General features: G+C 71.1%; 59 protein-coding genes and 2 tRNA genes (1 of these 61 running past the window's edge). 25 read left to right on the top strand and 36 right to left on the bottom strand.

Annotation, left to right across the window (positions count from 1 at the left end):
- Positions 1 to 112: 112 nt before the first annotated feature.
- On the bottom strand, positions 113 to 1477 hold the full coding sequence (locus tag ACZ6TB_RS36385; protein WP_465562383.1) for a cellulase family glycosylhydrolase: 1365 nt from the start codon (positions 1475 to 1477) through the stop codon (positions 113 to 115).
- 171 nt (positions 1478 to 1648) lie between these two features.
- Between ACZ6TB_RS36385 and ACZ6TB_RS36390 the strand changes: the two genes are divergently transcribed.
- Positions 1649 to 4015, top strand: a complete 2367-nt coding sequence (locus ACZ6TB_RS36390) for an NPCBM/NEW2 domain-containing protein (RefSeq protein ID WP_465562385.1) — start codon at positions 1649 to 1651, stop codon at positions 4013 to 4015.
- An 87-nt stretch (positions 4016 to 4102) separates the two neighbouring features.
- Positions 4103 to 4630 carry a hypothetical protein gene (locus ACZ6TB_RS36395; protein WP_465562387.1) on the top strand — a complete coding sequence of 176 codons (528 nt, stop codon included), beginning with the start codon at positions 4103 to 4105 and terminating at the stop codon, positions 4628 to 4630.
- Here ACZ6TB_RS36395 and ACZ6TB_RS36400 read toward each other — a convergent pair.
- Together ACZ6TB_RS36400 and ACZ6TB_RS36405 are read right to left on the bottom strand one after the other, a co-directional pair.
- Positions 4627 to 5217, bottom strand: coding sequence for a class I SAM-dependent methyltransferase (locus ACZ6TB_RS36400; RefSeq protein ID WP_465562389.1), 591 nt, complete (start codon positions 5215 to 5217; stop codon positions 4627 to 4629). The genes ACZ6TB_RS36395 and ACZ6TB_RS36400 overlap by 4 nt on opposite strands.
- 69 nt (positions 5218 to 5286) lie before the next feature.
- Positions 5287 to 5580, bottom strand: coding sequence for a hypothetical protein (locus ACZ6TB_RS36405; RefSeq protein ID WP_465562391.1), 294 nt, complete (start codon positions 5578 to 5580; stop codon positions 5287 to 5289).
- Positions 5581 to 5767: 187 nt separating this feature from the next.
- Here ACZ6TB_RS36405 and ACZ6TB_RS36410 point away from each other — a divergent pair.
- The 3 genes from ACZ6TB_RS36410 (at position 5768) to ACZ6TB_RS36420 (ending at position 7354) form a co-directional block, all read left to right on the top strand.
- Positions 5768 to 5843, top strand: a tRNA-Asn gene (locus tag ACZ6TB_RS36410).
- Positions 5844 to 5970: 127 nt separating this feature from the next.
- The gene (locus ACZ6TB_RS36415) at positions 5971 to 7233 is read left to right on the top strand and encodes an FAD-dependent oxidoreductase (protein ID WP_465562393.1); all 1263 of its coding nucleotides are present in this window, start codon (positions 5971 to 5973) and stop codon (positions 7231 to 7233) included.
- Positions 7234 to 7280: 47 nt separating this feature from the next.
- A tRNA-Ile gene (locus ACZ6TB_RS36420) sits at positions 7281 to 7354 on the top strand.
- Between the two features lie 138 nt (positions 7355 to 7492).
- Here the strand turns inward: ACZ6TB_RS36420 and ACZ6TB_RS36425 are convergent.
- The 3 genes from ACZ6TB_RS36425 to ACZ6TB_RS36435 all read right to left on the bottom strand — a co-directional run bounded on the left by ACZ6TB_RS36425 (position 7493) and on the right by ACZ6TB_RS36435 (position 8851).
- A complete protein-coding gene (locus ACZ6TB_RS36425; protein WP_465562395.1) occupies positions 7493 to 7672 on the bottom strand; it encodes a helix-turn-helix transcriptional regulator in 180 nt (59 codons plus the stop codon).
- Between the two features lie 125 nt (positions 7673 to 7797).
- Positions 7798 to 8328, bottom strand: a complete 531-nt coding sequence (locus tag ACZ6TB_RS36430) for a hypothetical protein (protein WP_465562397.1) — start codon at positions 8326 to 8328, stop codon at positions 7798 to 7800.
- A gap of 4 nt (positions 8329 to 8332) precedes the next feature.
- Complete coding sequence (locus tag ACZ6TB_RS36435) at positions 8333 to 8851, bottom strand: hypothetical protein (RefSeq protein WP_465562399.1); 519 nt, start codon at positions 8849 to 8851, stop codon at positions 8333 to 8335.
- Positions 8852 to 9019: 168 nt separating this feature from the next.
- Between ACZ6TB_RS36435 and ACZ6TB_RS36440 the strand changes: the two genes are divergently transcribed.
- A complete protein-coding gene (locus ACZ6TB_RS36440; RefSeq protein ID WP_465562401.1) occupies positions 9020 to 9793 on the top strand; it encodes a hypothetical protein in 774 nt (257 codons plus the stop codon).
- Positions 9794 to 9810: 17 nt separating this feature from the next.
- Here the strand turns inward: ACZ6TB_RS36440 and ACZ6TB_RS36445 are convergent, their stop codons facing one another.
- The 5 genes from ACZ6TB_RS36445 to ACZ6TB_RS36465 all read right to left on the bottom strand — a co-directional run bounded on the left by ACZ6TB_RS36445 (position 9811) and on the right by ACZ6TB_RS36465 (position 14897).
- Positions 9811 to 10239 carry a DUF2262 domain-containing protein gene (locus tag ACZ6TB_RS36445; protein WP_465562403.1) on the bottom strand — a complete coding sequence of 143 codons (429 nt, stop codon included), beginning with the start codon at positions 10237 to 10239 and terminating at the stop codon, positions 9811 to 9813.
- An 83-nt stretch (positions 10240 to 10322) separates the two neighbouring features.
- Positions 10323 to 12026 (bottom strand): choice-of-anchor D domain-containing protein, encoded by a 1704-nt coding sequence (locus tag ACZ6TB_RS36450; protein ID WP_465562405.1) that lies wholly within the window; start codon positions 12024 to 12026, stop codon positions 10323 to 10325.
- A 137-nt stretch (positions 12027 to 12163) separates the two neighbouring features.
- Complete coding sequence (locus tag ACZ6TB_RS36455; protein WP_465562407.1) at positions 12164 to 13087, bottom strand: GNAT family N-acetyltransferase; 924 nt, start codon at positions 13085 to 13087, stop codon at positions 12164 to 12166.
- Between the two features lie 23 nt (positions 13088 to 13110).
- Complete coding sequence (locus ACZ6TB_RS36460; RefSeq protein ID WP_465562409.1) at positions 13111 to 13773, bottom strand: response regulator; 663 nt, start codon at positions 13771 to 13773, stop codon at positions 13111 to 13113.
- Entirely contained in the window at positions 13761 to 14897 is a 1137-nt protein-coding gene (locus ACZ6TB_RS36465; RefSeq protein ID WP_465562410.1) for a sensor histidine kinase, read from the bottom strand. Before ACZ6TB_RS36465 ends, ACZ6TB_RS36460 begins: the two co-directional genes overlap by 13 nt.
- Before the next feature lie 131 nt (positions 14898 to 15028).
- Between ACZ6TB_RS36465 and ACZ6TB_RS36470 the strand changes: the two genes are divergently transcribed.
- Both ACZ6TB_RS36470 and ACZ6TB_RS36475 read left to right on the top strand, forming a co-directional pair.
- Positions 15029 to 15439, top strand: a complete 411-nt coding sequence (locus ACZ6TB_RS36470) for a DUF6069 family protein (RefSeq protein WP_465562412.1) — start codon at positions 15029 to 15031, stop codon at positions 15437 to 15439.
- An 11-nt stretch (positions 15440 to 15450) separates the two neighbouring features.
- Complete coding sequence (locus ACZ6TB_RS36475; RefSeq protein WP_465562414.1) at positions 15451 to 16569, top strand: alpha/beta hydrolase; 1119 nt, start codon at positions 15451 to 15453, stop codon at positions 16567 to 16569.
- Here ACZ6TB_RS36475 and ACZ6TB_RS36480 read toward each other — a convergent pair.
- Positions 16546 to 17730, bottom strand: a complete 1185-nt coding sequence (locus ACZ6TB_RS36480) for an acyltransferase family protein (RefSeq protein WP_465562416.1) — start codon at positions 17728 to 17730, stop codon at positions 16546 to 16548. The genes ACZ6TB_RS36475 and ACZ6TB_RS36480 overlap by 24 nt on opposite strands.
- Positions 17731 to 17807: 77 nt before the next feature.
- Here ACZ6TB_RS36480 and ACZ6TB_RS36485 point away from each other — a divergent pair, with 77 nt between their 5' ends.
- Positions 17808 to 18725 (top strand): NADP-dependent oxidoreductase, encoded by a 918-nt coding sequence (locus ACZ6TB_RS36485; protein WP_465562417.1) that lies wholly within the window; start codon positions 17808 to 17810, stop codon positions 18723 to 18725.
- Here ACZ6TB_RS36485 and ACZ6TB_RS36490 read toward each other — a convergent pair.
- Positions 18706 to 18957, bottom strand: a complete 252-nt coding sequence (locus ACZ6TB_RS36490; RefSeq protein ID WP_465562419.1) for a hypothetical protein — start codon at positions 18955 to 18957, stop codon at positions 18706 to 18708. The genes ACZ6TB_RS36485 and ACZ6TB_RS36490 overlap by 20 nt on opposite strands.
- A 186-nt stretch (positions 18958 to 19143) precedes the next feature.
- Here ACZ6TB_RS36490 and ACZ6TB_RS36495 point away from each other — a divergent pair, with 186 nt between their 5' ends.
- Complete coding sequence (locus tag ACZ6TB_RS36495; protein ID WP_465562421.1) at positions 19144 to 19587, top strand: YdeI/OmpD-associated family protein; 444 nt, start codon at positions 19144 to 19146, stop codon at positions 19585 to 19587.
- 27 nt (positions 19588 to 19614) lie between these two features.
- Positions 19615 to 20022: a VOC family protein gene (locus ACZ6TB_RS36500; RefSeq protein WP_465562423.1), complete on the top strand. Its 408-nt coding sequence runs from the start codon at positions 19615 to 19617 to the stop codon at positions 20020 to 20022.
- Between the two features lie 78 nt (positions 20023 to 20100).
- On the opposite strand, the gene ACZ6TB_RS36505 is transcribed toward ACZ6TB_RS36500, so the two are convergent.
- Together ACZ6TB_RS36505 and ACZ6TB_RS36510 are read right to left on the bottom strand one after the other, a co-directional pair.
- Positions 20101 to 21720 (bottom strand): cellulase family glycosylhydrolase, encoded by a 1620-nt coding sequence (locus ACZ6TB_RS36505; RefSeq protein ID WP_465562424.1) that lies wholly within the window; start codon positions 21718 to 21720, stop codon positions 20101 to 20103.
- Positions 21721 to 22212: 492 nt separating this feature from the next.
- Positions 22213 to 22851, bottom strand: a complete 639-nt coding sequence (locus ACZ6TB_RS36510) for an HD domain-containing protein (RefSeq protein WP_465562426.1) — start codon at positions 22849 to 22851, stop codon at positions 22213 to 22215.
- Between the two features lie 125 nt (positions 22852 to 22976).
- On the opposite strand from ACZ6TB_RS36510, the gene ACZ6TB_RS36515 reads away from it, so the two are divergent.
- Together ACZ6TB_RS36515 and ACZ6TB_RS36520 are read left to right on the top strand one after the other, a co-directional pair.
- Positions 22977 to 23429: a lamin tail domain-containing protein gene (locus ACZ6TB_RS36515; protein WP_465562428.1), complete on the top strand. Its 453-nt coding sequence runs from the start codon at positions 22977 to 22979 to the stop codon at positions 23427 to 23429.
- Between the two features lie 24 nt (positions 23430 to 23453).
- Positions 23454 to 23705, top strand: a complete 252-nt coding sequence (locus ACZ6TB_RS36520) for a hypothetical protein (protein WP_465562430.1) — start codon at positions 23454 to 23456, stop codon at positions 23703 to 23705.
- A gap of 7 nt (positions 23706 to 23712) precedes the next feature.
- Here the strand turns inward: ACZ6TB_RS36520 and ACZ6TB_RS36525 are convergent, their stop codons facing one another.
- The 5 genes from ACZ6TB_RS36525 to ACZ6TB_RS36545 all read right to left on the bottom strand — a co-directional run bounded on the left by ACZ6TB_RS36525 (position 23713) and on the right by ACZ6TB_RS36545 (position 27576).
- Positions 23713 to 24336 (bottom strand): PilZ domain-containing protein, encoded by a 624-nt coding sequence (locus tag ACZ6TB_RS36525; RefSeq protein WP_465562432.1) that lies wholly within the window; start codon positions 24334 to 24336, stop codon positions 23713 to 23715.
- Positions 24337 to 24386: 50 nt separating this feature from the next.
- The gene (locus ACZ6TB_RS36530; protein ID WP_465562434.1) at positions 24387 to 25640 is read right to left on the bottom strand and encodes an RNA polymerase sigma factor; all 1254 of its coding nucleotides are present in this window, start codon (positions 25638 to 25640) and stop codon (positions 24387 to 24389) included.
- Positions 25641 to 25655: 15 nt separating this feature from the next.
- Positions 25656 to 26003 (bottom strand): YciI family protein, encoded by a 348-nt coding sequence (locus tag ACZ6TB_RS36535; protein WP_465562436.1) that lies wholly within the window; start codon positions 26001 to 26003, stop codon positions 25656 to 25658.
- A 95-nt stretch (positions 26004 to 26098) separates the two neighbouring features.
- A complete protein-coding gene (locus tag ACZ6TB_RS36540; RefSeq protein ID WP_465562437.1) occupies positions 26099 to 27121 on the bottom strand; it encodes a methyltransferase in 1023 nt (340 codons plus the stop codon).
- Positions 27118 to 27576 carry a hypothetical protein gene (locus ACZ6TB_RS36545; protein WP_465562439.1) on the bottom strand — a complete coding sequence of 153 codons (459 nt, stop codon included), beginning with the start codon at positions 27574 to 27576 and terminating at the stop codon, positions 27118 to 27120. Before ACZ6TB_RS36545 ends, ACZ6TB_RS36540 begins: the two co-directional genes overlap by 4 nt.
- Before the next feature lie 80 nt (positions 27577 to 27656).
- Here ACZ6TB_RS36545 and ACZ6TB_RS36550 point away from each other — a divergent pair, with 80 nt between their 5' ends.
- Positions 27657 to 28118, top strand: a complete 462-nt coding sequence (locus tag ACZ6TB_RS36550) for a phage tail protein (protein WP_465562441.1) — start codon at positions 27657 to 27659, stop codon at positions 28116 to 28118.
- Here ACZ6TB_RS36550 and ACZ6TB_RS36555 read toward each other — a convergent pair.
- Complete coding sequence (locus tag ACZ6TB_RS36555) at positions 28102 to 28560, bottom strand: DUF6069 family protein (RefSeq protein WP_465562443.1); 459 nt, start codon at positions 28558 to 28560, stop codon at positions 28102 to 28104. The genes ACZ6TB_RS36550 and ACZ6TB_RS36555 overlap by 17 nt on opposite strands.
- A gap of 140 nt (positions 28561 to 28700) precedes the next feature.
- On the opposite strand from ACZ6TB_RS36555, the gene ACZ6TB_RS36560 reads away from it, so the two are divergent.
- Positions 28701 to 29063, top strand: a complete 363-nt coding sequence (locus ACZ6TB_RS36560) for a YciI family protein (RefSeq protein WP_465562445.1) — start codon at positions 28701 to 28703, stop codon at positions 29061 to 29063.
- Positions 29060 to 30319 (top strand): RNA polymerase sigma factor, encoded by a 1260-nt coding sequence (locus ACZ6TB_RS36565; RefSeq protein WP_465562447.1) that lies wholly within the window; start codon positions 29060 to 29062, stop codon positions 30317 to 30319. Before ACZ6TB_RS36560 ends, ACZ6TB_RS36565 begins: the two co-directional genes overlap by 4 nt.
- 4 nt (positions 30320 to 30323) lie before the next feature.
- Here the strand turns inward: ACZ6TB_RS36565 and ACZ6TB_RS36570 are convergent, their stop codons facing one another.
- From ACZ6TB_RS36570 to ACZ6TB_RS36615, 10 genes are all read right to left on the bottom strand, one after another.
- Positions 30324 to 30887 carry a TIGR03086 family metal-binding protein gene (locus ACZ6TB_RS36570; RefSeq protein ID WP_465562449.1) on the bottom strand — a complete coding sequence of 188 codons (564 nt, stop codon included), beginning with the start codon at positions 30885 to 30887 and terminating at the stop codon, positions 30324 to 30326.
- Positions 30888 to 30975: 88 nt separating this feature from the next.
- A complete protein-coding gene (locus ACZ6TB_RS36575; protein ID WP_465562451.1) occupies positions 30976 to 31515 on the bottom strand; it encodes a hypothetical protein in 540 nt (179 codons plus the stop codon).
- A gap of 92 nt (positions 31516 to 31607) precedes the next feature.
- On the bottom strand, positions 31608 to 32759 hold the full coding sequence (locus ACZ6TB_RS36580) for a hypothetical protein (RefSeq protein ID WP_465562453.1): 1152 nt from the start codon (positions 32757 to 32759) through the stop codon (positions 31608 to 31610).
- Positions 32760 to 32830: 71 nt separating this feature from the next.
- On the bottom strand, positions 32831 to 35770 hold the full coding sequence (locus tag ACZ6TB_RS36585) for a helix-turn-helix transcriptional regulator (protein ID WP_465562454.1): 2940 nt from the start codon (positions 35768 to 35770) through the stop codon (positions 32831 to 32833).
- A gap of 123 nt (positions 35771 to 35893) precedes the next feature.
- Complete coding sequence (locus ACZ6TB_RS36590; RefSeq protein WP_465562456.1) at positions 35894 to 36199, bottom strand: hypothetical protein; 306 nt, start codon at positions 36197 to 36199, stop codon at positions 35894 to 35896.
- A 193-nt stretch (positions 36200 to 36392) separates the two neighbouring features.
- On the bottom strand, positions 36393 to 36839 hold the full coding sequence (locus tag ACZ6TB_RS36595) for an SRPBCC family protein (RefSeq protein WP_465562458.1): 447 nt from the start codon (positions 36837 to 36839) through the stop codon (positions 36393 to 36395).
- A complete protein-coding gene (locus ACZ6TB_RS36600; RefSeq protein WP_465562459.1) occupies positions 36836 to 37900 on the bottom strand; it encodes a TFIIB-type zinc ribbon-containing protein in 1065 nt (354 codons plus the stop codon). The genes ACZ6TB_RS36595 and ACZ6TB_RS36600 overlap by 4 nt, the downstream gene beginning before the upstream one ends.
- Positions 37901 to 37906: 6 nt before the next feature.
- A complete protein-coding gene (locus ACZ6TB_RS36605; protein ID WP_465562461.1) occupies positions 37907 to 38998 on the bottom strand; it encodes an SPFH domain-containing protein in 1092 nt (363 codons plus the stop codon).
- Positions 38999 to 39089: 91 nt separating this feature from the next.
- Positions 39090 to 39791 (bottom strand): 2OG-Fe(II) oxygenase, encoded by a 702-nt coding sequence (locus tag ACZ6TB_RS36610; RefSeq protein ID WP_465562463.1) that lies wholly within the window; start codon positions 39789 to 39791, stop codon positions 39090 to 39092.
- Positions 39788 to 40333 carry a methylated-DNA--[protein]-cysteine S-methyltransferase gene (locus ACZ6TB_RS36615; RefSeq protein ID WP_465562465.1) on the bottom strand — a complete coding sequence of 182 codons (546 nt, stop codon included), beginning with the start codon at positions 40331 to 40333 and terminating at the stop codon, positions 39788 to 39790. Before ACZ6TB_RS36615 ends, ACZ6TB_RS36610 begins: the two co-directional genes overlap by 4 nt.
- Before the next feature lie 385 nt (positions 40334 to 40718).
- Between ACZ6TB_RS36615 and ACZ6TB_RS36620 the strand changes: the two genes are divergently transcribed.
- Entirely contained in the window at positions 40719 to 41153 is a 435-nt protein-coding gene (locus ACZ6TB_RS36620) for a helix-turn-helix transcriptional regulator (RefSeq protein WP_465562467.1), read from the top strand.
- Positions 41154 to 41182: 29 nt separating this feature from the next.
- Complete coding sequence (locus ACZ6TB_RS36625) at positions 41183 to 41608, top strand: VOC family protein (protein ID WP_465562469.1); 426 nt, start codon at positions 41183 to 41185, stop codon at positions 41606 to 41608.
- A gap of 33 nt (positions 41609 to 41641) precedes the next feature.
- Here the strand turns inward: ACZ6TB_RS36625 and ACZ6TB_RS36630 are convergent, their stop codons facing one another.
- From ACZ6TB_RS36630 to ACZ6TB_RS36645, 4 genes are all read right to left on the bottom strand, one after another.
- Positions 41642 to 42856 carry a serine hydrolase domain-containing protein gene (locus tag ACZ6TB_RS36630; protein ID WP_465562471.1) on the bottom strand — a complete coding sequence of 405 codons (1215 nt, stop codon included), beginning with the start codon at positions 42854 to 42856 and terminating at the stop codon, positions 41642 to 41644.
- 31 nt (positions 42857 to 42887) lie between these two features.
- Complete coding sequence (locus tag ACZ6TB_RS36635; RefSeq protein ID WP_465562472.1) at positions 42888 to 43370, bottom strand: hypothetical protein; 483 nt, start codon at positions 43368 to 43370, stop codon at positions 42888 to 42890.
- An 86-nt stretch (positions 43371 to 43456) separates the two neighbouring features.
- Positions 43457 to 45784: an ATP-binding protein gene (locus tag ACZ6TB_RS36640; protein WP_465562474.1), complete on the bottom strand. Its 2328-nt coding sequence runs from the start codon at positions 45782 to 45784 to the stop codon at positions 43457 to 43459.
- 42 nt (positions 45785 to 45826) lie between these two features.
- Positions 45827 to 46243 (bottom strand): RpiB/LacA/LacB family sugar-phosphate isomerase, encoded by a 417-nt coding sequence (locus tag ACZ6TB_RS36645; protein WP_465562476.1) that lies wholly within the window; start codon positions 46241 to 46243, stop codon positions 45827 to 45829.
- 128 nt (positions 46244 to 46371) lie between these two features.
- Between ACZ6TB_RS36645 and ACZ6TB_RS36650 the strand changes: the two genes are divergently transcribed.
- Positions 46372 to 47043 carry a DNA alkylation repair protein gene (locus ACZ6TB_RS36650; RefSeq protein ID WP_465562477.1) on the top strand — a complete coding sequence of 224 codons (672 nt, stop codon included), beginning with the start codon at positions 46372 to 46374 and terminating at the stop codon, positions 47041 to 47043.
- On the opposite strand, the gene ACZ6TB_RS36655 is transcribed toward ACZ6TB_RS36650, so the two are convergent.
- On the bottom strand, positions 47009 to 47635 hold the full coding sequence (locus tag ACZ6TB_RS36655; protein ID WP_465562479.1) for a TetR/AcrR family transcriptional regulator: 627 nt from the start codon (positions 47633 to 47635) through the stop codon (positions 47009 to 47011). The two genes, ACZ6TB_RS36650 and ACZ6TB_RS36655, sit on opposite strands and share 35 nt — an antisense overlap.
- Positions 47636 to 47727: 92 nt before the next feature.
- Between ACZ6TB_RS36655 and ACZ6TB_RS36660 the strand changes: the two genes are divergently transcribed.
- The 6 genes from ACZ6TB_RS36660 to ACZ6TB_RS36685 form a co-directional block, all read left to right on the top strand.
- Positions 47728 to 48525: an SDR family NAD(P)-dependent oxidoreductase gene (locus ACZ6TB_RS36660; RefSeq protein ID WP_465562480.1), complete on the top strand. Its 798-nt coding sequence runs from the start codon at positions 47728 to 47730 to the stop codon at positions 48523 to 48525.
- A 1-nt stretch (position 48526) separates the two neighbouring features.
- Positions 48527 to 49654, top strand: coding sequence for a DUF5938 domain-containing protein (locus ACZ6TB_RS36665; RefSeq protein ID WP_465562482.1), 1128 nt, complete (start codon positions 48527 to 48529; stop codon positions 49652 to 49654).
- Between the two features lie 3 nt (positions 49655 to 49657).
- The gene (locus ACZ6TB_RS36670; RefSeq protein WP_465562484.1) at positions 49658 to 51193 is read left to right on the top strand and encodes an acyl-CoA synthetase; all 1536 of its coding nucleotides are present in this window, start codon (positions 49658 to 49660) and stop codon (positions 51191 to 51193) included.
- Between the two features lie 11 nt (positions 51194 to 51204).
- A complete protein-coding gene (locus ACZ6TB_RS36675; protein WP_465562486.1) occupies positions 51205 to 51603 on the top strand; it encodes a hypothetical protein in 399 nt (132 codons plus the stop codon).
- A 27-nt stretch (positions 51604 to 51630) separates the two neighbouring features.
- Entirely contained in the window at positions 51631 to 52089 is a 459-nt protein-coding gene (locus tag ACZ6TB_RS36680) for a hypothetical protein (protein ID WP_465562487.1), read from the top strand.
- 740 nt (positions 52090 to 52829) lie between these two features.
- Positions 52830 to 54575, top strand: partial view of a M14 family zinc carboxypeptidase gene (locus ACZ6TB_RS36685; RefSeq protein ID WP_465562489.1) — the 5' portion only. 966 nt of this gene lie beyond the right edge of the window; only the first 1746 of its 2712 coding nucleotides appear in the window; it begins with the start codon at positions 52830 to 52832; the stop codon falls past the right edge of the window.

The raw sequence follows: 54575 nt of genomic DNA on the forward strand, positions 1-54575 counted from the left end.
CCCACCCCGCCCCCAAACAAAACCCCCCCCCCCCCCCCCCCCCCCCTCCCCCCCCTCCCCCCCCCCCCTCCCCCCCCCCACCCCCCCCCCCCCCCCCCCCCGGGAGGCTCGGTCAGCTAGCGGCGCACGACACCGCGGGGACGCTGTTGGTGCCGGACCACGAGCCGAGGAAGCCGAAGGTCGTCGAACCACCGGCGGCGAGCTTGCCGTTGTAGCTGACGTTCTTGGCGGTCACCGACGATCCGCTGCTGGTCACGGTGGCGCTCCAGGACTGGGAGACGGACTGCCCGTTCGCGTACGTCCAGGTCACCGTCCAGCCGTTGATCGCCGCGCCGCCCGCGGTGACCTTGACCTCGCCCTGGAAGCCGGCCGGCCATTGCCCGACGATCGAGTACGACGCCGTGCAGGCGCCGTTGCCCGGCGGGGTCGTCGGCGGCGTGGTGGGCGGCGACGTCGAGGGGCTGGTCGGCGGGGTGGTCGGCGTCGTCGGCGTGGTCGTGGTGCCGAAGATCGTGGCCTGCTTCGAGGTGGCCTTGATCCCGTTGGCGCCGTTGACGATCCGCTGGCCCCACGTGGTGAGCGACGCCGGGTCGAAGTTGTTGGTCATGTCGAGGACCGGGTCGTTGTTGCCGGCCCACGACCAGCCGATGTAGCCGAGCCCGCGCTTGACCGCCTCCGACATCAGCGTCTGGTCGTCCACCTGGGACGAGTCGAACTGCCAGCCGAACTCGCCGATGACCAGCGGCCACCCCTTCGACTTGAAGGTGTCCAGGTACGAGGTGATCGACGAGGCCGTGTTGAAGACCGCGTACATGTGGATCGACAGCACGGTGTTGTGCTGGGTGTCGGCGTCGAGCACGGTCTGCCCGTTGTCCCGCATCGTGTACTGCCAGTCCTGGCCCCAGTTCGGCGCGTCGACCATCAGCAGGTGCTGGAAGCCGTTGCTGCGCATCTTCTGGATGGCCGCGGTGGTGGCGGCCGTCCACTGGCCGGGGTTGGTGTTGCCGATCGGCTCGTTGCCGATGTTGATGACGACGTAGTCCTCCTGGCCGACCAGCACGCTCTTGAGGCCGATCCAGTAGTTCACGGCCTGGTCGAGGGTGTAGGCGGCGCCGTCCTCGCCGTAGCCGGTGGTGTCGTGGTCCTCGAGCACGCAGATCAGCTTGTTCTGCTTGCACAGCGAGATCACGTTGGCGACGTCGGAGGCGCTGTTGGCGGTCCATCGGCCGCCGCTGAGCACCACGCGTACGGTATTGGCGCCGGTCGCCTTGATGTTGGCGAACGAACTGGTCTGGTTCGTGAACCAGGTGTGCTCGTGGTTGATGCCACGCATGATGAACGTCGACCCGTTGGACTCGACGATGTTGGTGCCGCTGATGTGCAGCCCGGTGGCCGCGTAGGCCGGGCTGGTGAAGGTGAGCACCGACGCGACGAGCGCGATGACCACGGCGCCGATCAGGGTGAACTGTCTTTTCATGACCTGCCTCGAGAACAGAGCGGGGGAAGGGGGAATTGCCACCCCAGCCCGCCGCCTGGTCGGCAACGCGCTCGCCCTCGGGATTCCTGAAAGCTACCCATCGCATCGCTCGCCGTCAATGGGAGCGCTTCCATTGATTGCTGTGGATGTCTTGGCGTAGCGTCCCGGCTCATGCGCAGATTCCTCGCCGCCCTGCTGCTGATGGCCGGGTTGGTCGCCGCTCCCGCCGCCCCCGCTGCGGCCGCCCCGGCCGGAGCCGGACTGGCCCCGACCCCGCCGATGGGCTTCAACGACTGGAACGCGTTCGGCTGCGACGTCAGCGAGCAGCTCATCGAGCAGACCGCCGACCTGTTCGTGGCCGAGGGGCTGACGGACGCCGGCTACGAGTACGTCAACATCGACGACTGCTGGGCGCTCAAGGAGCGCGATCCGGCGACCGGGCGGCTCGTCCCCGACCCGGTCAAGTTCCCGTCCGGCATCGCCGGGGTGGCGTCCTATGTGCACGGCAAAGGGCTCAAGCTCGGCATCTACGGCGACGCGGGCACCAACACCTGCGCCGGTTACCCGGGGAGCCTCGGAAAAGAGCAGATCGATGCGCAGACGTACGCGTCATGGGGCGTCGATTACCTGAAGTACGACAACTGCTACAACCAGTCCGACGGGTCCCAGGCCGACTACATCCGGCGGTACACGGCGATGCGCGACGCGCTGGCCGCGACCGGGCGGCCGATCGTGCTGTCGATCTGCGAGTGGGGCACGTCGCAGCCGTGGACGTGGGGCGCCGGCGTGGGGCAGCTCTGGCGCACGACCGGCGACATCAGCGACAACTGGCCCTCGCTCAAATCGATCATCGCGCAGAACGCCCCGCTGGCGCCCTATGCCGGTCCGGGGCACTGGAACGACCCGGACATGCTCGAGATCGGGAACGGCGGGATGACCGCGACCGAGTACCGGACGCACATGAGCATGTGGGCGATGATGGCGGCGCCGCTGATCATCGGGACCGATCTGCGGTCGGCGTCGGAGGCGACGCTGGCCGTCCTCAAGAACCGGGACGTCATCGCGATCGACCAGGATCGGCTCGGGGTTCAGGGTCGCGTGGTGTCGGACGCGGGCGGGCTGATGGTCCTGGACAAGCCGCTGGCCTCGGGCGAGCACGCGATCGCCCTCTACAACTCGACCGACGCGCTGGCGGTGGTGGGGGTGCGAGCCTCGGCGACCGGGTTGCCGCCGGCGCCGGCCTATCGGCTGCGGGACGTGTGGTCGGGGGCGGTGACGCAGGCTCGGGGGACGATCGAGGCGGCGGTTCCGGCGCATGGGACCGTGGTCTACAAGGTCCGGGCCGGCTCGCCGGTGGGGGTCGCCCCGGCCGTCACCGTCTCGGCGAGCAGCGGCACCGTTGTTCCGGGTGTGGGTGGGGCCTTCTCGACCACGGTCACCGATCGGGGCGTGGGGCCGCTTCGGGACGTCCTGGTTACGGTCGGTGGGCCGTCGGGATGGACGGCTTCGCCGGGTGATTTCCGGACAAATCGGCTTTTGAGCGATGAGTCGTTCGGGAGTGCGTGGACGTTGACGGCGCCGCCCGGGACGGCCGCCGGGTCCTATCCGGTGACGGTCTCCGCGGCGTACACCTGGAGTGGCCGCCGGAAACAGACCACCGTGAGCACCCTCGTGGTGAAGGTCGTCAACGCGCCGCCGGCCGGGCGGCGGCATCTGAGCACCCTGCCGGCGGCGGCGGTGAGCGGCAGCGTCTTCTACGACCAGGACAGCGCCGGGAACCTGATCACGCTCGGCGGGAAGGTCTACCAGCGCGGGCTGGGGACCACGGCGCCGGCCTCGATCGACTACTACCTGGGCGGGTCGTGCGCCTCGCTGACCACCGACGTGGGTTCGCCCTCGGGGGCCACGTTCTCGATCTATGCCGACTCCACGGTGGTGGCCTCGGCGGTCGGGAGCGGCACGCTTTCCGCCGACCTGACCGGCGCGGAATGGCTGCGGCTCGAGACCACCGGCACGGGCGCGGCCGACTGGGCCTCGCCGGTGCTGACCTGCGGCGACGCCGGACCGAACGACCCGATCCAGCCCGCCTCGCGGACGCTGTTCTCGTTCGAGTCAGGCACCGACGGCTTCGGGATCGCCAACGCCGACGGGGGCGGGTCGGTGGCCGCCTCCACCGCCTTCCCCACCGAGGGCGCGGCGGGACTGCTCGTCCACACCCCGGTCAACGGCAACTGGTTCGGCCGCGTGGTCGACCCGGCGCTCGATCTCACCGGCGCGCACACGCTGAAGTTCGACATGCGGACCGGCACGCTGGGCAGCGTCGGTGAGTTCGCGGTGCAGGTCGGTGACGCGTACACCTGGTGCCAGGGTGGGCAATGGACCTGGACCAACCCGGGCGGGAGCCGGACCGTCGCGCGCGACCTCGACGAGATCTCCTGCCCGGCGGGAGTGACGCTGGATCCGGCGGACATCCGCGCGGTCTGGGTCTTCCTGAACACCGGAGGGGACGTCTGGATCGACGACATCCGCGCCGAATAAGGAACTCGTATCTGAGGCACAGGCTCAGGACAGGTCGGTGCCGCACCTTCGGGAGATGCACCTCAGGCATCTTCGAAGGGACGCTCGATGAGCACCGACCAGGTCTCGCCTCGCCATGACCCGTACGGCCTGCCCCAGGCCACGCCTCCGGCGCCCGCCCCCGAACCGGTCACCGCACCGATCGGGGAGTGGGTGCCGCCGGGCGGCGCGGGATGGGCCGACGCCACCGCCGCCACCACCACCGACGCCACGGTCGTGCCGGCGTCGACCGGCGCCGGGCGGTGGACCGGTAAGAAGGTCGCGGCCGCGGTGGCTCTGGCCGCGGCCCTGGCCGGTGGCGCGGGCTTCGGGGTCGGCATGGCCGTCGAAAACGGGAGCGGCAGCTCGGTCCAGCAGGGCGGGCCGGGCGGATTCCCGGGCGGCGGCAACGGCGGGCCCGGCGGCGGGTTCGGCAACCAGCAGGACGGCACCGGGACTCAGCAGGGCGGGACTCAGCAGCAGGGCGGGACTGGGACTCAGCAGGGCGGGACCGGGACTCAGCAGCAGGGTGGGACGGGGACGCAGCAGGGTGGGACCGTCCCGCAGGGCGGCACGGCGACGGGGTCGACCACCTAGGCGCGCTTGAGCAGGGCGACCAGGAAGTCGGACTCGGGCGTGAACGGGCGCAGGTCCCAGGTGCCGAGCAGAACATCGGCGGTGAGGTCGGCAGTGCCAGCGTCGCTCAGGAACGCCTCAAACGCGTACCCCCTATTTGCTCCGAAACCGACCGCCAGTCGCCCCTCGGCGCGCAAGCGATCGCCCAGCCTGCGCAAGATCTCCACGCGGGTCGTGGGGGCCACGAAGGTCATCACGTTGCCGGCGCAGACGATCGCGTCGAACTCGCCCTTGATGTCGGCCTCGGCCAGGTCGCCCACCAGCCACTCGCCGCCCGGATGCTCGGCGCGGGCCACGGCGATCAGCTCGGGGTCGAGGTCGACGCCGACCACGTCGTGCCCGGCGTCGACGAGGAAGCCGCCCACCCGGCCGGTGCCGCAGCCGGCGTCCAGGATGCGGGCGCCGCGGCTCACCATGGCGTCGATCATGCGGGCCTCGCCGCCCAGGTCCATGCCGCCCGCGGCGAGATCACGGAAACGCTTGATGTAGCGCTGCGAGTGGTCCGGATCGTCGGCCACCAGGCGGCGCCACTTGTTCTCGTCGGTCATCGGTTTCAGTATCCACATCCACGCGAAGGCGGCCGCTCCGACGTCGGGACGGCCGCCTCAGCGTGGATCTCAGACGGTGCCGGAGGACTTGCTGTTCGAACCGGCCAGCTCACTGGTGCCACTGGTCGTGTGCAGCTTGTCGCCGATCTTCTCGCCCAGCTTGGAGGACTGGAGCTTGTCCTTGCCCTCCGAGTAGAGCTTGTTGGCCTGCGCCTGAGCGACGCCGGCCGCTTCCTGAACCGACGGGCTCTCCCAGACCTTCTTGGCGCTGTCCCGGATCTCCTCGTACTTCTCCCGGCCGGCACGGCTACCCAGGACGAAGCCCGCCGCGAGGCCGGTGAGGAACATCAGCTTTCCGCGCATGGTGGCGGCTCCTTCCGTACGTGACGCGTGCGCGTCTCCGCCGCGTCATACCCATCCTGCCCGTTTGGTACTCCTGCCACGGTTGTTTCACCCGGGTGCGGCGCGCCCGGGTAGCCCCTTCGCGCGGCGGCCCCGCGGTCATGTACTCTGTTCCCCGGCACCACGCAGCACCGGTGCCGAGCAGCAATCCCCTGTAGCTCAATTGGCAGAGCAGCCGGCTGTTAACCGGCAGGTTATTGGTTCGAGTCCAATCGGGGGAGCCACCTTTGCCCAGGGCCCACGCCCTGGGCTTTTTGTTTGCCTGATGCTACCGCCCGCCGATTCTGCTGCCTGGGCCATCTCGCGCCGTTAGTCTGGGGCTTGCCTGTTTCGTCCCCTTGTGAGGTGCCCGTGTCGCAGCCCGTGGAGGTGGATGTCGTCATCGTGGGCGGCGGACTTGCCGGTCTCGCCGCCGCGCGCCGGCTGGACCGCGCCGGCGTCGAGTGGCTGCTCGTCGAGGGCGCCGACCGGATCGGCGGGCGCGTCGCCACCGACGTCATCGACGGCTGGCACCTCGACCGGGGATTCCAGGTGCTCAACACGGCCTACCCGCGGATCCCGGCCCTGATCGACGTCGACGCGCTGGACATGCGGTACTTCACCGCCGGCGTGCTGGTGCGCCGCGGCGGCGACCTGCACCGCCTGGAGAACCCGCTGCGCGACCCGCTCACCGTGCCCCGCACGCTCACGTCCGGGGTGGGAACGCTCAGCGACCGCCTGAAGTTCGCGGCGCTGGCCACCCGCTGCGCGACGATGCCCGCGGCGGCCCTGCTCGAGGCCCGCGAGACGACCACGCAGGAGATGCTGCGCAAGGCCGGCCTGTCGCACCGCATGATCGAGGAGGTGCTGCGGCCGTTCCTCTCGGGCGTCTTCGCGGACCGCTCGCTCGACACGTCGAGTCACGTGTTCTCGATGGTGCTCCGGTCGTTCACCCGGGGGCGCATCGGCGTACCGGCCGCCGGCATGGCCGCCCTGCCCGCCGCCATCGCCGGACCGCTCCCCTACCCGCAGCTGCTGATCGGCGCCCGCACGCTCTCGATCGGCCCCGGCATGGTGGTCACCGAGGGCGGCGAGATCCGCTGCCGCGCCGTCGTGGTCGCGACCGGCCCCGTCGCCGCGGCTTCGCTCCTCCCCCAGCTGCCGGCCCCCGACATGCACGGCCTGACGACCTTCTACTTCGGCGCCGACCGAGCCCCGCTCGACGAGCCGACCCTCCTGCTCGACGGCGACCGCCGCGAGATCATCGCCAACACGGTCGTCGTCAGCAACGCCGCGCCCGAGTACGCGCCGCCCGGAAAGTCGCTGATCGCCGCCTCGGTGGTCGGCGTCTCGGCCCCGTCGAGCGCGTCGGAGACCGTGATCCGGGTCGAGCTGGCCCGCATGTACGGCGTTCCCACCGACTCATGGGAGCTGCTCGAGACGGTGAGCATCCCCGAGGCCCTGCCGTCGGCGCGCGTCCCGCAGGCCAACCTCCGCAAACCGGTTGACCTGGGCGAAGGCCTCTTCGTGGCGGGCGACCACCGCGACAGCCCCTCGATCCAGGGCGCCTTGGCCGGCGGCTGGCGCACCGCGGGCGCCGTGCTGACCTGGCTGGGAGCGCGGGTACCGGCGTAGATCGGTGGATTGCGGGCTGAGTGGCGGGTTAGGATCGCCGCCGGTAAGGGGCGGTAGCTCAGTGGGTTAGAGCAGTCGACTCATAATCGATCGGTCACGGGTTCGAGTCCCGTCCGCCCCACGGAACTTGCCTGGGAGCGACCCCCAGACCCCACGTTGCGGTGGGCGCTCTGGGCGCGTCGGTTCCCGGCCGGCGTTGCTCGCACTCCTTTGCTCGGCTGGGCCCGGCGGAACTGATTTCGGCGATCGGGGCGGAGATTCACCTACGGTCGTCGCGACGGCCCGCTTCGCCTCGGCCTTGACCGGGACGGTAAACGCTGATCCAGGCTTCGATGTCCGCGAGCACCCAGACCTTGCCCTGGGCCAACTCGGCGACGGGTTGCGGGAAGTCGGACCGCGTGGCGAGCTCATGGACCCGCTGGCGGCTCACGCCGAGCATGCCGCGAATCTCGTGCGCTCCCACGAGGAGAAGTGCTCCACACCGCATCCCCATGACTATAGGCGTACGACTAGAACGCTGTCGAAGGCTTCCTCGTCGCCGATGGTGTGACTCTGATGGCCGCGTCACCGGACACAAGGCAGCGGTTCGCCTGGCGCAGCGTTCGGTCCACGATTCTGGCTCCGGGGGCGACCCCCGGAGCCCCCACGGTGCGAGGGTCGCGCCGGGCGAGTCTTTCGAATTTCAGTGGCCCTCAGTGCGAGATCCTCGGCTGCCTGTCCCAAAGTGGGAGCAGAGCCGTCCTCGCCGCAGCACGGGGGCTTGGTGCGCTTCTCCGACGGCTCCGGCTCATGACCAACGAGACGGTACAACTCGGCATAGATGTTGAAGTCAGGATCGGTGTCGTCGTGATCGGCCACCAACAGAAGCCACGCCGTCTGCTCAGACTCGAACGCCACGATGACGCGAAGGCGTCCGCTCAAGTGTTTGTCGCACAGCCTCTCCAACGGATCTGATCCGGTTAGGCGGTAGGAAAGAGCTGCACAACCGTTCGCTTCCAGATCGCGCAGGAAAGCAATGACCTTCTTCTGCTCGCCCCTGGGTCGGCTCCTCAACTGCTGGTCAGCACGCGGCGTCCGGAAAATCTTCACCGACATGCGACTAGTCTGCGAGCCCGAGATCTCGTTCCAGCTCGTCGATATCAGTCGGGATGCCGTCACCTTGGCGCATCTGCGCCAAGCTGTCCCGCAGGTCCGACCGTTCGAGTACCACGCTGTCGGCAAGCCGATCCCACACCTTGTTGAGCAAGTCATGGGTTTGACCAGCGACGCGCAACTCGCGGACTACGGCGATGACCTCATACAGGCGATGTACATCAAGGCCGCTGTCCTGCCCATCGGCATAGACCAGCAGGCCGCGACGCATCCAGCTTCGAACCGTGGGCTCACTCACCCCGAGCAGAGGGGCCGCCACCGATACCGGCACAGGATCCAGATCGCTCAGGACGTCTCTGCTGACCCGCAGCAGCTCGGCACGACTCTGATCGTCTTCGCTGAATCGGCTGGCGATTCGCTCGAGATCCCCCACCCGCGACATGACCTTCTCGACCTCGGCCCGCCGCGACCTGCGGTAGTGCTTCGGCCGCGCCCGTCGCTTGGCCTTGTCGGCCGCGTGGCTCATCGCCTTACCTCCTGCCGCCGATCCATACTTTCGAGTATGAGGCCTTTTTCCGAAAGTTGCCAGGAGGATGCACATCGATGGTGGGTAGGTGCGGCCCAGACGTAGCAGCGCCGATCGTCCGCGCATATGTCGTGGACGTCGGGCGGCTCGAGGCGGCATCATCGCCCCGTGGCTGGCTCCGACCGTGACCTGTTCGCATCCCTGGGCCCGAACGAACGTGCGCTGCTGGCCTGGGTGGCGCCGCAGCTGGACGCGGCCGCGATCGAGGAGATCGCGGCGGCGGATTACGGCGTCGACGTGCCGGAGAATTGTCGGGCGCTGACCGAGTTGGTGCACAGCCCCTGGCTGCCCGACGAGCTGATCGGGACTCCCGGCGAGGTCCTGGCCCTGACCCGGTGGACCACCCCGGCGGGTCGGCGCGACCACCTCCAGCGGCTGTTCGCCTGCACGCTCCTGGTCCGGGCGGTGACCGCCGGCGGCAATCCCGTGGATTCCCTCGCCCCGCTGGTCGAATCGGCGTGGGAACTCGGGGAACCGGCGCGCGATGCCGCGGTGCGCTTCCTGGCCTGGTGCCGGCTGAACCGGCCGGGCCACTGGCGTGACGACCCGTCCTCGCCGATGTTCCTGACCCTGGCGGTGCTGCTGCTGACGGCGGAGACGGCGGCGGCAGCAGCGTTGGCTGCTCTCCTGGTCGAGGAACTGGGCGCCGTGCTGACCGACCCGGAACTGCCGTGGCGGCGACGTCCCCGGTCGCCACTGTTCGCCCGCCGCGACGACGACTCGGCCACCACCCGCCGGATCTGGTCGGCCCTCATGGACCGCTGCCTGGTGGACAATCCCGCGGTCGTCGATCCGCGGCTGACCGTGCTGGGCCGAGCCCTCGGCGGCGACACCGCCACCCCGATCGACGACCTCCGCGCACTGTTCCCCGCCGCGACGTAGCGCGAAGGCGGCTGGCGCTAGCCGGCGATCTGGGCGTCGGTCATCGTGCCGGCCTCATCGACCCAGACGCGAATGGAGTGCCCGCCGAACATGCCGTCGTCATCGAAGTAGAGCTCGATGTCGTCGTCGCCCGCCGCGGTGATGCCATCGAGACGGAGCCGGCGGGCGAACTCGGCGGCGCTGATGACGGTCTCGCCGTTCTCCCAGACCTCCACCTCGTCCGGCCCTTCCGGGGCGAAACTGTTCGCCAGCTCGACCGCGATCCGCCGGGCGAAGCCGGCCGGCTCACCGATCGTCGTGCTGACGCGCCGGGCGACGGCGGCCGCCGCGGGCTCATCGTCGGCGTCCAGCACGACTGCCACATCACCGAGTTGACCCCGGAACTCGGAGCCTTCCGTCGGGCGCCGGAACTCACCGAGCACCGTCTTCACCGATAACGCTGCCATCAGACATCACCCCGAGAATGTCGGACACCTATGACGAAGGCTCCGGCCGGGATTGACCCGGCCGGAGCCTTCTTGTCGAGCGATCAGCGGGTGCGGTGGGTCCCGTTCAGCGGCGTGCCGCTACGGTCGCCAGAGGTCGACCGGGCCTGGGCTTGCGCCCGCGGCTCGGCCTTCGCCGTACCCGTGGCGAAGAGGCTCTCGAAGGAGCCAACAACATCCACGAGTACGTCAGTCGTGCCGACGTAGTTGTAGATGCTGAACGCCTTGTCCGCGCTCAGCCCCACGATGGCGGCGTTCGCGACGGTCTGGCTCTTGGCCGGGTTGAGGTTGCTGGCCGTGGGCCGGGTGACGCCGGTCGGCCACAGGGTCAGGAACGTGCTGGCGGTCGGCTTCACCGCGGTGACGTTGAAGGCGAGCGCCTGTGCCTGCGCGAAGCTCGCGGGCGCCGTCACGCTGCCCGAGACCCCCGCCCCGAACGCCTTCGGGTACCCCAGGCCGCTGCGGGTGTCGGTGATCCGCTGCGGAGTGATCGGCCGGAACCGGAGGCCGTCGCCGGGGGTGCCGTTGTCGTAAACACCAACGATGTCGACGATGAGGTGGGTCGTCGACGTCGCCGAGGAGGTGTTCGTGTTGATGACGCCGATCATCGGAATCCCGCTGGCGTTGCACCACGCCTCGTTGCAGGGCGAGGTCGGCACGATCGCCATGTTGGGAACGTTGCGCCCGCTCGTGTAGTTGAGCGTCGACGTCTTCGGGAACGCGTTCGTGTCGCCGTTCCACGCCGACAGGTAACCGCTGCCGTTCGGGCCGACCGCGGTGATGTTCACCGCGACCGCGCGGACGTACGGGTTGTACTGCCCGAAGTCCCAGCCCAGCTGGTAGTAGTCGCCGTTGCCGAGCCGGCCCGCGTCGCCGTCGGCCCGGGTGTCGATCCAGCGCTCCGGCGCGAACGGGTAGAAGTCGGCATCCGTGTTTCCGGCCGACGGAATGACGGTGCTGTCGGCCGCGTAGAAGCCGACCACGTCGGCGATCACGTGCGTGCCGCCGTACTCGTTGTAGATCCGCACCTTGCCGCCGGTGCCGAGTCCGACAGTCACCGAGTTGGCCCCGGTCCAGCCCTTGGCGAAGTTGATGGACGACGCGGTGGGCCGGGTCGCCCCGGTCGGGTAGACCGTCAGGAAGCTGCCCGCGGTGCTACCGGTCACGGTGACGTTCAGCACGACCGCGGACACGCCGACAGCCGGCACGCCGCCGCGGCCCGTCACCTGCAGATCGAGCGTCTTCTGAGCGCCGAGCAGTCCGGGGCCGGACGTGCCCAGGCCGGTACGCGTGTCGAGCACCCGAGCCGGCGTGACCGCGTAGTACGCGCCCTTCGCGCCGACGCTCCCGTCGAGCGACAGCGGAACGGCCTTCGTCGAAGTGCCCGCGGTGTCCGACACGGTCAGCGTCGCGGTCTGCGCGCCGACCGCCGTGGCGTTCGGCACGACGCCGATCTGGCACTGCCCGTTCAGCACCAGCGTCGCGCCGGAACAGGTGTCGGTCTTCTTGGTGAAGGCCTGGGCGTCGGTGCCGGTGATGGTCGCCGTCCCCAGCGTGATCGACGTGGCGCTGGTCGACGTGACCGTGACCGTTTTCTCAGCGCCCGGCTCCCCCACCTTCTGGTCGCCGAACGACAACGAGTCGGGTGAGGTCGTCACCGGCAGGTCAGCCGCGGCGAAGGCGGGTGTGACGGCCACAGTGGACGAAAGGACAACTGCGCCGATGATGACGCCAAGCAGACGTCGCATACGTTTCCCCCGTTTGATGGTCATGAATGAGCAGACGCACGGTAGATCACGACGGCGGTCGGCGCAACGCCCGAACAGATGGTTCGGCAGGGTCCGAAAGTGCTCTGGACGTCGATGTACCCATAGCGACGACGGGCTCACAGCGTGCGCGTGAACATCTTCCGGTTCGCGAAGTTGCGGTAGCCCGCGCGCTGGAACGCTTTGACCATGGCGATGTTGCCGGCGTCGCAGTCGCCGCGGATCTCGTCGGCCCCGGCGTCGAGCAGCACCCGGGTGCCGCGGGCGACCACGCTGGTGGCGTAGCCCTGACCGCGGCCGAACCTCGCGACGGCGACCAGGCCGATCACCGCCGAGGCGGGCGCGCGTGCCGGCATGCTGAGCGCCACGGGCGTGTTCGCCGCGTCGTACCCGATCTCGTACCAGCCGGGCTCGTGGTCCATCTCGAGCATGTCGGCGACGTTGCGTTCGGCCGCGCCGCGAAGGCCGTGCTCGGCGATCTCGGCCTGGAAGATCGAGTCGTGGGTGTCGGCGAAGGTGTCGGCGAGCAGCTCCACGAACGGCGTCTCACCCAGGTCGGCCAGCGATCGCCAACCCAGGCGCTCGTCTTGGGCCGGCACAGGGTCGCCGGCGGTCCAGAGGAACCGGCAGCCGTCGCGGGCGACGGTGAAACCGGCGTCGGTGAGCAGCCTTTCGCGCAGCCGCGGATCCCGCTGGAACTGAGGGGCCTGGGCCGGGCTGTCCAGGACGTGTCCCTGGGTCTGCGCGCCGAGCTTGCGGGCCCGCTCGGCGGCGTACGCCAGCAGCGCCCCGCCGGTGTCCGCGTCGCCGGGTTCCAGCAGCACGATGTCCATCGGCACATTGCGTCCGGGCATCGTCCACAGCACCACGTTGCCGACCAGGTGACCGTCGCATTCGGCGACCAGGCACCACTCCGGTCGGGTGCAACCGCTCCCCAGCAGACCGGACAGGTAGGCAGCGGTCGCCTCGTTCCGTTCGCTGTCGTCCGGATGGGTCGTCAGCGCGGGTAGCTCGCCGGGATGGGCGGCCCGAGTTGTCAGCACAGCGGGATTTCCTTCCGCCCGGGTCAGGCGAGGCCGGCGTCGTGGGCGAGCAGGGCCAGCTGGGTGCGGTTGTCCAGATCGAGCTTGGTCAGGATGTGCGAGACGTGGGTTTTCACCGTGGCCAGGGTCATGGAGAGGGCCTTGGCGATCTCGGCGTTGTTGTGGCCCTGGGCGATCGCGACGACGACGTCGTGCTCGCGTGGGCTGAGCGCGGCCAGGGTGGCCTTGGCGCGGGCGAAGGCGCCGGCCTGGACGGCGGCCCGGTCCATCAGGCGGCGGGTGATCTGGGGCGACAGGATCGGCTCGCCGGCGGCGACCTGCCGGACCGCCTCGGCTATCCGGGCCGGTGGGGTGTCCTTGAGCAGGAAGCCGCTGGCCCCGGCGCGCAGCGCGTGCAGGATGTTCTCGTCGGTGTCGAACGTGGTCAGCACGATGACCTCGGGCGGGCGCGGCCGGGCCCGCAGGCGGCGGGTCGCGGTGATGCCGTCGACCCGGGGCATGCGCAGATCCATCAGGACGACGTCGGGGGCGTGCGCGTCGGCCTTGGCCGGGACCTCGTCGCCGTCGGTGGCCTCGCCGACGATCGCGATGCCCTCGGCGCCGTCGAGCATCATGGTCAGGCCGGCGCGTACGAGGGCGTCGTCGTCCACGACGAGCACGCGTACCGGGGGGATCATGCCGGCCATGGTATCGATGCGTGCAGCCGGAACTCGCCGTCGACCGTCTGGTGGTCGAGCTGCCCGCCGGCCAGCTGCACCCGTTCGGTGAGGCCGACCAGGCCGACGCCGCCGGACCAGCCGGGCGGCGTCGTGCGGTGCGGCGCCAGCGGGTTGCGGACGTCGATCTCCAGGCCGGTGCCGGATCCGCCGCGCAATGCGACCTGGACCGGCTGGCCGGCGGCGTGTTTGCGGGCGTTGGTCAGGCCCTCCTGGATCACCCGGTACGCCGTGCGGGCCAGCGCCGGCGGCGCCGCGGCCGGCTCGTCCACCGCCTCGCGCAGCACCACCTCGGCGCCGGCGTCACGGCACTCCTCGACCAGGCGCGGGACGTCGGCGAGAACCGGCTGGGGGCGGCTGCCCTCGCCCTCCGCCGGGTTGTCGTCACGCAGCAGCGAGATCACTTCGCGCAGCTCGTCGAGCGCCTGGTGCACGCCGTCGCGGACGACTCCGGCGGCCCGGGCCAGCCGCTCGGGCGACGAGTCGGGCCGGTACTCCATCGCACCGGCGAACGTGGCCACCAGCGACAACCGGTGCGCGAGGACGTCGTGCATCTCCCGAGCGATCTTGCGACGTTCCAGCATCCGCGCTTCGGCCACCCGGCGGCCCTGTTCCGCCTCGGCGCGCCGGGCCCGCTCGTGCAGGGAGCGGATCAGCGACTCCCGGGCCTGCGCCCACGCGCCCCACCCGAGCAGCGCGCCGTAGCCGATCGTGACCAATGCCAGCCACCAGCCGTACGACAAGCCGCCGTTGGCCCGCCAAAGGCCTTGGATCGCGTGCGCGGCGATACCGGCCACCGCCACCGCCGCCGCGACCGGGAAGCGCCGGCGCCGGGCCACCTGCAGCGCGCCGATCGTGGCCGCGGGAGTGGCGGCCGGCGACAACGCGGCCAGCACGGTCAGCACCGCCGTGGCGGCGACCGGCCGCCACAGCGTCAACGGCGCCAACACCCAGCTGAGCACGCCCGCCGCGACGTCGAGGGCCAGCAGCGGACCGGGCGGGCGGCCACTCCACCAGCCCAGGAGCGTCGCCGCGGTCAGCGCCCCGGCGATGCCGAGGATCACCGCGGCGGTGGGACGCAAATGGCTGTTCACCCGGCGAGGCTAGCCGGACGGCGCCGGACGCCGACACCATCCAAAGTTGGTGGCCGGCCTCGCCAAGGAGGGTCCCGGCGGCGCTCGCGGTCCGATGTGGTGCGCCGGCCGGGACCGCGATGCTCTCCGGCATGACCAACGACATCCGGCACACCACTTCAACCACCATCGGCCGTACGATCACCGTCGTCGCCGCGGCGGCCGGCGCGCTGCTGCTGTGGACGGTCGGCGGCCCGTGGGCCGGCGTCGACCTCGCCGTCCGTCAGGGCGGCACGACCCAGCACATCGGCGCCGCCGCGGTCGCGCTCACCTCGCTGGTCGCGGCGCTGGCCGCCTGGGGCCTTCTCACGCTGTTGGAGCGCACCGCCGGCCGCCCCGTCCGGACGTACCGGATCATCGCTTCGATCGTTCTGATTTTCTCGTTGGCCGGGCCGCTGGGCAGTGGCGCCGGCACGAGCAGCCGGCTGGTGCTGCTCGCCATGCACCTCACCGTCGGCGCCGCCCTGATCATCGGCCTGCCCGGCCTCCGCAACCACCGGTAAGGATGGACAACGTGCCGATCGGATACGTCTTCTCCGTAGCGCTCCTGGCGTTCTGCACCGCCACCGCCGTGATCGGGCCGCGGCCCGATCACACGAGGCAGGGCTACTGGGGGTTCTGGGTCACCTTCCTGATCAACGAGCTGCCGTTCCTCGCCCTCTACGCGCTCGCCGCGGACAGCATTCTCGCGTTCAGCGAAGGTGACCTCTCCTCGCCGGTCGGCCTGATCGCGTTCGCCGTCGCGGTCCTCACCGCGGCCGGCCTCGCCGTCCTGATCCGGCGGGCGCTCGGGACCGGTGCGGTGCTGCGGAGCGCGCTGGCCGGCGACGCCGGTATCGAGCTGCCATCGGCGCGCCGGTCGTGGGCGCACATCCTGCTGGCCCCGTTCGCCGTGCGACGCCGGGACGTGGTCCGGGTCGGCAACATCGCGTACGGGGACGCCGGCAAGCGCAACCTGCTCGACGTCTACCACCGCCGGGACCGTCCCACCGGCGGCCCGATCCTGGTGTACTTCCACGGGGGCGGCTTCCGGGTCGGGCACAAGCGCTGGGAGGGCCGCGCCCTGCTCAACCAGCTCGCCGCGCGGGGGTGGGTGTGCGTGAGCGCCAACTACCGGCTCGAGCCGGCGCACCACTTCCCCGACGCCCACGTCGACGCGAAACGGGTGATCGCCTGGGTGCGAGCCAACGCGGCGGAATACGGCGGCGATTCCCGTACGGTCATCGTGTCCGGCAGTTCGGCCGGTGGCCACCTGGCCGCCATGACCGCATTGACCGTGAATGATCCGGCCTTCCAACCGGGGTTCGAGGGCGCGGACACCTCGGTCGCCGCCGCGATCGGCTTCTACGGGTACTACGGCCGGGCCGGCGGGCCGGGTTCGTCCCCGCTGGATCGGCTCCGCGACGCGCCACCGTTGATGTTCCTGCACGGTGACAAGGACAGTTCGACGCTGGTGGAGGACACCCGCGCGTTGGTCGCCGGGCTGCGCGAAGTCAGCACCCGGCCCGTCGTGTACGCCGAACTGCCGGGCGGCCAGCACAGCTTCGACCTGTTCTACTCCCTGCGCTACAGCCAGGTGATCGAAGCGGTCGCCGCGTTCGGCGCCTGGTTACACACCGCCAAGCGGGTTTGACGGCGGCGCAGCGTCGACCAGCACCGGCGGCGCGGGACTGCTCATGGGCGGCCGGCCGCGATCATCGCTGACCGCCCAGGCGTTCTTGAGCTCGGCCCACGAGCGGTGCCGCTGGAACGGCGCCTCGAACAACTTGGCGAAGATCCAGGCGCCGGCCAGCGAAAGGCCGCCCGCGAGCAGGGTCGTGGTCGCGAACGAGGTGAGCCCGCGGCCGAGATGCGGGATGACCAGCTTCAGGGTGACCACGACCACGATCGGCAGGTGGATCAGGTACAGGCTGTAGGAGAACGATCCCAGCCGCTTCAGGGGCCGCGAGTCGAGCAGCCGGATCAGCGCGGCGGGCCGGCCGCTCACGACGGCGAGCAGGAGCAGGGTCATCGCGGGGGCGACCGCCAGGTCGACCCAGTAGTAGTGGTGGACCATCCAGCGCGAGCCCTGATGCAGGACCAGGACCCCGACCGGGACCGCGGCCAGCACCGACAGCAGGGCCCAGGGCACCCGGCGGGAGCGGTCGCCGGCCGCGGCCACGCCGGCCGCCACGACGCCGGCCGCGAACACCGGCACGAGGTGCGGGGCCAGCCAGTTCTCGCCCTGCGGCGGCGACCCGTGGAAGACGGCGAACCCGACGACGACCACCGGCGCCGTGACGACGGCCAGCATCGCCGCCGGGCCGATCCGCCGGCACAGCAGCACGAGCAGCGGGAGCAGGGCGTACAGCAGCGCCTCGACGCTGATCGACCAGAAGGCGCCGTTCGGAGTCGGCGCCTTGAACAGGTCCTGCAGCAGCAGCGTATAGACCACCACGGACCCGGAGGTAGGCTCCGCCGAGTGGGGCTGGCGCACGATTGTCCAGGCGATGACCAGGCTGAAGACCAGGGCGGCCCAATACGCCGGAAGAATTCGCCATGCCCGTCGCCGGGCGTATCGGCCCAGGCTGCCCAGGCTCCAGCCGTTCCGTGCGGCCGCCATCGCCAGCGAGAACCCGGACAGGATCAGGAACATCACCACGGCGAGGCGGCCGAATCCGAGCCAGCTCAGCCACACCGGGCCGCGATAACGGGGAAAGCCCAGGAACGTGTACGCCCAACAGTGGAACAACAGCACATACAGGGCACAGAGGCCGCGCAGGCCGTCCAGTCCGGCCACCCGTTTCCCGCTCACATCGAAAATCACGTACAGCTGGGGTGAATCGTTCGACCAAGCTGTCGTAGCGGGCCCAACGACCGAGGAGACACATCATGAGGGCGATCGTGGCGACGGACCAGGCCGCGGGAACGGCCGGGCTGACGCTGGTGGAGCGGCCCGAGCCGCCGGCCGCGATAAACGACGTCATCGTCGAGGTCCATGCGTCGGGATACGTCCCGACCGAGCTGTCGTGGCCCTCGACCTGGACCGATCGGCGCGACCGTGACCGAGCGCCGTCGATCCCGGGGCACGAGGTGGCCGGCGTGGTCAGCTCCCTCGGCTACGGCACGACGGGGCTGTCGGTGGGGCAGCGGGTGTTCGGCCTCACCGACTGGCACCGCGACGGCACCCTGGCGGAGTATGTGGCGGTCGAGGCGCGCAACCTCGCGCCCCTGCCGGGCGACGTCGACTTCACGGTGGGCGCGAGCCTGCCGATATCCGGGCTTACCGCGTGGCAGGGCTTGTTCGACCACGGCCACCTTCGTACGGGTCAGAGCGTGCTCGTGCACGGCGCGGCCGGCGCGGTCGGGACCATGGTGACGCAGCTCGCGCGCGAGTTCGGCGGGTACGTGATCGGCACCGGACGTGCGGCCGACCGCCGGAAGACGCTCGACTTCGGCGCGCAGGAGTTCGTCGACCTCGACAACGACGCCCTGGAGGATGTCGGCGGGATCGACCTGGTGTTCGACGTCATCGGCGGCGACATCCAGAAACGGTCCGCGCGTCTGGTTCGCCCCGGCGGAACGCTGGTGTCCGTCGTCGGTCCGCCCGAGGCCCGGCCCGCGGACGGCCTGGCGGTCGACTTCGTCGTCGAGGCCGATCGTGCCCAGCTCGGTGAGATCGTCGCGCGGGTGCGTGACGGGCGGTTGCGCACGAACATCGGCAAGGTCGCCACACTCGACGATGCCGTCGACGCCCTCAACCCGACCGAGCGGATCAAGGGGAAGACGATCATCCGCGTTCGTCAGTGACGATTCGCCCGGCTTCGCGAAGTCGTGCGTCGTCCGCTATGCGGGCGCTGCGCCACCGGCGGGCGGAGAGAACGGCCAGGGCGCCGAACACCACGAGGAAGAAGGCGCGCCAGACGACGGCAAAGCCCGCGTGACCGAGCGCGATCGCCAGCCCTTCGACGACGGTGAGGATGCCGAAGCCGGTGGCGGCCACGGCATGAAATTTGGTCGATCGGAAGAACGACGGGGGCACGCGTCGAGCCTATGGACATCGTCAAGGGTGCGGATCCGGGGAAACTCGGCCGAGAACAGCGGTGGGTCCTCGAGCACGATCGAGGTCACCAGGCCGGGACGGTTCGCGGCCGGCCCGCCGGTCACACTTTCATGGCGGCGCCCGTCATAGCGGTGACGGGGTAACCGGAATCGCGGGGAGAGAGTCGTGACACTGAAGTTTCGAGCACAGGTGGAGCCGCCGGAGCCGATGCGCGGACTGGAGATTCCGGCCGACGTGGTGGCGGCGCTCGGCGGCGGCGGGCGGCCGCCGGTGACGATCACGATCAACGGGCATTCCTGGAAGAGCCGGGTCGCGATCATGCGTGGACGCCATCTGCTCGGCCTGAGCCACGCCAACCGGCAGGCGGCGGGGGCCGAGATCGGCGACGAGGTCGAGGTCGAGATCGAGGTGGACGCCGAGCCGCGGGTCGTGGTCGAGCCGGCCGACCTGGCCCGGGCGCTGGATGCCGACCCGGACGCTCGGGCCGCCTTCGATCGGCTGACCGACAGCCAGAGGCGGCAACATGTGCGCGCCGTCGAGAGCGCGAAGAAGGCCGAGACGCGTACGCGCCGGATCGAAACCGTGATCGCGACGCTGCGGGACCGATAGGCCGTGTTTTCCGGCATGCTGTGAGGCATGACAGAGGTTCCGAATGTGATCTCGGTGATGCTCATCGTTCCGGACGCCGACGCCGCGATCTCCTGGTACAAAACGGCATTGGGCGCCTCCGAGCTGTGGAACCTCGGTGGCGTGGCCGGCCTCGAAATCGCCGGCGCCCCGTTCTTCCTGCATGAGGTCAACCCGGACAATCCCGCCGAGACCAGTCCCGGTCAGGCGGGCGTCACCAGCACCCGGATCGAGATGTTCGCCGACGACCCCGACCGCGTCATCGAGCGCGCCGTCGCGGCCGGCGCCACAGCGGGGTCGGCCATCGAGGATCACCAGACGCCCTGGGGCACGCACCGTCAGGGCGGTTTCACCGATCCCTTCGGCCACCGGTGGTCCGTCGGCGACCGATCGCCGCTGGGCCGGCTCCGGGACTGACCGGGCCGGCGCCTCTCCGGGGCGCCGGGGACTGATCGGGCCGGCGCCTCTTATCGGCGCCGGCCCGTCGTGGTGGGGTCAGCCGCAGGTGGCGCCGTTGAGCTTGAAGCCGGTGGGGGCGGCGGCGTTGCCGGTGTGGTTGGCCTGATAGCCGATGGTGGCCGAGCCTCCCGCCGGCAGCGAGCCGTTGTAACTGGCGTTGGTGGCGGTCACCGTGCCGCTGGCCGGCGAGTAGGTGGCGCTCCAGCCGGAGACGATCGTCTGCCCGGCGGCCAGGGTGAAGGTCAGCGTCCAGCCGTTGATGGCGGCCGTGCCGGTGTTGGTGATGGTGATGTTGTTGGTCAGCCCGGTGTTCCACGCGTTGACCGCGTTACTGACCTTGCAGGCGCCGGTGCCGCCGGGGGTGGTCGGCGGTGGCGTGGTCGGCGGTGGCGTGGTGGGCCTGGTCGTCGGCGGCGTCGTGGGCGGCGTCGTCGGCGGGGTGGTCGGCTGGCTTCCCCCGGCGGCCGTGACGATGGCGCTGATGATGCCCTGCTGGGTCACCGTCGCGGAGCTGCGGTTGAACAGGCCGAACCCGTACTGGCCGTTGTAGCCGTTGTCCCAGTACGCGGTGGCGGCGCCGTACTTCTTGGCGGTGGACACCAGGGCGCGCGCGAAGTTCGTGCGATACGTGTTGTTCGCCGAGTCGAACGACGTCTTGTCGATAGCGCCGTACTCACCCACGAACACCGGATATCCGCGTACGACGAAAGCGTCGTACATCTTCTTCAGCATGGTGTCCATGTAGTCTTCCTGTCCCCAGGTCGACTTCTTCGCCGGATTGGTGGCGGCCGATCCCCATTGCGTGATGTTGCCGTCCTCCTGGCCCGTGAAATCCCACGGGTCGTAATAGTGCACGGAGATCATGATCCGCTGCTCGCCGCTGGGGATGGAGCTGGACCGATACTGGTCGGTGGGCAGCACGAAGCCGTAGTTGCCCGCGGTGTACTCGATGTTGGTGTTCCAGCCGGGGACGAGCAGCCACCGCGACGCGTTGGTGCCGCCGGTCCGCCGGACCGTGTCCACGAAAATCTGGTTGTAGGCGTTGATGTTCGAATAGCAGGCCGAGGTCGGATTGCCGTACTGCCCGTCGAACTCCTCGTTCATGGACTCGAGGATCAGGTGCTCGTTGTAGCTCTGGAACTTCGTCGCGATCTGCTGCCAGACCTTCTGGTACCGGTCCTTGATCGTCGTCTGGTCGGACGAGTCGCAGATCAGCCAGGAGCCGGTGACGGACTTGTATCCGTCACCGTGCATGTTGATCAGGACATAGAGACCTTGGTTGTACGCGTAATTGACCACTTCCGCGATTCTGGTCAGCCACGCGGCATTGACCGTGTAGTTCGGGCCGGCCCCGATGTTGCCCAAATAGGAGACCGGGATGCGGATCGTCTTGAAGCCCGACGCCTTCACCCGATCGATGAGGGCCTGCGTGATGACCGGGTTGCCCCACGCCGTCTCGCTGGGGATTCCGTTGGAGTTGGCTTCGAGCTGGTTGCCCAGATTCCAGCCGGCGCCCATGTCGGCCACCAGCTGAGGAGCGGTCAGCTGGGCCGCGACGTCGGCCGATGCCGGTCTCGTCACGCCGTACACGGCTCCGGCGAAGGCCAGGGCGGCGGCAAGGAACGCGAGCCCGGCCCTCCTGACTGTCGAACTCATGGAACTTCCTCTCGGACGGTCTCGAGCGCTGGAACCGGCGGTGTCTCCGGCCCGAGCCCGGCGAAGGGAGTCGCCACGGGCACGCCAGCATGGCCATCGAAGCGCTTCGATGGCTACTCCGTCAAGAGAGGGCAGATCCAAGTCCCCACCGGCCGCGAGCTCGTCGGTGACCGGAGTCGGCACCGGATGCTCGCGAATCACCTCGGGCACCACCTCGACCCGCGCCGACGGGAACGATGGCACCGGCTTCTCCACCGCATCGACGCGGTACGCCGGCAACCCGCCGCTGTCATCCTCGTAGACGCGCGCCGGGTGCCTGTGCCGTCCCGCCGGTGACGAGCCCGAACGCCGATGGGATTACCGCACGGACACACCCAGTCGCGTTACGGTCAGCTTGGCGGCAACGGCAACGTCCGGCTCGAGTCCCAGGCGCGGTCCACGACGTCCACGGCCTCGGCCGTCACTCCGGACAGGTCGGCAAGCGCGCCGGGGTCAGGTCGGCCAGGACGAGCCGAGGATGCGTTCGACCGTAGTTGTGCGCTGGAAACCCGGAACGAAATGCTCGAGGACGTCGGCATTCACGGTGCCGATCGTGGTTTCGGGGCGATCCTTCAGGCCGTCGACGTACGCGCTCAGGAAATTGCTCTTGAAATTGTCTCGGGGATGGGCGGCGAGGATTTCCGCGACCCGGTCCTGTTCCAGGTCGTCCCGGCCGAAACCGACCACGTCGGTCAGGACGCCGAAATACGTGGCCGCGATTTCCGGGGCCATCCGGGCGGGGACGCCGGGCGTCGTGTGCAGGGCGATCGCCGTCCAGACCGTCTCGGCCGCGGTCGCCGGGAAATCGTGGTCGAGCAGGAATTTGCGGGCGTGGTCGGCGCTGTCGAGTTCGAAGCGCTGGACGGTGTCGGAAAAGGCGGTCCGGAGACCGGTGTCGTGGAAGATGGCGGCCAAGTAGAGCAGTTCCGGGTCCGGGTTCCAGCCGAGCCGGTGCGCGTGCATCAGGCCGAAGAAGAAGACCCGCCGGGAATGGTGGTAGATGACGGGGACGGTGGTGTCGCGGACCCGGCCGGTCGCCTCGGCGACCGCCGCCGTCTCGGGAATCGTGAAGCCGGCGATGACCTCGGCCATGACCGCTGACCTCCCTGGAAGGTGGGATCGGAACGGCTGATCGAAACTGGACGATCGGCGGACATCGCCGGTCGCGGAGGTGTCGTTAAGTGGTCGAGCACAGACCCGACCACGGAGGTCCGCAAGTGAAGGTGAAACGTATTCTTTTCGGCCTCACGGTCATCGCGGCGACGACCGCCGGAATCGGTGTCGCGGCTACGGCCGAGGCGGCGACTCCGGCGGTGACGTTCACCCGGTTCTACTACAACTCGCCGGGCACCGACAACCGCAGCAACACCAGCCTGAACGCCGAGTACTTCCGGCTGACCAACAACACGTCGGCGACCATTCAGCTGGGCGGCTGGACGGTTCGGGACAAGGCGAACCACATTTATACGTTCAAGGCCACCGCGCTGCCGGCGAAGGCGTCCCTGTACGTCCACACCGGAAAGGGCGCCGACGCAGCCCTGAACAAGCACTGGGGTTCCGGGAACTACATCTGGAACAACGACGGGGACACGGCTTGGCTGAAGAACACCAAGGCCACGACGATCGACACCTGCTCGTGGGGCAAGACCGGCTCCGTCACCAACTGCTAGCGGGCCGCCACCTACCCTGGTGCCGTGACTGATGTCGAAGAGACCGCCGAGCAGCCCGACCTGATCGCCACCCACTACCTGACCAGCATCGAGGACGTGACCGAGCACCTGCGGGCCGCGAACCGGCTCGGCCTCGGGGTCCGGGTCCGCAGCTACCTCGAGGCCGACGACGAGGAAGAGGTGCTGGCCGAGCACTGGGAGGTCGAGCTGTACACCTCGTCGCCGGTCAATGAGGAGGTCAACGAGGAGGTCAACGAGGCGGAGGCCGTCGAGTAGGGCCGGATCAGGAGGCCTCGCGCTGGCGCTCGGTGATCTCCCACGTGAAGACGTGCTGGCGGATCAGCTGGGCGGTCGTCTCGTCGGAGCGGAAGATGAGGATCACCTCGTAGCCGGGCTCGCCGTACGCCTCGCGCACGGTGTGCACGGTGCCGACGACCTCGACGTCGCCGGTGTCCAGGCGCAGGGCGGCCGCCATCGGGTCGCCCACCTTGAGCACCGGCTTCTCGAGCACCAGGCAGCGCAGGCCGCCCTCGCTGATGTCGAGCAGCCGCCCGAGCAGCGGCGTCTCCTCGGGCTCGGGGCCGAGCTGCACGGCGGGGCCGCCACCACCCCGTACGAACTCTCGCCGGTTGCTCGGTTGCGGCGGGCCGATGGGCTTGAGGGTCCAGCGGTACGGCGCGCTGTCGGTGATCTCGACCAGCCGGCAGGGCAGGATGACCCGGGCCCGGGGCTGCGCCCAGAAGATGTCGACCGTCTGGCCCGGCCGTGGCGCCTCGGGGCCCTCGGTCTCCAGCGGCGCGGCGAGGCTCAGCATGTCACCCTCGACGGCCTCGAGCCGGGAACGATAGTTGGTGTCCTCGGTGTGCACCATGAACATGGGCGTACCGAGGCGAGGAAGCTCAGCCACGACGATCTCCTGACCAGACGGGGGATGCTGCTGCCGAATCTGAGTCGGCTCTACAACCCGCGACCTGAGCAAAAACGCAGGCGGCGCTCGAGGAACGCTCGCTCCGGCCCATTGCCGACAAGATCAAGCGCTTGCCGGTACGCCTCCGCGGCCTCCGTGGTGCGGCCCAGGCGCCGCAGCAGGTCGGCGCGGGCCGCCGGGAGCAGGTGATAGCCGGCCAGCCGCCGGTCCGCCGCCAGGGCGTCCAGCAGCGCGAGCCCGGCCGCGGGGCCGTCGACCATGGCGACCGCCACCGCCCGGTTGAGGTCGATCAAGGGCGAGGGCGACACCGTACGGAGTACGTCGTACAGCGCGACGATCTGCGGCCAGTCGGTGGTCGCGACCGTCGCCGCCTCGTCGTGCACCGCGGCGATGGCGGCCTGCAGCGCGTACGGGCCGGGCGGGCCCCCGGTCAGCGCCTGGACCACGAGCCGGCGCCCCTCCTCGATCTTGCCGGCGTCCCAGCGGGAGCGGTCCTGGTCGTCGAGCAGCACCAGCTCGCCGCGCTCGTCCACCCGCGCGTCGCGGCGGGCGTCGATGAGCAGCATGAGCGCCAGCAGGCCGGCCACCTCCCGCTGCTCGGGCATCAGGCGGTGCAGGATCCGGGCCAGCCGCACCGCCTCGTCGGCCAGCTCGGGACGGGTCAAGGCGGGGCCACCGGTCGCGGCATACCCCTCGGTGAAGATCAGATAAATCACCCGGAGCACCGCCGGGAGGCGTACCGGAAGCTCATGGGCTCGCGGCACGCGGAAGGGGATCCGGGCCTCGCGGATCTTGCGCTTCGCCCGCACCAGCCGCTGGGCCATCGTGGCGTTCGGGGTGAGGAACGCGCGGGCGACCTCGGGCGTGGTGAGACCGCCGAGGCAGTTCAAGGTCAGCGCGGTCTGCGCCTCGAGCGCCAGCGACGGGTGGCAGCAGGTGAAGAAGAGGTGCAGTCGCTCGTCCGGCACGTCGTCCGGATCGGCGGGCTCCGGCGGTGGCGGCTCGTACCGGTCCGCCTCCACCTGCAGCAGGGCCAGCTTCGCCGCCAGCACCCGGTCACGCCGCAGCAGGTCGACCGCCCGGTGGCGGGCCGTGGTCAGCAGCCACGCCGCCGGGCGGTTGGGCACCCCGTCACGCGGCCACCGCTGCAACGCGGTGGCGAGGGCGTCGGCGGCGACCTCCTCGGCCAGGTCGAGGTCGCCGAGAGAACGCACGAGCGCGGCCAGCAGGCGCCCCCACTCCTCGCGGAAGACCGCCTCGACCGAGTCGGCCGCCGTACCCATCGGTGACCTCCGCGATCAGGAGAACTCCATGATCGGCCGCACCTCGACCGATCCGTATTTCGAGCCCGGGCACTTCGCCGCCCAGTCGATCGCCGCGTCCAGGTCGGGCACGTCGATCAGGTAGTAGCCGCCGAGAACCTCGCGCGTCTCGGCGAACGGCCCGTCGGTCACCACCCGCTCGCCGTCCTTGACCCGTACGGTGGTGGCCGTCTTGCTGTCCTGCAGGGCCTCGCCGCCCGAGCTGACCCCGGCCTCGTTGATCGCGTTGCTGTACGCCCAGTACTCGTTCATCACCGTCTCGGCCTCGGCCGGATCGGGCGCGGCGGTGGTTTCCTCGCTGTAGATCAGCAACAGGTAACGCATGATGGTCTCCCTCATGTCGGGTGGCCGCCGATCGGCCGCTTCCACCCTGACGACGATCGGGCACGGCGTTATCGACAGCTCCTGCGGATAATTTTCTACGGGATCGGCGCCGCCTCGATGACCGAGAACTCCGTGCCGGTGGGGACGACGCGGGTGACCCGCAGGCCGGCCGCGCGGAGCAGGTTCTCGTACTCGGCCCGCGTTCGTTCCTGGCCGCCGGGCCCGACGAGCATGTTGAGATCGGAGAACGCCGCCGGCAGGCCCGCGGGCGAATGCGGCGGCCCGGTGAGCACCCGTTCCAGCACCAGCATCACCGAACCGGGCCGCATCGCGCGGCGGCAGGTGCGGGCGATGGCCACGGCGGCCTCATCGGGCCAGTCGTGCAGGATCGACTTCAGCAGGTAGGCGTCGGCGCCGGCCGGCACCGCCGTGAAGAGATCGCCGGCATGGATCTCGCAGCGGTCGGCCACGCCGGCCGCCGCGAGCACGGCCGGCGCGGCGCCGACGACGTGGGCCTGGTCGAGCAGATGTCCGTGCAGGTGCGGATGGCGGCCCAGCACGGTCGCGAGCAGGGCGCCGTTACCGCCGCCGATATCGGCGACGATGCCGAACGCGGCGAAGTCGTACGCCTCGAGAACGGCGTCGGCGACGTGGCGGGACAGAGCGGCCATGGCCGCGTCGAAGTCGGCGCCGACGGCGGGATGGCGGGCGCGGTACTCCCACACGGACTCGCCGTGCACGGACGCGAAAGCGTTCTCGCCGGTACGGACGCTGTGCTCGAGCGCGCCCCAGGCGCTCCACATCGACGAGGCGCCGACGAACGCGGCCCAATCGCCCAGGCCCTCGGCGCCGCCCCGCAACCCCGCACCGAGCGCGGTGGAGCTGAAGCGCCCGTCCGGCGCCTCGGCGTAGACACCGGCCGAGGCGAGCGCGCGCAGCAACCGGCGCAGCGAGCGTGGGTCGCAGCCGGTCGCCGCGGCCAGGTCGTCGGCCGTGCGAGGACCCTCCGCGAGGTGGTCCGACAGCCGCAGCACGGCCGCGACGTGCAGGGCCTGCGCGATCCGGAACCCGTTGATCAGGCCGAGCAGGTGGTGGCGAGGTTCGGCATGCTCGCTCATGAGACGGACCGGCGGCGGCGGAACCATCTCCAGGGCTGGAGGACGAGGACGCCGAGAAGGCAGGCGCCGAGGCCGAGGGCGGCGAAGCCGGCGGAGTTCTTCCAGGTCGACTTGTCCGTCAGCAGGTAGACGGCGGTCCGGCTGCCGGTGTCGCGGGCCGGCATCGTGTCGCCGATCGCCGCGCCGTCCGGCAGGCCGCCGGCCAGGTCGACTCCTCGGCGCACGTCCTTGCCGTCGTCGCTCACGAAGTCGCCGAACCAGCCGCAGCGCTGCCGGGGTGGCTGCCACCGGTCGCAGGAGCCCGGTTCGGTGAGCGTGATCGTTCCAGTGGTGCCGCCGCCGTGCGCCGCCCGCCAGTCGGGCACGACCATGGTCAGGCTGCCGACGCCCATGCAGCCGCCGATGACGGCGAAGGCGGCCGCGACGACGAGGAGCCCGGTTCGGGTAGGGGCCACGACACGAGGCTATCCCCCGGTGCGACCCGCGGAAATGTCGAATACTGCAGGTTGACGATCTGCTGACCGGAGGAACCGCCATGTCCTATGCCGTGGACTTCGAGACGGTGTCGACCGTCGGACTCGAGTCGTCACCCGTCGCCGGCGCGCTGGCGGGGCTGCGGGCGAACGAGGCCCGGTACTTCAAGAACAAGTACGGCCACGTCTTCACGGTCGAGCCGGCGAGCGAGGCCCGGTCGGCCGTCGACTGGGTGAGCCGGATCCTCGACGAGGAACGCGGCATCGTCATCGCCTCTCCCCCGCTCGAGGCGACCGCGTTCCAGGTCGAGAACATCCGGATGGCCTACGTCTTCTACGAGAGCGGCCTGTCGATCAACGTGATGTACACCGTCGACGACGGCGGCAAACGGGCGGTCGGGTTCAAGCTCGCCGAGGGGATGGAGGTTCCCGCCGAACTCGGGTCGTTCAAGTTCGCACGGCAGAAGTCGAAGCTGGCGGGCACGATCCGCGGCTCCTTCTTCGTGATCAAGAAGGACTATTGACGCGTACGAGGTGATTGCCGCGCCGCGATTCCTGAGGCAAACGCCGCGCGACCGCCGGGATGATGATCGCGCCGGCGATCAGGTGGGCGGCGGCGAGGGTGATCCCCGTCGAGACCGCCGTGTCCGCCGCCGTGAGCGGCACCGCGAGCGACAGGACGAGCAGCGGCAGCGCCGTGCGCAGGTACGCCCGCCGGGGGTTGGCCGCGAACCGGGCGATCAGCACGACGGCGAACGTGAACCAGAACGTGACGACCAGCGTGCCCATCGCGAACATGCCGACGGTGATCGGGGTGGCGTGGTGTGAGCCGAGGCCGGCCGCCCGCATCGGCACCCCGGCCGCGCGGGCCGCCAGTCCCCACGCCTCGACGGCGACGCAGGCGGCCAGGGCGGCCAGCCAGTTGACCTGCCAGACGGGACGGCGGGCCAGGAACGACGTGAACATGGTGGTCCTCCGGATACTCGAACGGTTGCTTCCGAAGGGACGACGAAGCCGGGCCGCGGTCCTCGACATGTCGAGACGGCCGGTGCGGCTTCGTCTGCTCGGTGAGGATGCTTGATGAGAGCCGAGGAGAGGAACCCGCGGTGAAATACCTTCTGATGATCTACGGCAACCAGGAGAAGTGGTCGGCGCTCGCGGCCGACGACTGGGCCGCCGAGATCGCCAAGCAGGACGCCTACAACAAGAAGTACACGGCGACCGGGGAGCTGCTCGGCGGGTACGGGCTGGCCGACGTCGCCATGGCGAAGCTGGTCACCCGCAAGGACGGCGCCCCGGTGGTCAGCGACGGCCCCTATCTCGAGACGAAGGAGTACATGGCCTCCTTCTACCTGGTCGACGTCGAGAGCGAGCAGCGCGCGTACGAGCTCGCCGCGCTGATGCCGTGGGCGGACCAGCACCCGACCGAGGTCTGGCCGATCCTGCACGAGTCCGCGAACGACGTGTGACGCCCGGCGAGCCGATCGAGGACCTGCTGCGCGAGCTGGCGCCGCAGGTCCTCGGCGCGCTCACCCGCCGCTATGGCCGGTTCGACGCCGGCGAGGACGCCACCCAGGAGGCGTTGTTCCGGGCCGCCCGGCGCTGGCCGCGGGACGGGATCCCCGACAATCCGCGCGGCTGGCTGCTGACCGTCGCGTCCCGCGTGATGATCGACGAGATGCGCAACGAGGACTCGCGCCGCCTGCGCGAGGACGCGGTCTTCGCCGGCACGCCGCAGTCCGAGCTGCTCGCCGGCCCGGCCGACGCGGACCGGGCGGCGGCCGACCGGGACGACTCGCTGAAGCTGCTGTTCCTGTGCTGCCACCCGGCGCTGTCGGTGCCCAGTCAGATCGCGCTGACCCTGCGGGCCGTGGGCGGCCTGACGACGGCCCAGATCGCCGCCGCCTTCCTCGTGCCCGAGGCGACGATGGCGCAGCGCATCAGCCGGGCGAAGGCGGCGATCAAGGCCGGCGGCATCGCGTTCGAGCTGCCGGACGGCGAGGGCCGTGAGCGGCTGCGGGCGGTGCAGCACGTCCTCTACCTGATCTTCAGCGAGGGCTACACCGCGTCCTCGGGCGAGGACCTGACCGCGCCGGGGCTGTCCGGCGAGGCCATCCGCCTGACCCGCTTGCTGTGCCGGCTGCTGCCCGCGGACGCCGAGACGTCCGGCCTGCTGGCCCTGATGCTGCTCACCGACGCGCGGCGCCCGGCACGCACCGGAACCGACGGCGCCCTGATCCCGCTGGACGAGCAGGACCGTACGCGATGGATCGGGTCCTTGATCGCCGAGGGCGTCGCCCTGGTCTCCGAGGCCCTCCCCCGCGGCACGCCCGGCCCCTACCAACTCCAGGCGGCGATCGCGGCCGTGCACGACGAGGCGCCCACGATGGACGACACCGACTGGCCGCAGATCCTCGGACTCTACGAGCTGCTGGACCGGGTCGCGCCGAACCCGATGACGACCCTGAACCGGGCCGTGGCCACCGCGATGGTGCACGGTCCCGGGGCCGGGCTGGCGCTGGTCGCCGCGCTGGAGTCGGACGAGCGGATGCGGCACAACCACCGGCTCCTGACCACCCGGGCGCACCTGAGGCAGCTCGCCGGCGACCCGGCCGGCGCCGCCGCCGACTATCGGCAGGCCGCGCGCCGCACCGCCAGCCTCCCCGAGCGGCGGTACCTCACCGGCCGGGCCAACGCCCTGGACGCCCGGCCGCCGGACGCCTGATCCGCTAGGAGCGGCCGAGGAAGGCGGCCAGCCGGTCGGCCGGGCCCGCGCCGGCGGGCGCCTCGACCTCGGGTCCGAAGATGGCCACGCCGTCGGGCCCGCGGTAGGCGTCGAGGATCTCGACCCGGGCCTGCACGAGCAGCTCCTCGGCGAGCCCGGGGTCCAGATCGGTGTGGTAGCCGATCGCGCGGGCGAGATCCCATCCGTGGGTGAACTGGTCCCGGGCGACCATCGCCAGCACGCCCGCGCCGGAGAACTCGCCGAACGGCAGCGGGAACGTCTTCGCCAGGACGCCCGGGGAACCGAAGGCGGCCAGTGCCACTTCGGTGCTGTCGTCATAGGCGGCCAGGAAGTCGCCGGCCGCGTAGTCCTGGTCGGCGATCTCCCCGCCCGTGACGACCGACGCGCCCCAGCGGACCGAGCCGATGAAATGGTTGATCAACGCGCGCACGTTCCACGACGCGCACGGCGTCGCGGCATCCAGCTGGTCGGGTCCGACCTTGGCCAGCACGGTCCGGGTGCTGGCGAAGGCACGGGTCAGGACGGAGTCTTGCGAATCTCGGGTCATGACAGGCAGACCTCCGGGCACCGGCAAAGGAATCGCCGCGGCGTGAAGCTTCGCCCCGCGGACCCGGGGCGAAGCCCACACGCGGTCGTTACGGGCACACCACGATGCAGCCGCCCCCGCCGCCCTCGGTGACCGGGGCGAACTCGCCGTGCACGATTCCGGTCGTGTGCGGGACGTTGACGCCCTGGTGGTAGTCGAAGTATGTGATTTCCGCGAAGATCTCGTCCTCGTCGTTGCGGTCCTCGTCGAGCGTGGTGCTCGACAGGGTCGCCGACAGTTCGGCCCCGAGGCCGGTCGGACCGGCGGACGGCCAGCCCGGCATGAGGGTCAGGGTGCCGAGGAACTGCCGCCGGCCGTTGTCGTCGCCGAAGAGCGACGCGCGGAAGTTCGAGCCGTGGTCGATGATCTCCTGGGCGTACTGCTGCGACATGGCCGCGTCGAGGCCGACGTGGGCGCGCCACTCGTTCAGGCCCGTGTGCGTGAAGTCGAGGCAGGCGTTGAAGCTGACGAAGTCGTAGTTGCAGGCGAGGTCGCCGGTGGCGGCCCGCGCCGGGCCGACGCCGGCGATCTGGGTCAGCATCAGGATGCCGGCCGCCAGCGGGGCGGCGATCAGGCGGGACAGTCTCATTCCGGTACTCCGTTCTCGGTGGTTGTTCCTGCCGAGAACGCTGCCGACCCGCGCGGCCGCGCACATGGGTGCGCGGCCCCCAAACGGCCCGGTCAGCCCCCTACCTTTCTCCTGAGCACCTGGGTGTTGAGGCCGAGGCAGCCGACCGCCCACAGGTCACCGGCGCCCGCGATCGCGCTCAACGCCGTGCCGGCCACGTTTCCGGTCGACGCGGGCGGTGGCGGCAGCTGTTCCAAGGTGAGAACGGCGCCGTCGGAGGACATCACCAGGGCCGTGTCGGCGGCCCGGTCGGCGAGGTAGCCGACGGCCCAGACCCCGGTCGCCAGCGCCACGACACTGTGCAGCTCGGCGTCGCCCGGCGCGCTGCCGAACACCTCCTGCCAGCCGTTTCCGGACCAGCGCAGCGCGTACGGCTGCCGCTCGCCCGCCTCGCGCCGGTACCCCACCGCCCACACCTGGTCGCCGGTGGCCGTCACGCCGAAGAGCGCCGATCGTGATCCCGGCGCGACATCCAGCTTGATCTGCCGCCAGGCCTGCCCGTCCCAGTGCTCGACCACCGGCTGCTCATCGGCGCCGAGCCCACCGCTGTAGCCCACCGCCCAGACGTCGCCGGCGCTCGTGCCGCTCACCCCGGTGAGATGCACCGGCCGCGAACCGTCGGCCGGCGCCGCGACCGGGCGCCACGCGTCGCCGTCCCAATGCAGGGTCAGGCCCCGGGGCGCGGTGGCGCGGTCCGGCCGGTACGAGCCGACCGCCCAGCCGTCGTCCCGCGCGAGCATGGCGATCGCGGCGAGCGACCCGGAGGTGCCCGGCACGTCGAGGCTCTCGACGGACCACGAGACGCCGTCACCGCGCAGGATCAGCGGAACGCCCTGCTCCGGGTCCGTCTCCCCGGCCGCGGTCGAGAATCCGGCCGCCCACAGGTCGGTCGGCGACGCGCCCGCCACCGCCGTCAGCGTGTCGTCGCCCAGGTGGGCGTCCGGGCTGTTCACCGTGCGCCAGGCGGCGCCGTCCCAGTGCTGCGTCAGCGTGCGCCGCCGGCCGCTCACGTCGTCGCGCCAATCGCCCACCGACCACACGGCGTCGGGGCCGACCTCGGCCACCCCTCGCAGGTTGTTGGCGGATCGGCTCGGGCTCGGGCTGTTCATCGCCGTCCAGGCGCTGGCCGGTGCGGCGCCGGTCAGGGCCAGCGTCGCGAAGGTCGCGACGGCGCCGCCCAGGAATGTTGTCGATCGTTCGGTCATGTCCACTGCCCCCCGCAGTCGAACTTTTCTCCGAAGTGTGGTCGAGGCGGCGGCGGCCATGGCCGACCCGATCAACCCAGTTTCTCCTCGGCACTACCCACATTTCGCAGTTGCGCGGCGAAGTGCACGAGGGCCGCCCGATCGTCCTGGCCGGTCTTCACCAGCAGGCTGGCCACGTGTTTCTCCACCGTGCGCGGCGACAGGAACAGCCGGCCGGCGATCTCCTTGTTGCCGAGACGCTCGGCCACCAGATGCAGAACCTCATGCTCCCGTACGGTGACCCCGAGCCGCCGGAGCGAGACCGGGATCCGATCGGAGCCGCGGCGCCGCTGCCGTACCGGCGCCCCCATCTCGCGCAGCAGCCCGCGGCAGGCGGCGGCCACGCGTACGGCCTCGGTCGCCTGGAAATGGGTCTCCGCCGTGGCCAGCCAGGCCATCGGCGTGCCCCAGCCGTCGGCGAAGGCCCGCTCGCCGACCAGCCGGAGTCCCAGGTGGTGAGCCAGCGGGTAGGGCGCGGCCAGCATCTCGAACTCCGCCATCGCCGCCGTGGCCGCGGCGGCGTGGCCCTCCCGTCCCTCGAGGACGGCCCGGCTCAGCATGACGAACTGCCGGTTCCACCGGGCCTGCCCGTGCGCCGAGGAGGCCAGCTCGTCGTGCTCGGCCCGGCCGGCCGTCCCGGCCAGTGTCGCCAGCAGCAGATGCGGCCCCCGGTTGAAGGAGAGGTAGTGCGGCGGCCGGTCGTCCTCCTTCGCGATCGCCTGCCGCAGGTTGAGCCACGCCCGGTCCCGGTCCTCCTCCAGCAGCGCGGAGAAGGCGAGGCCGAGACCCCAGACCGCGGCCGCGTGGTCGATCTCCTCGCCGCCGAGAATGCGGTACTTCGCGTGCAGCTGCTCGGCCCGGTCCCGCCGGCCGCGATGGGCCGCCACGCAGACGCGCAGGGCGAGCGCGATCAGCCGGGTCTCGGCCAGGCGCAACCGGGCGGCGGCCTCCTCGGACGCCCGCGCACACCGCTCGGCCGCCTCGTACTCGCCGCGGCTGAGGTGCACCATCGCCAGCTCACACTGGATCACCAGGCCGGTGACCACGGCGCCGGCCGCGACCGCGGTGTCGTGGGCCAGCGCCAGCCGGGCCGGCTCCGCCTCGTGGATCCCGTCGAGCACGCCGAGATGGAACAGGAACCGGATGCGCCAAGTCGTCATGCCGTGTCGTTCCGCGATGGCCAGGGCCCGGTCGCACAACGCGCGGCTGGCCGCGAGGTCGTCCCGCCGGGCGCAGCTGGCCAGCACCTCGAGGGCGGCGCACGCGACCTCCGGCTGCCCGCCCTCCTCGGCCGAGCGCAGCGCGCGTTCGGCCAGCCGCTGGGCCCGGGCCATCCGGTCGGGGGCGGGGTGGCAGAACGTCAGCCACGCCTGGACGGCGTCGATCTCGGCGGTGATTCCCGGTCCGGCATCGGGGGCGACCAGTTCTCGTACGATCGCAATCTGGTGTAAGCCCTCCGCCCACCGGCCCGCCGCCGCGGCCGCCCGCGCGAGCCGCAGATGCACCGCCGCCCGGCGCCCGGCCGTGGCGTGCAGATCCAGCCAGCCGCCGAGCTCGGCCGCGCGTTCGATCTCGCCCGCGTCGATCAGCGCGTCGAGCAGCACCTCGCGCAGCTCGGTCGTCGCCGCGTCGCCGGCCGGCTCCCGGTCCACCAGGGACAGACCGCGCTCGGCCTGCGCGATCGCGGTCGAGACGGCGCCCTGCGTCCAGGCCCGGCGGGCGATCAGGCCGAGCACCTCGGCGGCCCGCCGGCCGTCGCCCGCCTGATGCCAGAGCCGGGCGGCCAGGTCGCCCCAGCCGAGCGGGAGGTCGGGATGCCATCGCTCGATCACCTGCGCCGCGCGGCGGCACCGGTCCGCCCGGTCGGCGGCGGTCAGCCCGGCGCTCAGGGCCTCCGCGGTCAGCGCGTGGCGGAAGACGTACATGTCCGGTTCGTCGCCGGGCAGCAGCAACTGGGCGTCGGCCGCCCGGCGCAGGCACGCGGACAGCTCCTCGCCGGCGACGCCGGCGACCGCGCCCGCCACCGAGGCCGGGAACCGGCGGCCGAGCAACGCCGCCGCCTCCACCAGGGCCCGGCCCGGCGGACCGAGCCGCTCGGCGCGCGCGGCGACGGCGGCGCCGAGGGTCGGCGGCACCCGGGACCGCCACGGTCCGCGAACCCGCCAGCCCGTCCCCTCCGGGATCAGCGCGCCCTCGCCGACCATCCCGGCGAGCAGCTCCTCGACGTGGAACGGCACCCCGTCGGCCGCCTCCAGCAGCCGGCTGAGCACCGGCTCCGGAACCCGATCGGGCGGCACGTCCAGGCACTGGGCGGCGAGCCGGATGACGTCCTCGTCGCCGAGGCGGGCCAGTTCGAGGACGGCGGCGGCCCGGCGCCGGCTCGCCGCGCGCAGCAGGTCGAGGCCGGCGCTCGGCTCCGGCCGGAGCGTCGCCACGATCAGCACCGGCTCGTGTTCCAGGTTGTCGACCAGGTAATCGATCACCGCGAGGGTGTCGCCGTCCGCGTCCTGCAGATCCTCGAGCACGGCCACGCAGCCGCTCCGGCCGCCGAGCGACACCAGCAGGCGCAGCACGGCCTCGGCCAGCACGACCGGGGAGTCGTCGGGGCCGGACGGGCGTTCCAGCCGCCATTCCGGCACGAGCCGGGAGAGCGCGGGACGGTACGGCATCAGCCGCGTGTCGTCCGGCGGAGCCGACCGCCGCAGCACCGACATGAACGCCTCGCGCAGCGCCCGGAACTGCGCGGACGGTGTCGTGGCCCGGCCCCGCAGCACCCGCTGACCGGCCTCGGTGGCCAGTCGCATCGCCTCGGCCGCCAGCCGGGTCTTGCCGATGCCGGCCTCGCCGACCAGGAACAGCACGCCGCCGGACCCACGCGCGGCCGCCTCGACCGCGTCGCGCACGAGGGCCAGCTCGGCGCGGCGCCCGACCACGGCGAGACCACCCAGCCGTACGCTCACGGCCTGCGTCACATCGACCCACTCCCCCGTCCGCTTGCGGCGCACGATAGGGGGTGCGGCCGGTCGCCCGGAACCGGCCCGTCGGGATTGCGACGCCGGGGTGGTCTCGCCCGGCTCCGGGGAAGAGGCCCCCGCTCAGCAGAAGAGGTCGAGGAAGGCGACCCACCCGGCCGGCCGGATCATGTCGACGTCCGGCGTGCCCTCGTCACAGCGCGCCGGGTCGAACCCGGCCGCCTCGGCCTGACTCTGGGCGTCGGCGCGAGCCTTGCGGATGGCATTGAACGCGCTGGGCCCGGAACCTACTCCCTCGAAGATCCGGGTAAAAGACGCATCCGCGCCCGCCCGTGCCGGCGTCGCCGCGGACGCCGGCAGCGCCGTCGCCGCGACCAGCGCTCCGGCCGAGACCAGCCCCACCGTGAGGTGCTTCAAACCGCCGACCACTGTCGTCTCCTCTCTCCGTTCCCGCGCCTCAGCGGGCGGGATCGGGCCACCGTATGGCGGCGCGAGGGGACGCGGGATGCGGTCGGACTACCCGGCTTCGGCCGGCGCTCCCCCAGATTCGCGACGTCAGGTCAGCTCGCAGAGATCGCCGCAGACCGCGCTTCACCAGCCGCCGCGCGCCGCGCGCTCCTCGTCACTCGCCGTCATCCTCGCCCCCTCCGAGCGACCGCGCGATCGCCGACTCCCACGACCGCATCATGTGCGGGTAGTGCGCCGCGAACTCGTGCAGCCACTCACCGCCCTCGGGGGTCAGGGCGGTCAGCGCGTACGTGACCTCGACCTCGGTGTGCTCCCCGGCCGGCGTCAGGCGGACCTCGACCGTGCCGGCGTCGCGGGCGGCGGCCACCCGGGCGTAGCGGATGCGGCGGTCGCCGTCGCGGTCGACGACCAGCCAGGTGACGGACTGACCGCCGTGTTCGGTCACGAACACGGTTCCGGCCTCGGCGTCGTCGGTGACGGGCGTCGGGAAACGCGGGTCCCAGCCGTCCACCCAGGTGCGTTCGCCCTCGGCGGTGAACAGGCGGAAGGCCGCGGCGACGGGCAGCGGCACGGTCAGGTTCCCGGTGCGGACGAGCGTCATCGGTTGATCGCGATCAGGACGATGATGGCGGTGATGAGCAGGGCGGCGGCGATCGCGGCGGCGGTGATCTTCGCGGCGCTGTACGGGCGTTCGCCGGCGACCTCGGCCGTACGGGCATTGACCATGATGTTGTAGGTCTTGCCGGCGTGCAGGTAGCACGCGATCCAGACCGGCAGCAGCATCAGCTTGAACGTCACGTCGCCGTACTGGGTGTCGACCTGGTGCACGCGCTGCTCGTCGCCGCCGATGTCGGCTCGGCAGTCCCGGTCGATGGCGGGCGCCATCCGCGACTTCGCGGTCTCGAGGGCGGCTTCCGGCTCGACGTCGTAGCGGAGCGTCTCGTGCCCGGCCAGGTAATCGGGCCGGTACGGCTCGGCGTCCAGCAGCGGCCACGGCTCGAGCTTGTCCAGGTGTTTCGGGGCGATCCGGGTGGTGCCGGCGATCAGCACGTCGTCGAAATCGCGGGAGACCACGCCGCTCGCCGAGCGCCAGCGGGTTCGCTGCACCTGACGGGTCTTCGTCTCGCCGTTCTCGGTGTACGACTCGGTGACCCAATAGTGGTCGCCGCGTTCGCCCCGGTACCGCGAGACCGTGCGGGTGTCGTACGTCCAATGGGGAAGGTAGGTGCTGTGCGACGACTCGGCCGCGGTCACCTTTTTCAGACCGTTCGGCGCGAACCACCGCGACGACGTCCAGTCCTTCAATGCCTTGCGCAGGGCGGACCGGTCGATCGCGAACGGCAGAACCGCCTCGGGCACCACCTGGTCGCCCGAGTCGACGTCGGCGACCAGGGGCGCGCCGCAGAACTGGCAACGGTCGGAGATCTTGTCGCTCTGGGTGACCGCGCCGCAGCCCTTGCAGGTGAAGACGTACGGGGCCAGCGTCGCGATCGGTTTGCGCGGCAGGCCGGCGAATGACGCGTACGAATGCTCGCGAATTTGCCGCCCGGTGGGCGCGAGTTGCGTCTCGGCCCCGCAGTACGGGCATTTGAGCACGTTGGTGCCGGGGGCGAACTCGATGTTCGCCCCGCAGTTGGCGCACGGGTACTGCGTTTGCGTCATCGCCACTCAGCCCTGCGGCGGAAGGGGCGGCGGCACCTGGGCGAAAACGCCGGCCAGCTCGCCCACCTGACCGGCGGCGGTCCATGCCGCCATGCCGTTCTTCCAGACCAATGTCTCGCGGCTCAGCTGACCGGCGGAGGCCATCGAGGAAAGGGCATTCTGGTCGTACGGCCCCTGCTGTTGCCCATTGACGCCGATGAACCAGGCGGCGGTCGCCGGCAACGGCGGCGGCCCGGACGGCGACGGCGTGTTCATCGCCTGGGTCGCCCGCTGGCCCGCGGCCATTCCCAGGCCGAAGCCGAACGACTCGCCGGCGCCGCCCGAGTTGTTGGCGGCGTCCTCCATCGCGTTCGCGGCCTGGAACTTCGTGTAGCTGTCGAGGTCGCCGACCACACCGATCGACGTGCGCTTGTCCAGCGCCTCCTCGACCTCGGGCGGCACCGAGATGTTCTCGATGATGAACTTGGGGATCGCGATGCCGCTCGGCGCCAGCTCGTCGGTCAGCGCCGTGGCGAGGGTGGCGCCGATCGCCTGCTGCTTGGCCGCCAGGTCGAGCATCGGGACACCGGCCGTGGCCAGGGCGCTGCCGAGGTGGCTGACCACCATCTGGCGCAGGTACTCCTGCACCTCCTCGGTGCGGAACTGCGGGTCGGTGCCGACCAGCTCGCGCAGCAGCGTGGCCGGGTCGACGACGCGCATCGCGAACGCGCCGAACGCGCGCAGCCGGACCGCGCCGAACTCGGGGTCGCGCACGATCACCGGGTTCTGGGTGCCCCACTTCATGTCGGTGAACTGCCGGGTGCTGACGAAGTACACCTCGGCCTTCCACGGCGACTCGAAGCCGTACTTCCAGCCCTTGAGGGTCGAGAGGATCGGCATGTTCTGCGTGGTCAGGGTGTACGTGCCGGGCGTGAAGACGTCGGCGACCTGTCCCTCGTTGACGAAGACGGCGGCCTGCGACTCGCGAACGATGAGCTTGGCGCCCATCTTGATCTCGTTCTCGTACCGCGGGAACCGCCAGACGATGGTGTCCCGACTGTCGTCGAGCCACTCGATGATGTCGATCAGCTCACCCTTGAGCTTGTCCCAAAGCCCCATGCCGACTCCCCCAGGACGCCGTGCGCCGGTTTGCGCGCGCTTTTCGCGCGTCTCCGCGCGCGGCGATGACGCTACCAACACCCGGCCAGCGTCATGCGGCGTCGTGGAAGACCAGGCCGAGGGTGTGCCGGCGACCGGTGCGCACGGTGCTCACGCCGTGCCGCATCGGCGCGTTCGACCACCCTCCTTTCGCCGCTCCTTTTCTCGCCACCGGCCGATCCCTGGTGGTGAAGACGAGGCCGTGACCCTGGGGCAGGGTGGTGGCGGAACCACGGGACTGGGCGCGCGGCCGCTGCTCGACCATCAGGAACTCGCCGCCGGTGAAGTCGGCCCCGGGCGCGTCGAGGCCGACGACGACCTGGAGCGGAAACAGCATGTCGCCGAACACGTCGCGGTGCAGCGCGTTCCAGTCGCCGGGGCCGTAGCGCAGCAGGATCTGCGCCGACTTGGCCTGCCCCGCCGCGTGGCACATGCGCAGCCACTCGTCCAGCTCGTCGGGCCAGGGCGCGGGCTTGCCGAGCCTGGCCGCCCAGTCCCGGGCGATCGGCAGCAGGCGCGGGTAGAACGCCTGTCGCAGCTCCCGCACCACGTCCGGCAGGTCGTGGGTGAAGTAGCGGTACTGGCCGGAGCCGAACCGGTGGCGGGCCATGTCCACCGTCGTCCGGAAGCGCGCGGGCTCGTCGTACAGGGCGGCGAGCCCGCGACACTCGGCCGGGGTGAGCAGTTGACCGGTGAGCACGCAGCCGTACGCGTCGAGCTCGTCCCGGTCGATCACGATGCCCCGCCCGTTCACAGCAGGGCCGGTTGCAGGGCGCCCTCATGGGTGAGGAGCCAGACCTTGCGCTCGACGCCGCCGGCGTACCCCCGCATCGACCCGTCGGCGCCGATGACCCGGTGGCAGGGCCGCACGAGCAGCAGCGGGTTCGCGCCGATCGCCGCCCCGAGCGCCTGAACCCGCTCGCGCGGCACCCCGAGCCGCCCCGCCAGCGCGCCGTAGGTGGTCGTCATGCCGTACGGGATCTCGTCCAGTGCGTGCCAGACACGCCGCTGAAGGTCGGTGCCGCCGGCGGTGAACGGGATGTCGAAGTGGGTGAGCTCCCCCGCGAAGTACGCGTCCAGCTGCCGGACGATCTCGCGGAACGGCCCCGCTGTGGACAGCTCGCCGGAGATTGTCGTAGGCGGGCCGTATTCTCTCCCCACCCAGTCACGGGGTGGGGAAGAGTTACGGCCGCCGGACATGGAGAGCGAGCGCAGACCGAAGCCGTCCGCGGTCTCCTCCCCCACCAGACGCAGGTCACCCAGCGGGCTTTTGATCGTCGTGCCGATGGTTTTCATGCTTTCCACACTGCCGCCCGGACGCCTCATTTGCTGGCGGGATTCGGACATCGCGCTTAGCCTGAGCGAGGTGCTCGTCCAGGTCGGCTTCGGGAGTGCCCTCGCCACGCCGCCGGCGTATCTCTCCCAAGCCCGTGGCCACGCCTACGCCTCGGCGTGCTGCGCCGGCCAACGACCCTGCGCTGTGCGCCCGGCTCGGCGCGGCCCAGCCCGGCTCGGCGCGGCCCAGCCTGGCTAGGTCCGGCGCCTCGACCGGGACACGGCGGCCGCCGATCAGCTGGCGGCATACGAGGCGGCGCGGCCCACAGGTGCCGCCGCCGGGTCGCAGGTGCCGGTCGGCGGCGGTTCTGACGCTCCGGCGCCGCCGAGTCCCTAGCATTGCGGGGTGACTCGCGAGGCCGAGGACCTTAACCGGCGGCTGCTGCGTGCCCGGGATGCGATCGACCGGGCGTACGCGGAACCGCTCGATGTTCCGGCGATCGCGGCCGTCGCCTACCTGTCGCCGGCGCACTTCAGCCGGTGCTTTCGGTCGGTGTTCGGCGAGACGCCGCATCGCTACCTGCAACGGCGCCGGATCGAGCGGTCCATGTTTCTGCTGCGGGAGACCGGGCGCAGCGTCACCGACGTGTGCTCCGATGTCGGGTTCACCAGCCTCGGCACGTTCAGCCGGACGTTCCGGGAGATCGTCGGGGAGACGCCGTCGGACTACCGCCGGGGGAACGGGCCGATCGTCGTGCCCGGCTGTGTTCAGATGGTGAACACCCGGCCGCGGGGGGATCGAGCAGTTTTGGAGAAGCCGCCGGCGGGGCGGTTTCCCTAGCCTGAGGGCATGGCAGAGGGGAACGCACGATGATCACGAAGCTGAACGTCACGTCCATCTACGTCCTCGACAAGGACGAGGCGCTGGAGTTCTACGTCGGCATGCTCGGGTTCGAGAAGGGCAACGACGTGCAGCAGGGGCCCTACCGCTGGCTGACCGTCCGGGTGCCGGGCGACGCCGGCGGCACCGAGATCTCGCTGGAACAGCCGGGGGCGCCGTTGCACGACGACGCGACCGCCGAGCAGCTGCGCGAGCTGGTCGCGAAGGGCGCCCTGAACGGGCTGGTGCTCAACACCGACGACGTCAAGGGGCTGTACGAGAGCCTCAAGGCCCGCGGCTTCACCGACTTCACCCAGGAGCCGACCGACCACTTCTACGGCACCGACATGGGCCTGCGCGACCCGTTCGGCAACGCGCTCCGAATCGTCCAGCAGGGGAACGCCACGCCCGCCTGACGCGGCGTTCCCAGTGACGTTCGCAGCGGCGGGTCAGTCCTCGATCGCCTGGTAGAGGGTGGTCCAGAAGTCGTTGGCGAGCTGGGCCGGGGCGGGGATCGTGAAGCCGACCTGGCAGAGCAGGATGCCGGTGAGCCCGTTGACCGGGTCGGCGTAGGTGGCGGTGCCGCTTCCGCCGTCCCAGCCGAACTGACCGATCGGCGCGTAGTCGCCGCGGTAGGTGCGCACCGCCATGCCGAAGCCCCAGCCGCCCTGCTGGCCCTGGCCGAACGAGATGTGCACGTTGTCGCGGGCCATGGCGTCGCGCGGGCCCTGCTGCTCGGGGGTGAGGCGGTTGGTGGTCATCAGCTCGACCGCGGCGCGGGACAGAATGCGGCGGTCGCCGTGCCGGCCGCCGTTGAGGAGCATCCGGAAGTACGCGTGATAGTCGTCGGCGGTGGAGACCAGGCCACCGCCACCGCCCGGGAACGCCGGCGGCGCGCTGTGCCGGCCGCCCTCGGCCGGGTCCCACACGTGGAACTCCCCGGTCGCCGGGTCCGGCGCGTAGAGCGGCGGCAGCCGGTGGAGGTCGCCGGCGGGCACGGCGAAGCCGGTGTCCACCATGCCCAGCGGCTCGAAGACGCGCTCGCGCAGGAACTCGTCGAACGGCCGGCCGGTGACCCGGGCGACGAGCACGCCGAGCAGGTCGCTGCTGATCTGGTACTGCCATCGCTCGCCCGGCTGGTACATCAGGGGCAGCGTGCCGAGGCGGCGCATCCACTCGTCCGGCTCGGGCATCGGCACCGGCAGGTTGGGCGTGATGCCCCGCTCGAAGAGCGCGCCCATGATCGGGGTGCCGATCATCGTCATGTCCATGCCGAGGCCGAACGTCGAGGTCAGCACGTCCCGCACGGTGATCGGCCGGCGGGCCGGCACGGTGTCGTCCAGCTGGGCGTCGATCCGCTTGAGCACCTGGCGGTCGGCGAGCTCCGGCAGCCACGGCTCGACCAGGTCGTCGAGGCGCAGCCGGCACTCGTCGAGCAGGATCATCGCCGCCGCGACCGACACCGGCTTGGACGTCGAGGCCATCCGGAAGATCGTGTCCCGGCGCATCGGCTCACCCCCGTCGTGGCGCATCGTCCCGAGCGCCTCGACGTGGGTCTGCTCGCCCTGGCTGACCAGGGCGACGAGCCCGGGGATCGGCCCGGAGTCGACGTGTGCGGCGAGCACCGCGTGAAGCCGGTTCAGCCCGGTCTCGGAGAGGGACATGGTGTGCTCCTTGGAATAGCGAAATGGATGGTCAGCAGCCGAGGCGGTCGGCGATCACGTCGAGCACCCGGCGCAGATCGCGCGACATGCGCGCCCGCAGCCCGAGCTCGGCGATCCCGGCCGTGAACCCCGGATGGTCGGTCAGGACCCGGTGCACGCGGTGGGTCACCCGCGTGCCGTCCGGGCCGGCGGCGACGGCGTACGTCCCGGCGTACCAGCTCTGCACCGCGACCCGGCACCGGGCCGGGTCGACCTGGATCCGCACCGGCCCCACCGGACCGGCCAGCTCGGCGTGGTAATCGCCGGCGCCGGGGCCGGCCACGACGGTCATCGCGCCCCGCCGCGCCGCCGTGGCCCGGGCCAGCACCAGCAGGTTGTCGTCGCCGACCCGTCCCTCGGCGACGGCGAGCAGGTGCCCGGCGACCGCGGCGAGGGGCGCGGCGAGCGTCCCCTGCACCTCCCACCGGGCGGGCAGCGCGTCCAGCTCGGCGAGGAGGGAAGGCGTGGTGTTCATGGCCGAGAGCTTGGCCGGGCCGGCCGGGCGCGGACAACCGCCGCCGGATCGCCCGGGACGCGGCCGCACCGGCCTGGGCTGCGCTTCTACGCCGATGGGACGCCGTTGCGGGCGTGTCCCGGGACGGGACGGGACACCCGGGCCAGGCCGTCCCGCGCCGCCTCGGCCAGGTAGGCGAGGTCGTGCGCGGTGGCGATCCGCAGGGCCGCCTCGAACTGCGCCGCCGCCGCGTCCGGGTCTCCGACGGCGAGACAGGCTTCCGCGTAGGGGATGAGGCTCCGCACCATCCGATGTGGCTCCCCGGTCCGTTCCAGAATGCGCACCGCCTCGGCGTTGGTGGTCGCCGCCTCCGCGGCGCGACCGAGGTGGCACAGGGCGACGGCGGCGTCGGTGAGACTGGCCGCCTCGAAGATCGGATGGCGGCTCGCCCGGTTGAGCGCGACGGCCCGTTCGGCGAGGTCGAGGGCCTCCCCGGCGTCGCCCCGGCCCAGCGCCGCCCGGCCGAGCACGTCGAGGCACATGCGCTCGGCCTGCCGGTCCAGGCCGCGGGCGGCGCCCAGCACGGCGGACACCACCTCGCGGGCCTCGTCGTGCCGGCCCAGCTGCACCAGCGCCTGGCCCAGGCTGGTGTGCACCCGTACGCCGGTGGCCGCCTCGCCGGGCGGCAGCAGCGCCGCCGCCCGGCGCAGGAGCTCGGCGGCGACCGCGGCGTCGCCCGTATACAGCCGGATCTCGGCCAGCTGGAGCAGGGCGATGGCCTCGCTGACGACGTCGCCCTCGGCGGCCATCAGCGTGCGGGCCGCCTCGAGCTGCGGCGCCGCCTCCGCCAGCCGGCCGATCCGCATCAGCGTCGCGCCCAGCAGGTACCGGTGCGAGGCGAGCAGGCGGCGGTCGCCGAGCCGTTCGGCGGCGGGCATGCTGGCCTCCAGCCCGCGGCGCAGCAGCGCGGTGCCGCCGCGACGCGCGTGCGAGATCGAGGCGAGCTGCCCGAGGCCGACCGCCGTGGCGTCGATGCGCAGCTCCACCGCGAGCGCGAAGGTCGCGGTGAGATTGGCCCACTCGGTGGTCATCCAGTCGACGGCGGCGTCGTAGCCGGCGAAGCGGGGCAGCGCGGGCGGCGGCTCCGACACGATCACCGGCAACGGGATGACGATCTCGACGAGCTCCTTCACGGCCAGCATGCCGGCCAGGTAGTAGTCGCCGAGCCGGGCGATCGCCGGCACCGGACCGGCCGCGGCGTCCTCGGACCGGGCGACCTGCCGCAGCAGATCGTGCATCCGGTAACGGCCCGCCGCCGGCTCCTGGATCAGATGCACATCGACGAGGTCTTCCAGCAGCGAACGGGCGTTCGGCAGCGGAATTCCGGCAAGAGCGGCTGCGGCGTACGCGTCGATGTCCTCCCCCGGCACGAGACCGAGCAGCCCGAACATGCGCCGCTGGGCCGGGTCGAGCTGGCGCAGCGACATCGCGAACACGTCCGAGACCGCGAGATCGCCCTCCCGCAGCCGTTCCACCAGCGTGTCGAGGGTCCAGGCGGGCCGGTGCCGCAGCCGCGCGGCGGCCACCCGGATGGCCAGCGGCAGGTTCCCGCACCGGCGCAGCACCTCGCCGACATCGCCGGGCCGGGTCCTGCCCGCCGACTCGACGAACAGCTCCGCCGCCTCCTCGGCCGGCAGGACGTCGAGCGAGATCGGCCGCACCGCCTCGAGCTCGACCATCCGTCGGCGGCTGGTGATCACGACGAAGCTCGGACCGGCGCCGGGCAGCAGATCGCGCACGTGGCCGGCGTCGGACGCGTTGTCCAGCAACACGATCGCGCGCCGCGCCACCAGCTCCGACCGCCACAGCGCGGCCCGCTCGGCGACCTCGTCCGGGATGCGGCCGGGCGGCAGCCCGAGGGCGGACAACAGGATGCGCAGCGCGTCCGCGGGCTCGACCCGCTCCCGGCCCGGGGTGAACCCGTGCAGGTCGAGGTACAGCTGGCCGTCGGGGAAGTCCGGGGTCAGCCGGTGGGCGGCGTGCACGGCCAGCGCCGACTTGCCGACCCCGCCCATGCCGTCGATCGCCACCACCGACGTGCTCCGCGCGGCGCCGAGCAGGACGTCCAGCTCCGCCTTGCGCCCGGTGAAGGCGGTGATGTCGTGCGGCAGGTCGTTGCGCGCCGGCGACGCGGCCGGCCCGCTCGCCGCGGCCGGTCCCTCCTTGGCCCGCTCCCACACCTCGCGCAGGGGCCGGGGATCGCGGCCGGCGGCCTTGCACAGCGCCACCACCGTCGGCCAGGGCGGGACGGCCTGGCCGGAGAAGTAGCGGGACAGCGAGGAGCTGCTGACGTGGATGTCGCGGGCGAGCTCGCGGAGGCTCCGCCCGGTCAGGTCGCGCAGCTGTCGCAGCAACTCCGCCAAATCGTCGCGCAATTCGTCCGCCCTTTCCGGTTCAGCAGACGATCCTAGGGCGCGTCAGGTCTGTTCGATGGCCGCGATGTTCGCCGCCTCGTCCGGGTCGGGCGCGGAGGTGCCGAGGAACGCGCGCAGCACCTCGACCGCCACGTCCGGCGCGAGCCGCTTGAGGCTCATGGCCAGCACGTTCGCGTCGTTCCAGAGCCGGGCGCCGCGGGCGATCCAGGGGTCCCAGGCGACCGCCGCCCGCACGCCGGGCACCTTGTTGGCCGCGATCGCCGTGCCGGTGCCGGTCCAGCACATCACCACCCCGTAGTCGGCCCGCCCGTCGACCACGGCCCGCCCGACGAACCGGCCGAGATCGGGCCAGCTCTCCGCCGCCTCGGCCCGAACGATCTCGTGGCCGCCACCGATCAGGGCGGCGAGCACCGCCCGGGTGGTCTCGTTCTCGTCGTCGCTGGCGAACGCAACCCGCATGCCGAAAGCCTAAGCCGGGTTGGAGCCCTGCGAGTCGGGGAGGCCGGGCCGCGGCATTGCTCCGCATGGTCCAGCGCCGCCCACTCCCGCACGCGAAAGATCATGGCACGGCGTCTAGTGTCGGTCGCATGGCCGGGGCGACGGTGACCGAGGTGATGGCCGAGCTGGCGGCGCTCGAGGACGCCAAGGCGCGGGCCGTGAACGAGCGGCACGGGGACGATCACGGGGTCAACCTCGGCAAGCTGCGCGCCATCGCCAAACGGCTCAAGACGGACCAGGAGCTGGCGCTCGGGTTGTGGGCGACGGGCGACACGGCGGCGCGGCTGCTGGCGTTGCTGATCTGCCGGCCGCGGGCGTTCGGGCGGGACGAGCTGGACGCCATGCTGCGCGAGGCGCGGACACCGAAGGTGCGGGACTGGCTGGTCGGCTATGTGGCCAAGAAGAGTCCGTACGCCGAGGAGCTTCGCCTGGCCTGGATCGGCGACCCCGATCCGGTGGTGGCGAGTGCCGGGTGGGCGTTGACCACCGAACGCGTGGCGCGGAAGCCCGAGGGTCTCGACCTGGCGGGGCTGCTCGACGTGATCGAGGCCGAGATGAAGCCGGCGCCGGGTCCGCTGCAATGGGCGATGAACCACTGCCTCGCCCAGATCGGGATCGAGCACGCCGGGCACCGCGCCCGTGCCTTGGCGATCGGCGAGCGGCTCGAGGTGCTCAAGGACTATCCGACGCCGCCGAACTGCACGTCGCCCTATGCGCCGGTGTGGATCACCGAGATGGTGCGGCGGAAGCAGGGCGCGTGATCATCAGTGGCAGGACGGCGCGGACCTGACCGGCCAGGCCGCCCAGGACCGGCTCGCCGCCGGCGGTGTAGGCCAGCAGCGCCTGCTGGAACAGGCCGTCGAGCATGCCGTACGCGGCCGCCGAGTTGACCGACGCCGGGCGGCCGGACAGGGCGGCGTAGCGGTCGATGACCCGCCAGATCATCGCCTCCAGCGCGGCGTCGATCTCGGTGATGGGCTCGCGCAACGCGCTCTCGAACATGCTCTGCGTGCGCAGGTCGTACCAGAGGCGGTGCATCGGCGCCTCCTCGCGGATGGTCTCGGCCAGCTTCGCCGCGAACGCCTCGACCAGGCCCTCGGCCGAGGTCGAGTCGCGCACGACGGCGTCGTAGCGGGTGACGCAGCGCGCCTTGTAGTAGCGGACGCTGTAGATGACCAGCTCGAGCTTGTCCTGGAAGTAGTAGTGCACGACGCCGTGGCTGAACGGCGAGTTGCCGGCGATCTCGCGGAGGCTGGCCCGCGCGTACCCCATCTCGCCGAGCGTGAGCAGCGCGCTCTCGGCGAGTTCGTCGCGGCGGCGGTCGAACTTGTCGACCGGTCGTGTCGGGGTCACGTCCCCCATCGTACGAGCTTGACAAGCGTCCAAAGATTTCTTGACAACTGTCAAGCAGAGGCATGTGATGTAGGTCTCTCGAAGGAGCTGCCATGGCACAGATCGATCTCACCGGGCGCCGCGCCCTCGTCACCGGCGGCGCCCAGGGCCTGGGCGAGGGCATGGCCCGCGCGCTCGCGGCCGCCGGCGCGAAAGTCGTCGTCGCCGATCTCCAGGACGACCTCGGCCCCAAGGTCGCCGAGTCACTGGGTGACGGGAGCGGCTTCGTGCACCTCGACGTCACCGACGACGGCAACTGGGCGACCGCCGTCGAGCAGGCGATCGCGATCCTGGGCGGGCTCGACATCGTGGTGAACAACGCCGGTGTCGAGATCACCAGCCTGATCGTCGACCTCGACCCGGCCGCCGTACGCAAGATGCTCGACGTCAACCTGCTCGGCACCGCGCTCGGCATCAAGCACGCATTCCGGGCGATGCGTCCGGGCGGCCCGGCGAACCCGAAAGGCGGCGTCGTCATCAACGTGGCCTCGGTCGCGGCCACCATCGCGTTCCCCGGCATCGCGATCTACTCGGCCACCAAGTCCGGCGTCGACCGGCTGACCCGGGTGGCCGCCATGGAGTCCGGCAAGCTCGGTTACGGCGTACGGGTGAATTGCATCTATCCCGGTCTTGTCCCCACCGCGATGGGCGCCGGTCTCGCCAACGATGTCGCCCGGCTGGGGTTGTTCGGATCGCCCGAGGAAGCGGTCGGCGCCGTGGTCGAGCTGACCCCGTCCGGCCGGTTGGGCGAGGTCGGCGACATGGCCGACGCCGTGGTGTTCCTCGCCTCCGACGCGGCCCGGTTCATCAACGGCGTGGGCCTGCCGGTCGACGGCGGAATGGGGATGTGAGATGGCCGCCAAGCCCGTCGTCGTCTACGGCGCCTCCGGCTACACCGGCCGGCTGATCTGCGAGTACCTGCGCGAGTACAACGTGCCGTTCGTCGCCGCCGGCCGCGACGCCGGCAAGCTCAAGCAGTCGATGCAGGAGAACGTGGCCGGCATCGAGACCGCCGACTACGAGATCGTCGAGGTCGGCCACGACGTCGAGGCGCTGACCGAGCTGTTCGCGGGATCGAGCGTCGTCTGCAACACGGTCGGACCGTTCAGCGTGTACGGGCCGGAGGTCGTCGAGGCCTGCCTGGCGGCCGGGGTGCACTACCTCGACACCACCGGCGAGCAGGACTGGATGATCACCTGCGACGAGAAGCACGGCGCCGACTTCGCCGCGGCCGGCCTGCTGCTGGCGCCCGGCATCGCGCAGATGTACACCACCGGCGAGATCGCGGCCGAGCTCTGCCTGGAGAAGCCCGGACTGGACACGCTGGACATCGCGGTGTTCTGGGGCGGGAGCCCGACGATCGCGTCCACGCTGACGATCCTGGTCAACGCGGCGACCTCGGGCGCGTACCGGCTCGAGCAGAACCGTTACGAGGCCTGGGACCCGGAGGCCGGCCTCTACCAGCTGGTGCTCCCCGGTCAGCACGAGCTGGCCCTGGCGCTGCCGTGGGGCGGCACCTCGCACCCGGTCTGGTACCGCAACGACCCGCGGGTGGCCAACGTCAAGGTGCTCGGCGGCGTCTTCAACCGGGCGTTGATGAACGGCGTGCCGCAGATCGTGGCGGCGGCCGTCGAGGCGACCAAGGACATGCAACCGGATGAGAGGTACGCGGCGCTCACCGCGACGGCGGCGCAGGTGATGAACCAGATGCCACCCCGGGAGAACCCGCGTCTGAACAAGTCGGTCGACTCCGTGCACGCCTCGGGCCCGCTCGGCCGGGCGCACTGCGTCATCTACGGCAACTCGAACTACAAGCAGACCGGCCTGATGCAGGCGTACGCCGCGTACCACCTGCTCCAGCGGCCGCCGCGGCGAGTCGGCTTCGCCTCCGGCTGCCAGGCCTTCGGCCACCGCGAGCTGCTCGGCGTGCTGGAGAGCTTCGGCCTGGTCCGCGAGCCGACGGTCACGGTCGAGCGCTGAGTCATGCGGCTCGTCGACTACCTGGACAAGGGCGCGTCGCTCGACCCGGACGCGCCCTGTCTCACCACGGACGGTGCGACTCGAACGTATGCCGAGGTGCGGCAGCTCAGCTTCCGCATCGCGGCAGCGCTGGCCGCCCGGGGAATCGTTCCCGGAGAGCGGGTGGCGGTGCTCTCCGGGAACGACCCGACGGCCTTCACGTGCGTCTTCGGCATCAGCCGGGCCGGCGCGGTGTGGTGCCCGATCAACCCCCGCAACGAGGCGTACGAGAACCGCGAGCTCCTGGCGCTGTTCGGTTGCACGGCGCTGATCTACCAGGAGTCGTTCGCCCCGCTGGTCGACAAGATCCGCGCTTCTTTGCCCGGGCTGAAGACGCTGGTGTGCCTCTCCGACCTCGACGATTTTCTGACCTCCGCGGGTGCCGACGTCGATCTTCCCGCCGTGGACGACCTGGCCATGATCGTCGGCACCGGCGGGACGACCGGGCGGCCCAAGGGCGTCGAGCTGACCGGGGACAACCTGCTCGCCATGACGGCCATCACGCTGATGAGCTACCCCTGGGCGGATCGGCCGGTCTATCTGGCGCTCGCCCCGCTCACCCACGCCGCCGGGGTGCTCTGTTTCCCCGTACTGGCGAAGGGGGGTGAGATCGTCATCATGCGCAAGCCCGACGTCGCCGCGTTCGTCGCGCTGATCGAGCGGCACCGGGTGACGCACACCTTCCTGCCGCCGACCCTGATCTACATGGTCCTCGCGCACCCCGCGCTGGACGAGGCCGATCTGTCGTCGCTGCGCTGCTTCTGGTACGGCGCGGCGCCGATGTCCGCGACCCGGCTCGAGGAGGCGTTGCGGCGGCTCGGCCCGATGGCGCAGCTGTTCGGCCAGACCGAGGCGCCGATGATGATCTCGACGATGGCGCCGGCCGACCACTACCTGCCCGACGGCAGCGTCGCGCGGCATCGCCTGTCGTCGGCCGGCCGCCCGTCGCCGCTGGTCACCGTGGCCATCATGGGACCGGACGGCGCGCTGCTGCCGCGCGGCGCGACCGGCGAGATCGTGTGCCGCGGCGCGCTGGTGATGCGCGGCTACCACGGCGATCCGGCGGCGACCGCGGCCGCCTCGGCGCACGGCTGGCACCACACCGGCGACATCGGCTACCTCGACGACGAGAACTATCTGTTCATCGTGGACCGGGCCAAGGACATGGTCATCACCGGCGGCTTCAACGTCTACTCGACCGAGGTCGAGCAGGCCCTCATGCAGCACCCGGCGATCCAGGACTGCGCGGTGATCGGCCTGCCCGACGACAAATGGGGCGAACGGCTGACCGCCATCATCCAGCTGCGCGCGGGCGCGACGGCCGACAAGGAGGAGGTCGCCGCGTTCGTGAAGGCGCGGATCGGCAGCGTGAAGACCCCGAAGCAGATCGAGATCTGGAACGACCTGCCGCGCTCGAAGGTCGGCAAGGTCCTGAAGTCCGACTTGCGTGCCCGGCTGACCGAGCCTACCGTCTCTAAAGAACGTACTAACGGTCTTTAGAGGAGGTCGCAATGATTCGACCATCCGCCGTGGTGGCCGCCTTCGCCGCCGCCACCGGGGCGCTCGCCGCCACACCCGCCCAGGCCGCGCGCGCCGACACCACGCCACCGTCCGCGCCGTACATCCTGTACGCGTCCGGCCTGTGCTGGGCCGCCGGCCCGTACCCGCTCACGATCGGGATCCAGCGCGCGACCGACAACGCGACGGCCCAGGCCGCCCTCACCTACCAGGTCTTCGCCGACGGCGTCCTGCTCGGCACGCTGCGCGACACCGGCACGGAGTCGGGCGTGTGGGGCACCCTGCACTTCCCGCACGGCGGCCCCCAGACCGTGACGTCCCGAGCGGTCGACGCGGCCGGCAACCGCTCGGCGCCCAGCAACGCCGACGTCATCACGACCTACCACTGCTGAGAGACACCACTTGCTAGCTTCGGCGATGTGAGCGGTCGGCCGAGGGCACCGCACGGTGGAACCGGGGAAGGCGCGGCGAAGCTGGGCCACGGCCGCCACATCCGCTCGCGCCCGATCGCGGCGGGCAGCATCGCCGAGGCGCACGAAGCGATCGCGGCGATCACGTGGGCGAGCCGGCCACGCACGGTTGCCGCCTCCGGCGAGTTCCGGTCCGACTTTCCGCGCGGCGCCGAGTTCGCCGGAGGCGACGACGGCTTCACGGCGCGGGCGGCCGAGGCCTATCGGCGCATCCGCAACAGCCCCGGCGACACGGCACGCGTCGCCGCGAACACCGGGATCGACCCTCGGATCGTCGAGGCATGCGCCAGAATCTGTTCGTCCAGCAGCACGACGTGGCCCTCGGCCCTGGGCAGGTCGAACGTGGATATTTCACGCCGGACGACGGCATCGTCGACCTTTGGGACGGCGCCACGCACGGGACGCTGAGCCCGACCCGCATAGCCGAGTTCCGCAACCTCGCCGCCCACGAGTACGTCGAGAACAAGCTGATGGAGGCCGACGTCCCCTACCGTTCGGCCCATCCCGACTCCTACGACGCCGACGGCGACCACGTGCTCCACCCCGACCATCCCAGCGCACACGATCTGGCGCCCAACGAATGGCGACCCGAGGCGCCCCTAAGGAGTACTTCCGCCGCGCGGCCCGCTGGGCCGCCGCGTACGAGTGCGACGCGCCGCTCCCCTTCTTCGACATCGCCGCGTGCGTCGACCCTGGTGTCCGGGCCGACGAAGCCGTCGTGGACGAGTTGCTCCGGAAGGCGGAGGGCGGCGGCCGGAATGTCGCCCGGATCGTGCCGTTCATTTTGCAGTGGACTGCCCTGCGCGCCACGCCGGGTGTCGGGCTTCCCGGCGAACTGGACGATCCGTACGAGCCGCTGGTTCTGCTCTTCGAGCGCGGCGGCGGGTTCCACATCGAGAACGGAGCGGTCGACCTCGAGTGGAAGTCGGTGCGCATGGCCGGATGGCGCGACCCGCGCCGGGGACTCCCCGATGGCCGGCTTCGACTCGGCCGCGCTGGACGAGATCGACCGGGCCGGTTCGCTCGCTCAACTCGGCCGGATCATGGGATCCGCGGAGCAACAACAGTAGATACATTGATCGCGTCAAATTTCCCGGACTTGGAACGGGGACGCGATGCGATTTACGGAAATAACGTCCAGAACCGCAATGACTGTCGTCCTGACGGCGGCCCTCACGCCACTTCTGACGGCGAGCCCGGCCAGCGCCGGGTCGTGCAGCACCGATCCGTCCTATCTGGGCTCGGTCCCGAGCCCGGAAAGCTACCTCGGCTTTCCGCTCGGGGCCGGCCAGCAGCGGGTCGTCACCAACACCGAGATTCGCGACTATCTGGGCGCGGTGGATCAGGCCTCCGACCGCGTCGTCACCGGGACCATGGGCACCAGCGTGCTCGGTCAGCCGCTGCGGTACGCGGTGGTCTCCGGCAAGCGGGTGAGCCGCGGCACGCTCGACGCGATCCGCGCATTGAGGGATCCGCGCACGCTCAGCGCGGGGCAGGCGCGCCGGATCGCCAAGGACGGGCCGGCCATCGTGTGGATCGCCGGCAATGTGCACGGCGGGGAGACGAGCGGCGCCGACGCCTCGCTCAAGACGTTGTACGAGCTGGCGGCCGGCCTTTCGTGCGCCGTTCGCGAACGCAACGACAACCTGGTCACCGTCATTCTGCCGACCCAGAATCCGGACGGCCGGGACGCCGCCCGGCGGCAGAACGAGTTCGGCTTCGACCTCAACCGGGACTGGTTCGCGCGTACCCAGCCGGAGACCGACAGCAAGCTCGAGCTGCTCCGGCAGTATCCGCCGCAGGTCTTCATCGACGCGCACGAAATGGGCGGCCGGCGCTATTTCTTCCCGCCCAACGCCGACCCGATCCATCACGAGATCGCCGATCAGCCGGTCGACTGGATCAACCGGATCGGCGAGGCGAACAAGGCCGCGTTCGGCTACAACGGCGCCTGCACCGAGACGAACAACACCGAGTGCTACTTCAACTACGACACCTATGACCTGTTCTACATGGGATACGGCGACACCGTTCCGGCCACCGGATTCGGGGCGGCCGGCATGACGTACGAGAAAGGCAGCGCCTCCGCCGTCGAGGATCGGGTCCAGCAGCAGTTCAACACGCAGTGGGCGACGCTGGGCTGGGCATCGGCCAACAAGCGCGAGGTGCTGACCGGCTACTACCAGATCTGGGCCGATGCGCTGGCCGAGGGCCGGGCCGGCGCGCTCGAGCCGAACGAGGTGGTCCAGCCCGAGAACGAGGTCCAGTTCCCGGTTCCGGACATCAAAATCAGGTCGTATTTCCTGATGCCGGGCCGGCAGCTCGGCGACGTGCGCCGGCTGGTCGAGCGGCTGCGCAAGATGGACGTCGAGGTCTACGAGGTCAAGAAGCCGCTCACCGTGCGGCACGCGCGCATTTTCGGCGGCCGCACCGGAAACAACGTCACGGTGCCGGCCGGCGCCTACTGGATCCCGATGGACCAGCCGCAGAAACACTGGATCCAGGCGACCCTGGGCGAGGACCCCTACGTCCCGTTCCCCTACTTCTACGACGTGTCCTCGTGGAGCAATCCGCTATTGATGGGCATCGACACGATTTACACCGGCGACGACGTTCACCCACGCGCCGACCGGGTCAAATTCATAACCGGCGGCCGTACGGGATCAGCACCGCGAACCGGCTCGTACACCTATCCCCTGGATTCGGCCTCGGCCGCCCAGCTGACCTTCCAGCTGCTGAGCCAGGGCACCGCCGTGACCCGCGACGCCGGCCGCGCCGAGGTGCCGGCCACCAGCGTGACGCCGGCCGTCGATCGGCTCGCCCGGTCGCTCGGCGTGTCGCTGACCCCGCATCGCCGGCCGTCACCGGGCGAGAAGCTCGTCCGGCCCGACGTC

It is taken from the genome of Actinoplanes sp. NPDC051537 (assembly GCF_055586105.1).

What these genes read in the sequence shown, in the direction of transcription:
- ACZ6TB_RS36400 (WP_465562389.1), bottom strand. Translation starts at nt 5,217, where the DNA reads ATGACCGACGAGAACAAGTGGCGCCGCCTGGTGGCCGACGATCCGGAC.
- ACZ6TB_RS36540 (WP_465562437.1), bottom strand. Translation starts at nt 27,121, where the DNA reads ATGAGCGAGCATGCCGAACCTCGCCACCACCTGCTCGGCCTGATCAAC.
- ACZ6TB_RS36550 (WP_465562441.1), top strand. Translation starts at nt 27,657, where the DNA reads ATGTCCTATGCCGTGGACTTCGAGACGGTGTCGACCGTCGGACTCGAG.
- ACZ6TB_RS36615 (WP_465562465.1), bottom strand. Translation starts at nt 40,333, where the DNA reads ATGAAAACCATCGGCACGACGATCAAAAGCCCGCTGGGTGACCTGCGT.
- ACZ6TB_RS36605 (WP_465562461.1), bottom strand. Translation starts at nt 38,998, where the DNA reads ATGGGGCTTTGGGACAAGCTCAAGGGTGAGCTGATCGACATCATCGAG.
- ACZ6TB_RS36580 (WP_465562453.1), bottom strand. Translation starts at nt 32,759, where the DNA reads ATGACCGAACGATCGACAACATTCCTGGGCGGCGCCGTCGCGACCTTC.
- ACZ6TB_RS36470 (WP_465562412.1), top strand. Translation starts at nt 15,029, where the DNA reads ATGACCAACGACATCCGGCACACCACTTCAACCACCATCGGCCGTACG.
- ACZ6TB_RS36675 (WP_465562486.1), top strand. Translation starts at nt 51,205, where the DNA reads ATGATTCGACCATCCGCCGTGGTGGCCGCCTTCGCCGCCGCCACCGGG.
- ACZ6TB_RS36645 (WP_465562476.1), bottom strand. Translation starts at nt 46,243, where the DNA reads ATGCGGGTTGCGTTCGCCAGCGACGACGAGAACGAGACCACCCGGGCG.
- ACZ6TB_RS36595 (WP_465562458.1), bottom strand. Translation starts at nt 36,839, where the DNA reads ATGACGCTCGTCCGCACCGGGAACCTGACCGTGCCGCTGCCCGTCGCC.
- ACZ6TB_RS36430 (WP_465562397.1), bottom strand. Translation starts at nt 8,328, where the DNA reads ATGTCGGTGAAGATTTTCCGGACGCCGCGTGCTGACCAGCAGTTGAGG.
- ACZ6TB_RS36485 (WP_465562417.1), top strand. Translation starts at nt 17,808, where the DNA reads ATGAGGGCGATCGTGGCGACGGACCAGGCCGCGGGAACGGCCGGGCTG.
- ACZ6TB_RS36390 (WP_465562385.1), top strand. Translation starts at nt 1,649, where the DNA reads ATGCGCAGATTCCTCGCCGCCCTGCTGCTGATGGCCGGGTTGGTCGCC.
- ACZ6TB_RS36505 (WP_465562424.1), bottom strand. Translation starts at nt 21,720, where the DNA reads ATGAGTTCGACAGTCAGGAGGGCCGGGCTCGCGTTCCTTGCCGCCGCC.
- ACZ6TB_RS36435 (WP_465562399.1), bottom strand. Translation starts at nt 8,851, where the DNA reads ATGAGCCACGCGGCCGACAAGGCCAAGCGACGGGCGCGGCCGAAGCAC.
- ACZ6TB_RS36660 (WP_465562480.1), top strand. Translation starts at nt 47,728, where the DNA reads ATGGCACAGATCGATCTCACCGGGCGCCGCGCCCTCGTCACCGGCGGC.
- ACZ6TB_RS36555 (WP_465562443.1), bottom strand. Translation starts at nt 28,560, where the DNA reads ATGTTCACGTCGTTCCTGGCCCGCCGTCCCGTCTGGCAGGTCAACTGG.
- ACZ6TB_RS36575 (WP_465562451.1), bottom strand. Translation starts at nt 31,515, where the DNA reads ATGAGACTGTCCCGCCTGATCGCCGCCCCGCTGGCGGCCGGCATCCTG.
- ACZ6TB_RS36630 (WP_465562471.1), bottom strand. Translation starts at nt 42,856, where the DNA reads ATGTCCCTCTCCGAGACCGGGCTGAACCGGCTTCACGCGGTGCTCGCC.
- ACZ6TB_RS36395 (WP_465562387.1), top strand. Translation starts at nt 4,103, where the DNA reads ATGAGCACCGACCAGGTCTCGCCTCGCCATGACCCGTACGGCCTGCCC.
- ACZ6TB_RS36450 (WP_465562405.1), bottom strand. Translation starts at nt 12,026, where the DNA reads ATGCGACGTCTGCTTGGCGTCATCATCGGCGCAGTTGTCCTTTCGTCC.
- ACZ6TB_RS36625 (WP_465562469.1), top strand. Translation starts at nt 41,183, where the DNA reads ATGATCACGAAGCTGAACGTCACGTCCATCTACGTCCTCGACAAGGAC.
- ACZ6TB_RS36670 (WP_465562484.1), top strand. Translation starts at nt 49,658, where the DNA reads ATGCGGCTCGTCGACTACCTGGACAAGGGCGCGTCGCTCGACCCGGAC.
- ACZ6TB_RS36460 (WP_465562409.1), bottom strand. Translation starts at nt 13,773, where the DNA reads ATGGCCGGCATGATCCCCCCGGTACGCGTGCTCGTCGTGGACGACGAC.
- ACZ6TB_RS36445 (WP_465562403.1), bottom strand. Translation starts at nt 10,239, where the DNA reads ATGGCAGCGTTATCGGTGAAGACGGTGCTCGGTGAGTTCCGGCGCCCG.
- ACZ6TB_RS36425 (WP_465562395.1), bottom strand. Translation starts at nt 7,672, where the DNA reads ATGCTCGGCGTGAGCCGCCAGCGGGTCCATGAGCTCGCCACGCGGTCC.
- ACZ6TB_RS36510 (WP_465562426.1), bottom strand. Translation starts at nt 22,851, where the DNA reads ATGGCCGAGGTCATCGCCGGCTTCACGATTCCCGAGACGGCGGCGGTC.
- ACZ6TB_RS36665 (WP_465562482.1), top strand. Translation starts at nt 48,527, where the DNA reads ATGGCCGCCAAGCCCGTCGTCGTCTACGGCGCCTCCGGCTACACCGGC.
- ACZ6TB_RS36405 (WP_465562391.1), bottom strand. Translation starts at nt 5,580, where the DNA reads ATGCGCGGAAAGCTGATGTTCCTCACCGGCCTCGCGGCGGGCTTCGTC.
- ACZ6TB_RS36535 (WP_465562436.1), bottom strand. Translation starts at nt 26,003, where the DNA reads ATGCGTTACCTGTTGCTGATCTACAGCGAGGAAACCACCGCCGCGCCC.
- ACZ6TB_RS36635 (WP_465562472.1), bottom strand. Translation starts at nt 43,370, where the DNA reads ATGAACACCACGCCTTCCCTCCTCGCCGAGCTGGACGCGCTGCCCGCC.
- ACZ6TB_RS36570 (WP_465562449.1), bottom strand. Translation starts at nt 30,887, where the DNA reads ATGACCCGAGATTCGCAAGACTCCGTCCTGACCCGTGCCTTCGCCAGC.
- ACZ6TB_RS36650 (WP_465562477.1), top strand. Translation starts at nt 46,372, where the DNA reads ATGGCCGGGGCGACGGTGACCGAGGTGATGGCCGAGCTGGCGGCGCTC.
- ACZ6TB_RS36530 (WP_465562434.1), bottom strand. Translation starts at nt 25,640, where the DNA reads ATGGGTACGGCGGCCGACTCGGTCGAGGCGGTCTTCCGCGAGGAGTGG.
- ACZ6TB_RS36385 (WP_465562383.1), bottom strand. Translation starts at nt 1,477, where the DNA reads ATGAAAAGACAGTTCACCCTGATCGGCGCCGTGGTCATCGCGCTCGTC.
- ACZ6TB_RS36500 (WP_465562423.1), top strand. Translation starts at nt 19,615, where the DNA reads ATGACAGAGGTTCCGAATGTGATCTCGGTGATGCTCATCGTTCCGGAC.
- ACZ6TB_RS36600 (WP_465562459.1), bottom strand. Translation starts at nt 37,900, where the DNA reads ATGACGCAAACGCAGTACCCGTGCGCCAACTGCGGGGCGAACATCGAG.